This is a genomic window from Nonomuraea sp. H19 (genome assembly GCF_052068215.1).
GTDB lineage: Bacteria > Actinomycetota > Actinomycetes > Streptosporangiales > Streptosporangiaceae > Nonomuraea.
Genome location: NZ_JBQHCV010000014.1, coordinates 1 through 54,160, shown reverse-complemented (window position 1 = coordinate 54,160; position 54,160 = coordinate 1). Strand labels below are relative to the sequence as shown.

The following is a 54,160-nucleotide window of genomic DNA, read 5'->3' as shown; positions in this document are numbered from 1 at the left end:
CGGCGAGACATCATGTGAGCGCCGCGATGGACTCCCTTGAAAAGATCCTCGATCGCGGGCCGAGTAATTCTTGGATGGAGGTTCTGGACGGCATCGGTCCTGGTCGACCACCCGTTCAAAAAGGAACATTTCTGGACAGCGAGCTGAGTCGAGTATCGCTTCAGGCCCAAGCGGTAACACGGGCCGTGATCATATCCATGTCGTGTCCGAAGGCCTGGTGCAGTGTGAGCTCTGCTCTCTACGGTATCGGCCGTTCGAACGCCAGGTTGCCCCGAGTGTGCGCGCGGCATCACCCGCAAGCCCCAGGTCCAGGTGGGTGTCCATGTCGATCTGGATCGTGCCGTACAGGTATGCGTGTGACCTGAAGAGCGGACGAGGTTCTCCCGGTCGGTGAACACCCGACACCTCTGGCACGCCTGAGAAACCACCGACGTCCCATGGCGGCATCGGGCGGCAGCCCGCAAGACGCGCCAAGCGTTTGGCGCACGGGGCGCCAATGCGGCCGTCGCCGACCCTTTTCGAGGGTAGGAGATGAATGCATGGTTTTCCTACCAGAAGTATGGGATAATCGAGCATGGGTTTGGACAGGATCCGTTCGCCGAGCGAGCGTGCCGAGACGCCTTTGACCGCCGCGATCCTGGCCGGGCGATGGATCCGCGCCGCCGCCGTGGACGAGGCGCACGGGCGGCACTGGATCGCCAACCCCGACGTCCGGGGCAGGTCGGCGCTCGCCGCGGCCGAGCCTGGGTCCCTCTACGCCGGGGCGGCCGGGATCGTGCTGTTCTTCCTGGAGCTGGCGGCGGCGACCGGTCACGAGGCGTACTTGGAGGACGCCCGCGAGGGCGCCCGCTACCTCGCCGCCACGTGGCGGGAGCAGGCCGACCTGTCCCTCTACCACGGCTTGAGCGGCACGGTCGTGGCGCTGATCGAGGCAGGGTGGGCGCTGGGCGACGGCGGCTTGGAGCAGGAGGCCGTGGACATGGCCGAGCACATCGTCCGCGCGGCCCGCCCGCTGGACGGTGGCCCGGGCTGGACGGGTGATCCCGCTCAGCATGGTGATGGCGGGATCGTGCTCGGGCTGCTGCGCGCCGCCACCGCGCTGGGCGTGCCGGCGTACGAGGAGATCGCGGTGGCGGCGGGGGAGCGCATCGCCGCCTTGGCCGTCCCCGGCCACCGCTTCGGCGACTGCCCGGATCTGCCCGTGGACGCGGTCACGCCAGGATTTCTCGCCGGCACGGCCGGCACGGCCTTCCTTCTGGCCCGCCTGTACGGCGTCACCGGCGAGCGGCGCTTCCTGGAGGCGGCGGGCCGGGGCGCCGGCTTCGTCCGCGAGGTCAGCGTCGTGACCGACAGGTGCGCCGTCGTGCCTCACCATGTGCCGGAGGGGCGCCAGTTGCACTACTTGGGGTTCTGCTCCGGCTCGGCGGGGGTGGCGCGGATGTTCTACGAGCTGTACCGGGTGACGGGCGCTCTGAGTCATCTGGAGTGGGTGGAGCGCCTGGCCAACGGCATCGTCCAGAGCGGAGTCCCGAAGCGGCGCACGGCCGGGTTCTGGAACGTGGCCTGCCAGTGCTGCGGCACCGCCGGGCTGCTGGAGCTCTTCGTCGGGTTGTGGGCCGAGACCGGGAACGACGCCTATCTGACCCACGCCCGCGAGCTCGCCGAGCACCTCATCGGTGGCGCCACCGATCCCGATGGCCAGGGTTTCCGCTGGTACCAGGCATATCGGCGGCTTCGTCCCGGCGAAGTGAGCGCGGACACCGGCTACATGGTCGGCGCAGCCGGCATCGGCGCGGCCCTGCTGCATCTCGACGCCGCCATGCAGCCGCGCCAGGCGCGCCGAGTCGTCCTCCTGCCTGACAACCCGTTCCCCGCCATCCCGGTGCCGGCGGCCGGGTTGCGTGACTAGTATTACCCTATAAACCAGTAGGAAATGTTGACTTATTCGGGGTCGCAGCTTAGCGTCGTAGGTATGAGCCAGGGCTTCCTCCTGACCGGGCGCTCTTACGTGGACTTCGGCCACGTCGCCAGCGCGCAGTGTCGTTGATCACGGACCCGTAGCGGCGGGCGCCCCGCCGCCAGCCTTCACCCTCGTGCTTCCGGCGTGGCCGATGCCGCCCACGCCCCCGCCGACGACCGCTTCTTCCCCACCCCGGGCCCGCCGCCGGGGCGCTGCGTGAGCATGCCTTCTCCCCGTGAGGAACGGCTCCTATCGGCCGTGGCTGGCCAAGGCGTGGAAGGTGTCGGACGGCGGGCTGACCTACACCCTCGACCTGCGCGGCGACGTGACCTTTCACGACGGCACGAAGTTCGACGCCGCCGCCGTCAAGGCCAACCTCGACCAGTTCCAGGCGCCCGGCTACGACCCGGCGGTCGCCGCGATCCAGCTCAAGGCCTTCGGCCAGGCCGAGGTCGTGGCATCGCACCAGTTGAAGATCACGCTCAAGGAACCGGACGCGCTGACTTCCTCGCCTCGCCGTACGTCGGGCAGGTCTCGCCGAAGTCGCTGAAGGGCGCAAAGGACCTCAAGTCCGGCGGGCCCGACCTGGTCGCCTCCGTACCGCGCATGAACTCCCCACTATTTAGGTAGGTTATAGTGGCTTTAGTGCCGCAAACCTTCGTGAAGGGCAGTACCCCCATGTCTCCATCCAGACCGCTGATCGCCGCCGTCATGCTCACCGTCGTGGGGCTCCTCGGCGCCTGTGGCGGCGGGGGAGCTGTCGGAGCGGCGCAAGGCGACGGCAAGCCCGTTCACGGCGGCACGCTGACCTACCTGGAGCATCAGCCCCCGACCTGCCTCTACCTGCCCGCCGCCGGCTTCTATCCCAACGGCGGCATCCTCAACCAGATCACCGACAAGCTGACCTGGCAGAACCCCGAAACGCTCAAGATCGAGCCGTGGATCGCCACGAAGTGGGAGATCAACGAGGACGCCACCGAATACACCTTCCATCTGCGCGACGGCGTGACGTTCAGCGACGGCAGCCCGCTCGACGCCTCGGCCGTGGCTGCCAACTTCGACGTGTACGGCCTGGGCGATCCCAAGCTCAAGCTGCCCGTCGCGGAGTTCGTCAACAACTACGAGCGCAGTGAAGTCGTCGACGCGAAGACGGTGAAGTTCCACTTCGACAAGCCCTCACCCGGCTTCCTGCAGGGAACGTCGGTCATCGGCGCCGGACTGGTGTCCAAGAAGACGATCTCCCTGCCGTACGAGCAGCAGTGCCAGCTGAAGAACATCATCGGCTCCGGCCCCTTCACGCTGAAGAACCAGATCGTCGACAAGGAGGTCGACCTGGTCGCACGTAAGGACTACAACTGGGCGCCGTCGTCTTCCCCGCATCAAGGCCGGGCCTACCTCGACGAAATCAAGATCATCGTGACGCCGGAGGACAACGTGCGCGTCGGCGCGCTGACCTCCGGCCAGGCCGACATGGTGCGCTACGTCCAGGCGTACGACGAGAAGACCGTCAAGGACGCGGGCTTCCAGATCTACGCCGAGCCCACCCGGGGCGTGAACAACGGCCTCTACCTGCGGCCGTCGAACAGCATCCTGAAGGACCTCGACGTCCGCAGGGCGCTGCAGGCGGGCACGAACGCCAAGGAGATCGTCGACACCCTGTTCACCGCGAGCTACCCGGTCGCCACCTCCGTGCTCAGCCACCTCGCCCAGGGCTACGTGGACCTGTCCAAGGAGCTCGCCTACGACCCCGCCAAGGCCAACGCCCTGCTCGACCAGGCCGGCTGGGTGCGCGGCGCAGACGGGATCCGCGCCAAGGGCGGCACGCAGCTGCGGCTCGGCGTGTTCGTCTCCGGCCCGCAACCGCTGTCGAAGCAGACACTCGAGCTCGTCGCTCAGCAGTGGACGAAGATCGGCGTGAAGCTGGAGATCCGCCCCGCCGACGCCGGCACCCAGGCCGTGGACATCAAGAACGCAGAGAAGACCGCCATCCAGCACGGCATGGTCGGCCGCGCCGACCAGGACGTGATCAAGAGCCACTTCCACAGCCAGAACCGCGACGTCATCCTCTCCGACGACGAGAAGCTGGACCGGCTGCTGGAGGAGGAGTCCGCCGAGCCCGACGTGGCCGAGCGCAACGCCAAGGTCGCCGAGATCCAGCGGTACGTGATCGAGCGGGGCTACGCGATCCCGCTGTTCGAGGAGCCCCAGGTGTACGGCGCCGCGCCGCACGTCCAGAGCGTCGCCTTCGAGGCGGTCGGCCGCCCCTGGTTCTACTCGGTGTGGAAGTCGCAGCAGTGACGAGATACCTCCTGTGGCGGGCCGGGCAGGCGGCGCTCGTGCTGTGGGCCGCCTTCACGGCGAGCTACGTGCTGCTGCAGCTCCTGCCCGGCGACTCGATCCTGATCAAGTTCCAGAACCCCGAGCTCGGCCTGTCACCTCAGCAGATCGCCGAGATCCGCGCCTACTACGGCGGCGGCTCGCCGGTGGCCGACTACTTCCACACCCTGCTCGGCTTCCTGAGCGGCGGCTTCGGCTACTCGATCGACACCGGCACGCCGGTGATCGAGCGGCTGGGCGAGGCGCTGCCGGAGACGGCCCGGCTGGCCTCGGCCGCTTTCCTGCTGGCCGTGCTGATCGCCGTGGTGATCGCGTTCGCGGCGAGCTACAGCGCGACCTCGTGGCTGCGCGGTGCGCTGCTGTCGGTGCCGTCGCTGTTCATCTCCGTCCCCGCGTTCTGGCTGGGCATCCTGCTGATCCAGATCTTCTCGTTCCGGCTGAAGCTGGTCCCGGTGATCGGCGGCAGCGAGCTGCAGCAGCTCGTCCTGCCCGTGCTGACGCTGGCCGTGCCGATCTCGGCGCCCATCGCGCAGGTGCTCGCCCGCGGCATCGACCAGGTCTATGCGCAGCCGTTCGTACCGGTGGTCGCGGCCAAGGGCGCGACGCGGTGGTGGATCCTGTGGCGGCATGTGGCCCGCAACGCCGTGCTGCCCACGCTCACCGTGGCGGGGCTGACGTTCGGCGAGCTGATCGCGGGCTCCGTCGTGACCGAGACCGTCTTCGGCCGGGGCGGCATCGGCAGGCTGACCGAGCAGGCCGTGGGCGCGCAGGACACGCCGGTGATGCTCGCCGTCGTCGTGTTGGCCGCCACCGTGTTCGTGCTGGTCAACCTGGTCGTGGACGTGGTGTTCCCGATCCTCGACCCGCGGCTGAAGGCGGCGACGTGAAGGCCGGGCCGATACTCGCCTGGGCGGTGATCGCTCTCGTGCTGCTCTGGGCCGTCGTACCGGGCGTCTTCACCGGATACGACCCGATCGCCGGCGTACCCGCCGAGAAGCTCCAGGCGCCGAGCGCGCATCACCTGTTCGGCACCGACGCGGTCGGGCGCGACTTGTTCACCCGGGTGGTGCACGGCTCCGTGCATTCGCTGTCGGGCGCGTTCACCGCCGTGGCGGTGGGCCTGCTGCTCGGCACGCTGCTCGGGCTGCTGGCCGGGGCGGCCGGCGGGGTGGCGGACGCGGCGGTCATGCGGATCGTCGACGTGCTGCTGTCGGTGCCCGGCCTGCTCCTGGCCCTTACTGTGATCATCCTGCTCGGGCCCGGCACGGTCAACGTGGCGATCGCCGTGGGCGTCGGCTCGGTGGCGGCCTTCGCCCGGCTGTCGCGCGCCGAGGTGGTGCGGGTCCGGCGTACCGACTACGTGGAGGCCGCGTTCGGCAGCGGCGGCAGGTTCCCGGCCGTGCTGTGGCGGCACGTGCTGCCGAACTCGCTCGGCCCCGTCATCGCGCTGGCCGCCCTGCAGTTCGGCGCGGCCATCCTGGCCATCTCGACGCTCGGTTTCCTCGGGTACGGCGCCGAGCCGCCCACCCCGGAATGGGGATTGCTCATCTCCGAGGGACGCAACTATCTGGCCACGTCATGGTGGCTGACCACGCTGCCCGGGACCGTGGTGGTCGCGGTCGTGCTGGCCGCTGGCCGCATCAGCCGCTCGATCGGAAAGGAGCGGGCATGAGCCTGCTGGACGTCCGCGACCTCGCGGTCTCCTACGACGGCAGGCGCGCCGTGGAAGGGATCTCCTTCGCGATCGAGCCGGGGGAGGTCGTCGCCGTCGTCGGCGAGTCAGGATCCGGCAAGACCACCACGGCACACGCGATCATCGGGTTGCTGCCGGGCAACGCCTCCCTGGACGGCGGCCGGATCCTGTTCGGCGAGGCCGACCTGGCCACCTGGTCCGAGCGCCGCCTGCGGTCCGTACGCGGAACGCAGATCGGCCTGATCCCGCAGGACCCGGCGAACTCCTTGAACCCGGTGAAGACCATCGGCTCCCAGATCGGCGAGGTGCTGCGGATCCACGGGCGCGGCGACCGCCGCACGATCCGCCATCGCGTGCTCGACCTGCTCGCCCGCGTCGGCCTGCCCGACCCGGAGACGCGGGCCCGACAGTATCCGCACGAACTGTCCGGCGGCATGCGCCAGCGCGTGCTCATCGCCATCGCCATCGCGCTCGAACCCGCTCTCATCATCGCCGACGAGCCGACCAGCGCCCTCGACGTCACCGTGCAGCGGCGCATCCTGGACCTCATCGACGATCTGCGCGCCGAGTACGGCACCGCCCTGCTGCTGGTGACCCACGACCTCGGCGTGGCCGCGGGCCGGTCGGACCGCCTGCTGGTGATGAAGGACGGCCGCATCGTGGAACAAGGGCCGACCGCCGCGGTGCAGGCGGCCCCCGAAGCCAACTACACCAGGCGGCTCTTCCACGATGCCCCCGCCCTGACGGCGCGTCCCTTCCGCGACCTTCACGCGGCGGAGCCCGCGATCGTGGTCCGCGACCTGGTCAAGGAGTTCCGCGTCGGGCGGCGCCCGTTCCGCGCCGTCGACGGCGTCTCCTTCGAGGTGGCCCGCGGCACCACACACGCGCTGGTCGGCGAGTCAGGCTCCGGCAAGACCACCACCGCCAGGATGGTGGTGCGGTTCGTCACGCCCACGTCGGGAACGGTGACCATCGCCGGGGCGCCGGACGGCCGCCGCTTCCGCCGCCACGTGCAACTCGTCTACCAGAACCCGTACGGGTCGCTCGACCCGCGCCAGTCCATCGGGGAGATCGTGGCGGAGCCGCTGCGCAACTTCGGGGTCGGCGACCGGACCGCTCGCCGCGCCCGGGTCGCCGACCTGCTGGAGCGGGTGGCGCTGCCGCAGGATATGGCCGCGCGTCGGCCGCGCGAGCTGTCCGGCGGTCAGCGGCAGCGGGTGGCCATCGCCCGCGCGCTGGCCGCGGGACCCGAGGTGATCGTGCTCGACGAGGCGGTCTCGGCCCTCGACGTCACCGTGCAGGCGCAGATCCTCGACCTGCTCGAACAGCTCCAGCGTGACCTGGGGTTGACATATCTGTTCATCTCGCACGATCTGGCCGTGGTGCGCCAGATCTCGCACACCGTCTCCGTCATGAGCAAAGGACGCATCGTGGAAACCGGAACCACCCGGCAGGTCTTCACCGAGCCCCGGCACGACTACACCCGCGAGCTGCTGGCCGCGATCCCGGAGCGAGTGCGATGAGGCTCGGCTTCTTCACCCGGCTGCTCGACGACGTGCCTCCGGGCGAGCGCTACCGGCTGGCCGCCGAGCAGATCGAACACGCCGAGGCCCTCGGATTCGACACGGCGTGGGTGGCGCAACACCACTTCGACGGCGCCGAGGGCGGTCTGCCCGCGCCCCTGGTGTTCCTCGCCCATGTCGCCGCGCGCATCAGCCGCATCCGGCTCGGCACGGGAATCATCACGCTGCCGCTGGAGCATCCGGTGCGGGTGGCCGAAGACACCGCGGTGCTCGACCTGCTGACCGGAGGCCGGCTGGAGGTCGGCGTGGGCAGCGGTGGCACGCCGTCGTCGTTCCCGCCGTTCGGCCACGACAGCGCCGACCGCTCCGCCCTCTACGCCGAGCACCTGGCGGTGCTGGTCAACGCTTGGTCGGGGGAGGACCTCGGCGGCGGCAACCGGCTCTACCCGCCCGCGCCCCGGCTGCCGCGTGCCGTCTGGGAGGCCACGTTCTCGGTCTCCGGCGGTGCCCGCGCGGGCCGGGCGGGCAACGGGCTGCTGTTGTCGCGTACCCAGCCGCGGCCCGCCGACGACCCGCAGGCCACGCTGGCGGACCTCCAGCGGCCCATCGTGGACGCCTACCACGAGCACCTGCCGCCGGGCGCGACCCCGCGGATCATGGCGTCGAGAACCGCGTTCGTGGCCGACAGCCGAGCCGAGGCACTGCGGTACGCCGAGCTCGGGCTCGGCCGCGGCAGGCTGCCGTTCGAGCTGCCCAACAGCGACCTCGACCGCCGCATCGCCGCCTTCGATGTGCATCTGGGCACCCCTGACGACGTCATCGAGAGCCTCCGGGCCGACCCGACCCTCGAACGGGTCACCGATCTGGTCTTCCAGGTGCACTCGGTCGACCCGCCGCACCCGCTCATCCTCCGCTCGATCGAGCTGCTGGCGACCGAGGTCGCGCCCGCGCTCGGCTGGCTTCCCTCCACCGAATTGAGCACGAAATGATCGCCGATGTCATCGACCACCTGGCCGGGATAACACCCGGCTCCTCGCTCGACCGGCTGCGCGCCCGGCGGCCGGGCGCCCGCGAGCACGCCCAGCGCAGCTACGACGCGCTCTTCACGCCCGACGCGGAAGGCGAGGTAGCCCTCGTGGAGCGGGACGCCATCGCGGCCTTCGTGGCCGGGCTGCACCAGGATCCCGAGATCGCCTCCTTCTACGCCGACCGGCTGGCCGAGATCGCACCCGGCCTGCTCAAGGTCGTGGAGGCCGAGATCGAGGCGGGCGGGACCACCGGGCCCTACGGGGTATACCCGGCCGGCGGCCCGGCGGAGGAGAGCGACGAAGGGCTGCGCTACCGGCCGCGTAGCCCCGCCGATCTGGGCGTCCGGCTGGCCGGCGCGTTCGAGCACGCCCACCTGCTGGTGTTCCGGCCGCGCGAATCGAGCGCGAAGTCCCTGGACGCGCTGGCCCAAGCGGGTTGGAGCGCCACGGGCATCGTGACGTTGTCGCAGCTCGTCGCCTTCCTCACCTTTCAGATACGCGTGGTGGCCGGGCTGCGGCTGCTGCGGAAGGGATCGGCCTCATGAGCGGATTCACCCGGGAACAGCTCGGCTGGGAGCCATGGCTTGCGCCGCTGACGGCCGATGAGCTGACCGACGAGCACTACGAGGCGCTGGTCGACAAGGCGCGCGCCAAGTCACCGTACTTCCTGCTGCTGGCACGTGATCCGGACATTCTGCACGCGCGGACCAAGACCGACGTCGACATCTTCTACAACCCCGACGGTGGCCTGCCACGCGCCGAGCGCGAGCTGGCCGCCACCGCGACCTCGCGCCGCAACGGCTGCGTCTTCTGCGCGTCCGTGCACGCCCGCTTCGCCGCCCACTACGCCAAGCGCCCCGACGACGTGCAGCGCCTGCTGGACGAGGGCGTCGATGCGCCGCAGGACGGCACCTGGCGGGCGGTCATCGACGCCGCCGTGGCGCTCGCGGCGACCCCGGCCGACTTCGGTCCCGAGCACGTCGCCGCACTGCGCGCCGCCGGGCTCGACGACCTGGCCATCAGCGACACCATCCACGCCGCCGCGTTCTTCAACTGGGCCAACCGGCTCATGCTCTCGCTCGGCGAGCCCACCCGGGAGGCGGATCAGTGACCGAACCACAGCTCGACCACCTTGTTTACGCGGTGCCCGACCTTGCCGCAGGGGTCGCCGAATTCGCCGAGCGCACCGGGGTCCGCCCGGTGCCCGGAGGCAGGCACCCCGGGGGCACCGCCAACTACCTCGTCCGCTTCGGCCCTACCTCCTACCTGGAGATCATCGGCCCCGATCCGGAGGCGTCCGTGCGGCCGCGGGCGTTCGGCCTGGAAACCCTGACCGCGCCGCGGCTTGCGGCCTGGGCCGTGCGCCCCGGTGACATCGACACGGCGGTGCGGCAGGCGCGCGAGCAGGGCTACGACCCCGGCGACGTACAACCCCTGTCCAGGCGTACCCCGGCGGGCCTCCTGCTGGAGTGGCGGCTCACCCGGCGCGAGGATCCGGCGGTGGTCAGGGTGGTGCCGTTCCTCATCGACTGGAGCGACACACCTCACCCCGCCGAGTCGGACCTGCCCCTGGTGAGCCTGACCTCCTTCTCCGCCGTGCACCCCGACCCGGAGGCGCTGCGGCACGACGTGGCCGCTCTCGGCGTCCGGCTCGGCATCTCGCCAGGACCCGAACCCGCGCTGCGCGCCGTCATCGACACCCCGCTCGGCCCCGTGACTTTGCGCTGACCAGAAGAGAGATCCGGAGCACCCCGCGCGAGTACCTGTCACAAGCGCACGGCCTTGCCGGCCCGCCGGGAGGCCCCCGCCGCCGGGCCGATCCCGCTGCACGCCCACGTCACCGCCGAGGGCCGCAGCGGGATCCGGCGCGTCAGGATCAGGGCCTTCCAGATCATCAGCGATAGCGGCCTCGACTTCGCCGGTTACGAGCTGGGCCCTTTTCCGCCACCCTTTGCTCCAGGCCGATCATAGAGGGCGAGTCTGCGGCGGTAAGGTGAGCTCGTGTCCGTCTGGTGGGGAGGAGCTATGAGCGGGAGGAACGCGTTGACCGCGTTGCTGCCGAAACTCGTGCTCATAGCATCCGCGCTGCTGGGCGTCGGGCTCACCTACGCCACCGGGCACTTCTGCGCGGCCCCCCACACCACGGCCGACGCCTGTGCTTCCGCGACGGTCGGCGATCATCCAGGCATGAACGCGGGGCACGAGGCCGCCGCCGGTGCCGACACCGGCCCTGTCGTGCTGTGCTTGGCCGCTCTGGCCGCGGTCGTCGTCGTGGTCGTGCTGGCCCTTTCCGGCCTTGGCCGCGCGGGGGCCGCCACCGGCTCAGCAAGGCGGCGCTCCACAGCACTACCCGCGCTGCGCGGCTCGCCGCGGCCGTACGCGCTCGCTCTCCAACGCGTAGCGGTTCTGCGCACGTAGGAGTCCGTCGTCCGGGCCGAGCCCGGAGCGAGAGGATTCCCTGTCCGCTTCGAACCGTGAGCGATTCATGACCTCCATCGATCGGTGGTTCTTCCTGCGTGCCGGCTTGGCCGCGGCGGGAGGAGCCCTGCTGTCAGCGTGCTCTACGAGCGAGAGCACCACCTTTGTCCAACCCGGCGGCGCACAGGTACGCGCCGCCGAAGCCGCCCGCCGCCCGGGCCGGGTACGGGAGTTCCAGCTCCTCGCCCAGGAAGCGCAGGTCGACCTCGCCGGAAAGACCGTGAACACCTGGCTGTACGGCGATCGCCTGCCAGGCCAGGCCATCCGCGTCAGCAAGGGCGAGGTCGTCCGGGCAGGCTCGTCAATCGGTTGCCGGCGGAGACGACCGTGCACTGGCACGGCCTGGCGTTGCGCAATGACGCCGATGGCGTGCCGAACGTGACCCAGCCGACCGTCCCGTCCGGTGGCGAGCGCCTCTACGAGTTCACCGCCGCGCATCCGGGGACCTACTGGTTCCACCCGCACCATGGCACCCAGCTCGACCGCGGCCTGTACGCGCCGCTGATCGTCGAGGACCCGGCCGAGCCGCTCGGCTACGACGAGGAATGGGTCGTCGTCCTGGACGACTGGATGGACGGCGTGACCGGAACCCCCGACGACGTGCTGGCCGAGCTGACCGCGATGGCGGGCATGATGACCGGCGGCGGCGGTCACGACGGCCACGACGGCATGGCCATGCCAACGCCTTCACCCACGCCGAGCGCGTCGGCGAAGTGGCCGCACATGATGATGAACGCCGAGAGCGACCTGCTCGGCGGCGACGCCGGGGACGTCTACTACCCGCACTTCCTGGTCAACGGGAGGGTGCCGGCCGCTGCGGAGACGTTCACCGCCAAGCCGGGCGCCCGGCTGCGGATCAGGCTGATCAACGCCGGCGGCGACACCGCGTTCCGGGTGGCGCTGGGCGGCCACAAGTTCACCGTCACCCATGCCGACGGCTTCCCGGTGGAGCCGGTGGAGACCGACGCGTTGCTGCTCGGCATGGGCGAACGCTACGACGTGCTGGTCACCCTCAAGGACGGCGCCTTCCCCCTGGTCGCGCTGGCCGAAGGCAAACGCGGGCCGGCCCGCGCCCTGGTCCGTACCGCCAAGAGCGCCAGGGCTCCGCAGCCGGATGCGCGGCCCGCCGAGCTAGACGGTCGCCTCGTCGACTACGAGCAGCTCAAACCCGCGCAGGCCGTACAGCTGCCGCAACGGGCCGCGGACCGGACGATCACTCTCAACCTCACCGGAAGCATGGCCAAGTACGACTGGGCCATCAACGGCAGGAAGTACGACCCGAAGGTCATCGAGCCGATCAAGTCCGGTGAGCGGGTCCGGCTGTCGTTCATCAACCAGAGCCTGATGTGGCATCCCATGCACCTGCACGGTCATACTTTCGCCCTGGCGGGCACCGGTCTCCGGAAGGACACCGCGATTGTGCTGCCCGGCAGGACTCTCCACGTCGACTTCGACGCCGACAACCCGGGTGTGTGGATGATCCACTGCCACAACGTCTACCACGCCGAGGCCGGAATGATGAGCCTGCTCGGCTACCAGGGTTGAAAGGACAGACACGATGATCAAGAAATGGGGACTGGCGATCGTCCTCGCCCTCGGCCTGACAGCGTGCGGCGCGGCGGACGAGCCGGCGGCCAACCCTGCTGCCCAGCCCTCGGACCCGGGGGTCGGGCACGTTCACGGACTGGGAGTGGACCCCGCGACCGGCAAGACTTACATCGCGGGCCATTTCGGCCTGTTCACCCTGGAGAGCGGGAAACTGGTCAGAGTGGGGGACCGGGACGCCGACCATATGGGCTTCACGGTCGCTGGGCCGAAGACCTTCTACGCCAGCGGGCACCCCGCCGCCGGCGACATCACCGCCGGGCAGTCGCCGCACCTGGGCCTGATCCGCTCCACCGACTCCGGCCTCAACTGGGAGCAGGTGGCCCTGGCCGGCCAGGCGGACTTCCACGCCCTGCAGGTGGCGGGGACGACGGCCTACGGGTACGACAGCCAGACCGGCCAGATCTGGTACGGGCAGGGTTCGGATCTCAAGCCCGCCGCCCGGCTGGACCTGCTCGACCTGGCCATCGGCACCGACGCTCCCGATCGCCTCTACGCCACGACACCCGACGGCGTGAAGGTCAGCACCGACTCCGGCAAGAGCTTCAAGGCGCTGAAGGGAGCTCCGCTGTTGTCGTTCCTGGATGTGACCGGCAAGGACAGCCTGGTCGGCGTGGCTCCCGACGGCCAGGTGCAGTCCAGCGCCGATCGAGGCGCCACCTGGCAGCCGACGGGACGCCTGCCCATGCAGGCCGTGGCCTTCACCGCCGTGTCCGCCGATCGGCTCCTGGCCGCAGCCATGGACGGCACCGTCTATGAGTCGGTGAACGGCGGTAAGGACTTCACGACCGTCTACCAGCCATAAATCCGAGCCGAGGGCCTGCCGGCCGGGCCCTCGGCCGGCATGACACATGAATTCAACACGATCTAACCCGATCTTTACAGGAGTCCGGCTAGCCTCGATCCCAGCGAACGAGACCATGACGGAAGATCGCGAGGGGAGACGACTCGTTGCCCGGACCGCCCATCGGCCCTGCGTGGCAACGGCGCCTGCTCGGCGCGATCCTCCTCGTGCTCACGCTGTGGTCGCCGGCGGCCACAGAGCTTGGGCACGAACGAACGAGCTTCACGCATACGGAGACGTCGGCTGTCGAGACGGCGTCGCTCGCGCCGAACCCGTCGTCCGGGCCTGCGAACATCCGCGTCGCCGAGGGGTGCGCGGAGGCTCTTTCCCACCCAGGCCTTCTTCCGGACGGGAGGCGGGCCTGGGTCTCCAGCCGCTGGACCGGCGCCCCTCCCAGTATTCTGTCCGCCAGGATCGTCGCGACCACAGGAGCGGCTGAACCACGCCCCCTCCCACCCATCGACGACGGTGCCGCCGGCGCACGGGCCACGAGCACGTCACCATCCGCAATCCAGGTGTTCCGCTGCTGACACCGATGTCGTCCGCGGACGACATCGGCACACACAGCACGAAGAACCCCTACCTGGAAGCGAGAACACGTGGAGTTCCACGACCTCGTGGCGCACGCGCGCGCCCACAGCACGTCCCCTGACCCGGGCCGGGCCCGGCTCGCCGAGGGTCAGCAGCCGCTGGCGATGTTCATCACCTGTTCCGACTCCCGCGTGATCCCCACGCAGATCACCCGTACCCGCCCCGGGCAGCTCTTCGAGCTGCGCACCGCGGGCAACGTCATCCCTTCCCATTCCGGCACGCCGTCGAGCGAGCTCGCCACCGTCGAGTACGCCGTCAACGCGCTCGCCGTACGCGACATCATCTTGTGCGGGCACTCCCACTGCGGTGCCGTCGCCGCCATCACCGGTGGTCACGACCCGGTACGGCTGCCCAACGCCGGGCGCTGGCTGGCCTCGGCGCCGCGGCGGGTGCCGTACCGGATCGCCGACGGCAATGGTGATGATCCCCAGCGGACGGCGGAACGGCAGCACCTGGTGGCCCAGTTCGCCGCACTTGCCGCGCTGCCCCTGGTGCGCGAGCGCCTGGATCGAGCGGAGTTGCGTCTGCACTGCTGGTACTACGAGATCGACACCGGCCGGGTGCTGGCGGCTCAGCCGGGCGAAGGCGTCGACTTCTCGTTCCGAGAGCTGTGAGGAGGGGCACATGGCGAACAGCTCCCACCCCTCGTCCACGTCGTCGGCCATCGAACGGCACCGTCAGTGGATAGTCGCCGACGTGCGGGCCTCGGTCGTGGTGTTCCTGGTGGCGCTGCCGTTGTGCGTGGGCGTCGCGGTCGCCTCGGGGGTGCCCGCGGAGCTCGGCATCGTGACGGGGATCGTCGGCGGCCTGGTCGCCGGCGCCCTCCCCGGCAGCAGCCTGCAGGTCAGCGGACCGGCCGCCGGGCTCACCGTCCTGGTGGCCGAGGCGGTCGCCCGACACGGCCTGGCCGCACTCGGCCTGATCGCCGCGGGCGCCGGCCTGGTGCAGATCCTGCTCGGCGTGTTCCGGCTGGGCACCTGGTTCCAGGCGATCTCCCCGTCGGTGGTGCGCGGCATGCTGACCGGCATCGGCCTGGTCCTGGTGCTCGGCCAGCTCTACCCGCTGGCGGCGGGCACCGCCCCGGCCGACACGATCGCCAGGCTGCTCAGTCTCCCGGGCCTGCTGGCCGGGGTGGACGACGCCGCTTCACTGTGGACGCTGGGCGTCGGCCTGCTGTGCCTGGCCGTGCTGGTGACGTGGGGCCGGATGCCCATGCGGCTGAGGGCGGTGCCCGCTCCGCTGGTCGCGGTGGCCGCCGCGGCAGCCCTGGTGTGGGTGTTCGATCTGCCCGTGGCCCGGGTCGAGGTCGGTTCGCTGCTCAGTGCGCTGAACCCGCCAGGGGCCGGGGAGCTCGCCATGGTCACCGATCCGGCGGTGCTGGGGACGATGCTGACCATCGCGATCGTGGCCTCGGCGGAGAGCCTGTTCAGCGCCGCCGCCGTCGATCGCCTGCACGACGGGCCGCCGACCCGCTACAACGCCGAGCTGGTCGCGCAAGGGGCGGGCAACGTGGTGAGCGGCGCGCTCGGCGGACTGCCGATGACCGCGGTCATCGTACGGAGCGCCGCCAACGTCCAGGCGGGCGCGCGTACCAAGGCGTCACGGTTGCTCCACGGGATGTGGCTGCTGTTGTTCGTGGTCGCGTTGCCTGGGCTGCTGGCGGCCATCCCGCTCACCGCGCTGGCCGCGCTGCTCCTCCACTCCGGCTGGAAGCTGATCAACCCGGTCAAGCTGGTGCAGACACTGCGCCAGGATCGGGCGGACGGGGCGATCGCACTGATCACCGCCATCACGATCGCCGGCATTGACCTGCTGACCGGCGTGCTGATCGGCCTGGGCCTGGCCGTCCTGCTGGCGGCCTGGCGGCTGTCACACGTGACGGTCAGCTGGGAGCACGACGATCGGGGGCACGTGCACGTGCGGCTCCGCGGCAATGCCACGTTCCTGCGCCTTCCCCAGATGCACCGATCCCTCCAATCGGTGCCGGACGCCGCGGGCGTGCGGCTCGACCTGAGCGAGCTGCACCACCTGGACGAGGCGACCCGCGACACCTTGGACGCGTGGGCGGCTCAACGGGGCCGGATGGGCGAGCAGGTCCCGGCGGGCGCGCGGTAGGCCCCGGGGGTCCGGTACTGCCGACGGCAGTACCGGACTTTCACATCGTCGGCCTTCCGGGCTCCAGCTCGTCAGGTGCCGGATTGACGAGCGATCAAACTGCAACTAGCCTCGTTACAGTTCGGTCGGTGGCGCGGCGGAGTGCGAAGGGGTCGCATTGGGTCTCAGCAGCAGGAGCGCGGTCGCGATTCACGCGCTCACGATGTTGGCGCGCTGGGGTGAACGCTCGCTGACCTCCGCGGAGATCGCGGACAGCTTGGCGAGCAATCCGGTTCTCGTGCGGCGCATCCTCGGCAGCCTGCGGGACGCCGGCCTGGTGTGGTCCACCGAGGGGCGCGGTGGCGGCTGGTCCCTTGCCCGTGCTCCGCGCGAGATCACGCTCTACGACGCGTACAGCGCCGTCGAGGAGGGGCCGATCCTGTCGCGGCACGCTCATCCACCCAGCGACGCATGCGAGGTCGGGCGCAACATGCAGGCTGTGCTCGAAGCGGAGTTCCGGGACGCGGAAAGGGCCATGGAAGAACGGCTCGGCCGAACGACCATCGCCCACCTGCTCCGGCAGGTGCTGGACATCGAGCGTGAACTCGCGCTACCGAATCGGTAGCTGAGCAGTGGCGGAGGCAGGTCCTCCGCCGTTCTTTTGTCCTAACTGTAACTACGGTAGTGGCAGTAACTGCCGCGCGGAGGATGCGTCGAATGACACCGACGTCGACCACAACCAATCAAACAGGCTCAGGGCTGGCCCTGTTGGCAGTGCTCATGTCGGCGCTGCTTGCCACGGTCATCGCCAGCGACATGGTCAATCTCGTGCTCCCGTCGATCGGAGCGGAGTTCGGGGCTTCCGAGGCGGAACTCGCGTGGGTCGTCACCGGCTTCCTGCTGATGTTCTCGATCGGTATCCCCTTTTACGGCCGCATCTCCGACCGGGTGAGCCTGCGGCGCCTCTTCGGTTTCGCCCTGCTGACCTACGCTGCCGGGAGCCTGATCTGCGCGCTCGCCCCGGATCTCCTCGTGCTCGTGCTCGGGCGGATCGTGATGGGGGTGGGCGCGGCCGCGATACCCGTGCTTTCGATCATTGCCGTCACCAGGTTGATGCCGGCGGACAAGCGAGGGATGGGGATCGGTGTCGTCTCCGCGGCCGCGGGTATCGGCACCGCCGCCGGACCGGCCGTTGGCGGCGGGATCGGCCAGTTCTTCGGATGGCCCGCGCTGTTCTGGCTCATGCTTGTGGTCGCGTTGGTACTGCTTCCCGCGGCGTTGCGTGTGCTGCCGGCCGATGCCCCGGCGGGTGCGGGTCGATTCGATCTTCCTGGCGGCATCCTCCTGGGCCTCGGCGCCGGGCTGGTTCTGTTCGGCATGACTCAGGCGCAGGTCGCCGGCTTCGCCGCACCCTCGTCCTGGGTCAGCCTCGTGGTGGCGGTCGCGGCGATCGCGCTGTTCGGGTGGCGGACCGTCCGCGTCGCGCAGCCGTTCGTCCCGCCTGCGTTGTTCGCCAACCAGGTCTACCGGGCCGCGGTCGTCGTCGCGTTCCTAGCTATGATCATCAATCTGGGCGGCCTGGTATTCGTTCCGCTGCTGCTGGTTGACGTCAACGGCCTCAGCCCGGGGGCGGGGGCCCTGGTCATGATCCCGGCCGGGGTCGCCGTCGCCGTCGTCTCGCCGCTGATCGGTCGCCTCGCCGACCGCATCGGCACCCGGCCCCTGGTGCTGACGGGTCTCGCAGCCATCGGGCTGTTCGCCCTGTTCCTCTCGACCTTCACGGGAGGCACGTCGGTGATCCCCGCGGCGGTCGGGATTCTCGGGCTCAGCGTCGGCTTCCTCTTCGTGATGACCCCGATCATCAGCGCCGCGGCGAGCGCGTTGCCGGCCGACCAGGTCGGCGTCGGCCTCGGGATCCTCCAAGGAGCCCAGTTCCTCGGCGCCGGCACCGGCCCGGCCCTGTTCGGTGTGCTGGTGACCGCAAGGCAGCAAACCGGCAGCGACTCCATCAACCCGTTGTACCCCGGTCACGAAGGCGCTGCCTTCTCCGACGCCTTCCTGGCCATGGCCGCGGTCGTCGTCCCGGCGTTGATCGTCGCCTACCGGATGCGCCCCGCGGCCACGCCGTCCCGCGACGCGGACAAGGCCCCACTGGACCAGGCGAAGCCGAAGGGCTGAAGATCAGTCTGATGGACGCCAGGGGAGGAGCTCGTTCAGTGGAACATAGCCACTTGGCACGTGCGTGAGCCTGAGGCCGAGTGCCGTCATCTGGCCGATCGCGCCGAGCGGAGCGTTAAGAGATCCGGATCGGCGAATCCACAGCGCTTTGCCGAATCCCATGGCCTCAAGCTATCGAGGGAGCTGCGCGACGTTCATGGCGACGCCGAGGACCCGCATCGCCGCCTGGACCCACCGAAGCGGCGGCGCCCACTTCGAAGTGGGCTCGGGAGCGGGCCTCTTTCCTGTCGGCGGCGTACTCGAGGATCGAGACCTTTGGGGAAGCTTGTTGATGTCCTTGGCCGGCCCCCGCGGCGATGCGCTCGCCGCTGGGGCCTGATGTATCTGGAGGAGATGGTCCGGTGGTTCCGCTAGCAATGCGGTGACAGCCGTATCGTCGTCCCCGGATCTCGGGAGATCGCGGGAATCGACGCGAAACATTGGTAATGATCGATAATGTGCCGGGATGGGTGAAGCGTTTCCTCGGCACGTGCTGTGCGTGCTCGGCTCCGGGCCGGACCTTTCGGAGATGGAACGAATCGCGGCTGGCTTCGGCGGTTTCGTCCTCGACCACGACTACTCCGAGGCCGAACCTGACCCTCGGATGCGGGAGGCGTTCGAGGCCAGTATGGCGGGGGTGACCTCCTTCGACGAGGCGGACTGGGCCGCAGTGGAGTCCCATGGCACCGTCGGCTACTTGCTGTCCGCGCCGATGATGCGGGGCCTGGCGGCCGACACTTCGCGGCGGCTGCTGGCGGCGACGGCCGCTCTGTTGCAGTCCGGCGCCGCCACGGCGGTGAAGAGCGAGAGCAGTGGGATAGCACACGGCCGGGACCGCTGGCTCGCGCTGGCCGACCGAGCGGCCGACACCAACGACGAGGGCCTGGCCGGCGCGCTCGTCGCCGCCTGGGTGAAGCGGCCGATCTATGACGGTCAGGTGCTCTACAGCTGCGGCATGCACCTGCTCGGCGCGCCCGAGGTAGAGATCGAGGTCGATGAGGAGCATCCGACCGAGGCCGGACTGCGTGAGCTGGTCGCGCACCTAGACACGCTGGCGATCTACTTGCTGACCGATCCGCGCGCAGAGGAGATCGAGGACGGCGCCGGCTTCCGGATGGCCGAGGACGCACCCCGCTGGTTGCTGCGCACCGGCACATGCGACCGCTACGACGAGGACGATCTGTTCTTCAACCCGTACGGATATGTCCGGCTGACTCACTCCGAGTGACGGACACCCACCCCGAAAGCGAGGCCGCCGCCACCTGAATCGGCCATCTCGGCGGCGTCAGCTTCCACCGCGCTGACGCGCGTGCCGGTGCGGATCTCCATGTCGAGTGTCGGCGTAGCGGCGCAGGTAGGAGACGACCTCGTCCCGGTGGAGGTAGTGGTCCGGGTCGCCGGGGAAGTCGTGTCCGGGCATGGTGCTCCCGCAGGGCGTGGGCGGCGGCGAGGCCGGACCGACCGCCGCCGATGACGATGGTGTTCATGCTTCGTATTGTCAAATCCTGAAATGACAATACGACGATGTAGAGTCATCCTGTGGAGATGGCGACCAATGGGATCCAGCTGACGGACGCGGCCCGCGGCTTCCTCAAGGCGCTGGCCAGCGACACCCGCCAGCAGATCCTCTTCCTGTTCGAGGGCGGGGTGGAGCTGACGGTCAACGAGGTGGCCGAGCGGCTTTCGCTCGCCCAGTCGGCCGCCTCCACCCATCTGGCGACGCTTCGCGACGGCGGGGTGCTCACCGCGCGGCGCGAATGGAAGACCGTCCACTACCGCGCCAATCCCGACGGCGTGCGACGCGCTCTGACGGATCTGCAGGCTGCCCTGCAGGCGTGCTGCCCTCCCGAGGATGGCCCGTCCGTCGGCGGATGCGGATAGGCCCGAACCGGGTTTCCTGCAGCCGGACGCGCACCGATCCGGCGTCCCGGCAGTTTAGGTGAACATCTAATTTGACAGTTCTCTAATCAGTGAGGCATGCTGGCTACTACTTCGAAAACCGTCTAAACAGGAGGGGTGCGATGCGCGCTCTACTGCGCCGGTTGCGCCGTGACGGCACCGTCACGTTCGACGAGACCCGCGGCGAGGTCTGCGACGCGGCCTGCCGGGCCGGTGCAGTGATCGATCGTGCCCGCACCACGAGCCTGATGCTCCGTTAGCCATCTTGCCGACACGAAAGAGGATCATCATGAGTGACGGATGCTGCGGCACCACCGCGCCCCTGGAGGCAGAGCAGCCCATGAGCAGGATCGAGGCCGGCGAGCTGCCGGTGGTGGTCATCGGCGCGGGCCCGGTCGGTCTGGCCGCCGCCGCGCACCTGGCCGAGCGCGGTCAGGACTTCCTGGTCCTGGAGGCCGGCGAGCAGGCAGCCGCCTCCGTCGCCCAATGGGGCCACGTCCGGGTGTTCAGCCCATGGAAGTTCAACATCGACGCCGCCGCCAAGCGCCTGCTGGAGGCCGACGGCTGGAGCGAGCCGGACCCCGAGTGGCTGCCCACCGGCGCCGAGCTGATCACTGACTATCTCGCTCCGCTGGCCAAGCTGTTCGGCGACAAGGTACGGCTCAGCACCAAGGTGACAGCGATCAGCCGCCTCGGCTATGACCGGGTCCGGACCAACGGCCGCGAAGACGTCCCGTTCCTGATCCGTCTCGACGGCGGCGAGGAGTTGCCGGCCCGCGCGATCATCGACGCCTCCGGCACCTACTTCACGCCGAACGTCCTGGGTGCCAGCGGCCTGCCCGCCTACGGTGAGGCGGAGGCCGGCGAGCTGGTCGACCACGCCCTGCCGGACGTGCTCGGCGCCGACCGTGAAACCTACGAGGGCAGGCACACGCTGGTCGTGGGCGCCGGCCACTCGGCCGCCACCACCCTGCTCGCCCTCGCACAGCTCGACGACACTCAGATCACCTGGGCGATCCGCGCGGGCAGCGCCGGCCGAACCTATGGCGGCGGCGCGGCCGACGCGCTGCCCGCCCGCGGCGCGCTCGGCACTCGCCTGCGCGCCCACGTCGAGTCGGGCCGCATTCAGCTGCTGACAGGCTTCTTCGCCCGCTCCGTCACCCGGAGCGGCGACCAGGTGACCGTGGTCAGCCGTGACCCGTCCGGTGCCGAGCAGTCCGTCACGGTGGACCGCATCGTGGCCGCGACGGGCTACCGACCGGACCACTCCATCGCCTCCGAGTTGCGTCTGGACCTGGACCCGATCCTCGGCTCCACCCGGCGACTGGCCCCGCTGATCGACCCCAACCAGCACTCCTGCGGCACCGTGCCCGCGCACGGCGTCGATGAGCTGTCCCACCCCGAACCGGGCTACTACTCCGTCGGCGTCAAGAGCTACGGCCGTGCCCCGACGTTCCTGATGGCCACCGGCTACGAGCAGGTCCGCTCGGTCGTCGCGGCCATCGCGGGCGACTGGGAGGCGGCCCGCGACGTTCAGCTCGACCTGCCGGAGACCGGCGTGTGCTCCTCCAACCTCGCCGAGGCCCAGGAGCAGCGCGTTGGCCTGGCCACCGGCATCAGCGGCGGCCTGCTGGCCACCCCGCTGCCCCTGGCCACCGTCGGCGCCTCCAACGACGGCGGCGGCTGCTGCGGCTGAAAGCAGGGATCGACATGTCAGACGGATACCCGACAGCCGCCCAGAAGGAGGCCTTGCGCCTCATCTGCGACCACGGCCTGTTGCACACGCAAGAGCTGGGCCACCAGTTGGTCAGCGCCCGGCGATCCAGCACCGACCCGGGCTACGCGCCGGCCATCGCCCGCATGGCCGGCACCCTGGCCTGGCGTCTGGAGGCTCAGGGCTTCATCGCCGCAACGGGAGACGAGTGGACGACGACAGCGGACGGCCGCCGCCTGATCTCGTGCTCCAGCGGGCCGGAGTGAGCTCCACCGCCGAGACCGCCGCCCCACACATCAGGGGCGGCGGTCAGCCTCGGTCCGGCCATGGCCGGCGGATCGTCGCCGCGCTGGCCGTCACCCAGACCATCGGGTACGGCGTGCTCTACTACGCCTTCTCCGTCTTCCTCGCGCCGATGGCGCGCGACCTGCACGCCACCCATGCCCAGATCGCCGCCGCGCTCACCCTGTCGATCCTGATCGCCGCGCTGTGCGCGCCGCCGGTCGGCCGCCGGCTGGATGCCCGCGGCGGCCGTGGCCTCATGACCGCCGGATCGATTCTCGGCGCGACAGCCGTGCTGGCCTGGTCGCGGGTGGAGAGTCTGTGGCAGCTGTACGCGGTGTTCGCCGCGATGGGCATCGCCTGCGCCATGGTGCTCTACGAGTCGGCCTTCGCCGTCATCGTCAGCTGGTTCGACGGCCCTGCCCGGGAAGGTGGCCGGGCAGGCGCCCTGCTCGCGCTCACTGTCGTGGCCGGCTTCGCCTCCTCGATCTTCCTGCCGCTCACCGGGCTGCTGGTGGAGTGGTACGGCTGGCGCCAGGCCCTGGTCGTCCTGGCGCTGATCTACGGCCTGGCCGCGATCCCCCTGCACGCGCTCGTCCTGCGCCGCCGTACCCACGCCAAGCACGAGCACGCCACAGCGGAAGAGCGTGCCGGCATCGTCAAGGCCGCCACCCGCCGGCGGCCGTTCTGGCTGCTGGTGCTCGCTTTCACCGCCAACGGCGGCGCGGCGGCGGTGATGGCCGTCCTGCTCATCACCTATCTCATCCACCTCGGCCACTCACCCGTCCTGGCCGCCACGCTGGCCGGACTTCTGGGGGTGCTGTCGGTGGCCGGACGCCTGCTCACCACCGGTCTGCAACGCCGCCTGCCCGCCGCCCTCATCGCTGCTGCGATCTTCGCCCTGCAGGGGGTCTCCGTCCTGTTGCTGCCGCTGGTCGGGCGCGCGGTGCCGGGCGCCATCGGCTGCGTGCTGGGATTCGGGCTGGGCTTCGGCATCGCCTCCATCACCCTGCCGCACCTGCTGGTCAGCCGGTACGGCACCGCCGCCTATGCCACACTGTCGGGCCGTATCGCCGCCTTCTCCGTCGCCGACAAGGCCCTCGCTCCGCTGGGAGCGGTCGCGCTCGCCCAAGCAGTCGGCTATGTCTGGGTGATGGGCGCGGTCGCCGCCGCCTGTGTGATCGCCGCGTTGGCCTTGGTCGCGTACCATCGCGTATAATTTCGATAGATTTCGAAATAAGGGGGCCGGATGACCGCCGTCACGATCCAGTGCTGCGCGCCGATCGTGCGCGAGCCGCTGTCGGAGACCGACGCCGCCGAGCTGGCGGTCATGCTGAAGGCCGTCGCCGACCCGGTACGGCTGCGCCTGCTGTCGATGATCGGCTCCCACGCCGGAGGCGAAGCCTGCGTGTGCGACCTCACCGACGCCTTCGACCTGACGGCGCCCACGATCTCGCACCACCTCAAGGTGTTGCGTACAGCGGGCTTGATCGACGGCGAGCGGCGCGGCACCTGGGTCTACTATCGGATCATCCCCGAGGCGGTGAACAAGCTGGGCGCCCTGTTCGCGCCGCTGACCGAGTCCGCGCCCAGCAGCCCAGGTGAGCTGGAGCTCACCCCCGTATGACCGATGAACCCGCGCGGTCGATGTCCTGGTCACCGGCGGTGGCCGGGCGGGTTTAGCCGCCGGCTACTACCTGCGCCGGGCCAAGGCCGATTTCGTCGGGGGAGAGCCACCCGGCGGCCGGCTGGGAGCGGCCGGCGTTGTACGCGCAGACGAACAGGACACTAGGCACCAGCGGGCTCCTTGCTGAACAGGCGCCGCCCCCACAGACTGACGTAGACCAGGGCGACCAGGACGGGCACCTCGATGAGCGGGCCGACCACCCCGGCCGGCGCCTGCCCCGAGGTGACGCCGAACACGCCGACGGCCACCGCGATGGCCGGCTCGAAGTTGTTGCCGGCCGCGGTGAAGGCGAGCGTGGAGACGAACTCACCCGCTGACACATTGGGTCTGCCCGGCGGCGATCAGCGCGTTTACGCTGTCGAAAGCCCTCGTTCATCGTGTGTACAGACAAGAAACGCATAGATGTTTGTCTATGGGTGAACGATCGGAGCGCCCTGACCTTGTTCCGAGGGGAAGCACCTATGACCGCGCTTGATCGACGATCCTTCCTCGGCCGCAGCCTCGCCACCGCCGGCGGTGCGCTGGCCAGCGGCGTCGCCATCCATACCCTGGGCGCCCACGCGTCCTGGGCCGACGCCGGCCGTCCCGCCTTCGACTCCGGCGAGGTCGGCTACGGCGCGCTGCGGCGTACCCCGGCGAAGAACACCGGAGAGGAGTTGCTGGCCTTGCCGGCCGGTTTCTCCTACGTCGTTCTGGGCAAGACCGGCACGCCCATGACCGACGGGGTGGCGACGCCCATCGCCCACGATGGCATGGCGGCGTTCCCCGGCACCCGGCGTGGCACCGTACGCCTGATTCGCAATCACGAGGTGCGCACGACTCCCGGCTCGCCGACGGGCCGTGTCCTCGTGCCCGGATCTGAGCGCTACGACGAGCTCGGCGTCGCCGGCACCACCACGCTGGAGGTGGACCTGCGCAGCGGTGAGGTGCTCAAGCACTTCGTCAGCCTCAACGGCACGATCGTCAACTGCGCCGGTGGCATGATGTTTCAGCGTCGTGGCTGGCTGACGTGTGAGGAGACCACCGCCGGTACCAAGCAGGGCTGGCAGCGCAAGCACGGTTACATCTTCGAAGTGCCGCTGGAGGGCCCGGAGCCCGGCAAGCCCGCCGCCTCGATGCCGCTCACGGCGATGGGTCGTTTCTCTCACGAGGCCATCGCGGTCGATCCTCGTACCGGCTACGTCTATGAGACCGAGGACGACTCAGGCAAGCCGGACGGGTTCTACCGCTTCCGGCCCAAGGACCCGCGCAACCTGGCCGCGGGCGGGGTGCTGGAGATGCTCAAGATCAAGGGCGTCGACAACTACGACTGCCGCGAGGGCCAGAAGATGGGCGCCCGCCTGCCGGCCGAGTGGGTCACCATCGACGACCCGGACCCCGACCTGGAGAACGGCGCACAGACCTGCACCCAGCAGGGCCTGGCCAAAGGCGGAGCGAAGTTCAACCGTCTCGAGGGCTGCTGGTACGGCGACGGCAGCATCTTCTTCAATTCCACCAGCGGCGGTGACGCCAAGAACGGCGACGCTCCCAACGCGGACGGCTTCCGGGAGGGGTACGGGCAGGTCTGGCAGTACATCCCCGGCCGCAGCGACGGCGGCACGCTGGTGCTGGTGTACGAGTCGCCCGGCCGCAAGGAACTCGACTCGCCGGACAACCTGCTCTTCACTCCGCGCGGCGGGATCGTCCTGTGCGAGGACGACGCCTCCTCGGTCGACGCGGACCCGCATCCCCTGGCTCCGGGACTGACCAACGTCAACCGCCTGATCGGGCTGGCACCGGGCGGCCAGCCGTTCGAATTCGCCGTCAACATCTCCGACGACAGCGAGTTCGCGGGCGCCTGCTTCAGCCCCGACGGATCCGTCATGTTCGTCAACACCCTCGGCGCCACCACCGAACTCGATCCGCCGGGACGCACCTACGCCATCCGCGGCCCGTGGCAGCTGGGACCGCTGTAAGCCCTATCTACAGCTCGGCGGCGTGCCGTACGCCGCCGAGCCGCTGCATCCCGATGGCCGCCCAGAGCACAGCGCCTGCCGGGATTCGAGCTGGGCGATGGCGGCGCACGCTCGGGCCATCTCCTCTAAGCCCTCACCGGATCAGGGCCGAGCTGCGGGAACCCTGGACAGGCGGGTGAAGAGGCGATGGCCGTCATCGGTGGCCCGGTAGAAGACCCAGGTGCCGCGCTTGTCCGCCGCCAGCAACCCGGCTTCCCGCAGCGCCCTGAGGTGATGGCTCACTGTCGGTCCGGCCAGGTCGAAGGCGTCGGTGATGTCACAGACGCACACCTCGCCATCGGCATGAGCCAGCACGATACTCAAAATGCGCAGACGCACCGGATCCGCCATGGCCTTCAGCTGCCGCGCCAGGTCGGCGGCCGTCTGCGGCGGCATCGGGGGGCCGGGGGCTGCGCCGACGCAGCTGTCATCGGATGACCGGAGAAGCATCAGCTATCCATTCATAGACACGCATCTATTTTCCATGGCTTTCGATGCGATTGTCCAGGCGCCGATCGGGTGGATGACCAGCCAGAACCTACGGAAGCAAGCCTCGGAGCGCGTCGAGGCGGTCCGGCACGATCGCGTACCAGGACCACTTTCCGCGCCGCTCGCGGGTCAGCAGGCCCGCATCGACGAGGATCTTGAGATGGTGGCTGACGGTGGGCTGAGTGAGCCCGAGCGGGGCGGTGAGGTCGCAGACACACGCCTCTCCGGCTTCGCTCCCGCTGATCATGCTCAGGAGCTGGAGCCTCGTGGGGTCGGCGACCGCCTTGAGTGCGCCGGCGAGATGCTCGGCCTGTGATCGTGTGAGCGGCTGGGCGACGACGGGAGTGTGGCAGTCCTCGTCCCGGCTGAGCGCGTTCGGGGCGATCGACAGCGTCTCGTCACGGTCCACCGCATCAGTGTACGGAGCACCGGCCCCGAACGAGATCTCGCTGCCGGCAACGATCCACCGCCTTCTCCCATCGCGCCCGGCCGCTACCGGCGTTCGGTCTCGGTCCGCTGGTGACGAGCCGATCGAGGATGCCCGCCGACATCGCCGAGACCCGGCTGGCGCGAGGGGGTGTGGGGGCGATATCGCCGCGTCGAGTCAAGCTTCCTCGGCGAGGGGGTGCTCTTCGCCCCATACGAGCATGGCGTACAGGATGCCGCTGAGGCTCTGGCCCTGTTCGGTGAGTTCGTAGACGACGCGGGGCGGCACCTCGGCGTGCACCGTACGGGTGAGGATCTTCTGGTTCTCCAGGGCGCGCAGCCGGTCGGTGAGCGTCTTGGCGCTGGGCTCACCCAGGGCGGAGCGCAGCTCCCCGAACCTCTTGGGCCCGGTCAGCAGCTCCCGGATGATCAGTGTCGTCCATTTGCCGTCGAGGACCTTGAGCGTCCGCTCGACACCGCACCCTCGTGGGGACGCCGTCCTCAGGCGAGCGGCGATGTCCGCCCCAACAGTTTCCATATGGAAACTATATTTCGTTCTAGGTACTACTTCACTTTGGAAACTAATGTGCCGACCCATGAACACCTCCACCGTTGTCGTCCATGGAGCGACCGGCACCCAAGGAAACCCCGTTGTCCGGCGCCTCCTCGCCGCGGGCCACCGCGTGCGCGCCGCGGTCCGCGGCTCCTCCGCGCCCAAGCTGCCTGCAGGCGCCGAACCGGTCTTCGCCGACCTCTCCGTGCCCACGTCCCTGGCGGACGCCTACGCCGGGGCCGATGCGGTCGTCGTTCAGCTGCCGCTGGTCTTCGCCGCCGAGGCGGCGGTCGCACAGGCCGAGGCGGTGCTCAGCGCTCTGAAGGAGGCGGGGGTGCCGCGGGCGGTGTTCAACACCGGTGGCCCGCCGGTCACCGAGCCGACGGGGGTGCCGTTCGTGGACACCAGGGCGCTGCTGGCCACTGAGCTGCCGGGCGTCGTCGGCGTCGCCACGGTGGTGGGGCCGGCGTTCACCTACATGGAGAACCTGGCCGCCCCCTGGTCGCTCCCGCGCGTGGCCGCCGGGGAGGTCGCCTACCCGCTGCCCGGGGAGATGCCGGTGCCCTGGCTGGCGCTCGACGACCTGGCCGCCACCATCGCCGAGCTCGTCGCCGACCCCGCCCCGCCGCCGCTGCGGATCATGGCCGGGCCTCAGTCCCTGACCGGCGATCAGGTCGCCGCGGAGCTCGCCGCCGTGTTGGGGAGCGAGCTGCGGTGGCGAACCGTCGAGCCGGGCGAGTACGAGCGGATGCTGGCCCCGCACCTCGGGCCCGAGGCCGCCGCAGGCGTTACCGCCGCCTACACCCCGCCCCCGCCCGGAACGCCACCGCCGCCGGCCCCGGACCCGGCGCTGATCAGGTCCGGGACCACGACGCTGCGCGAGTGGGCCATGCGCCGGGACTGGCGCTCCTGAAGGCGACGACGTGCCAGGCGGCGCCGGGCCCGTGCCGCCTGGGGCCGCACAACCAGGCGATGGAGATCCCACGCGATGCGGCTCCCTGGGATGGGTCGTGGATACCGTAGAGCCGTAGCTGGGTGAGCACCTCATCGCGCGTCCTGAAGTCGTTCGGCCATGGAGCATGGATCACCCCGCCCCTGGACGAGCCGTCCAGGGGCCGTCGAGCCATGGCGCAGAGCGCTCTCGCGTCCTCGCGCGTCTGCCCTGGAGCATGAACGAATGTCTATCCAGACACGCGTCGCCGGGCCGTCTCCGACCGGAAGCTGTGACCCAGCTCAGGGCCGAGGCCCTGGTAATGCCGGAAATTGAAGATCAACGGACTCCACGCGGCCGGGTCCACGTGGTCGGTGCCGGGAACGACGATGGAGGGGTCGGCGTGCACCCGCACCACGTGCGTCTCGACGATCAGAAACCGGCCCGTCGCGTCGGGCCGGGCGCGTTCGGCGCGCGCTTCCAACTGCAGCGGGCAACCCGCGACACGGGGCGGCCGGACGAGGTCGGACGGCTCGGCGCGCAGACCGGCCGCCTCGAACTTGGCGCTCTCGTACCGGTAAAGCTCCCGCTTCTCGGCCGGCACCGGATCGCGGCCGGTGAGGCGGGCCAAGCGCTCCACGGCCTGCCATTGATGCGGCGCCGGCAGATTGATCACCACATCGGGACGCGCGGTCAGATTGTGCGCTGTCTGTCCCGACCTCAACAGCCCGAGCACCACCGCCTGGCCCAAGGCCCAGGCGGACGACATAGGCGAGAGATTGACGGTGGCGTCGTCGTTCTCGGTGGTCAGCAGAGCGACCGGCGTCCCGAAGTAGAGAATGTTCGGGGCGATCACCACGTGATCGCCCGCGGTGCTGCCGGAGAGGTCATGCGTTTCGGTGGTCATGGCCGGAAACCATAGGTACCGGACGCTTCGGTCAATACCGAAATGTCGCTTTGCGAGGATGGGGCGATGAGCAGCCGTGACATGCCCGACGGTCACCCCGACGTCGCCGCGCTGGCCGGGTTGCTGGCCGACCGCAGCCGCGCGGCGTTCTGCCTCGCCCTGCTGGACGGCCACGCCTGGACGGTCACCGAACTGGCCCGCTACGCGGGAGTGGCCGTCTCGACGGCCACCGAACACCTCAACCTGCTGGTCGCCGGCGGGCTGCTGACCGAGGAGCGCCGGGGCCGCCATCGTTACCTGCGGCTCGCCGGCGCCGACACCGCCGAGCTGATCGAGAACCTCGCCGCACGCGCTCCCCGACGCCCCACACCGGTGCGCTCGCTGACCGACGCCAACCGCCGCCGCGCGCTGGCCCACGCGCGGGTCTGCTACGACCACCTGGCCGGTTCGCTGGCCGTCGCGATCGCCGACGGGATGACCGCGAGCGGGTTGCTGACCTGGGAGCACGGTCCCAGGCTCACCGAGCGGGGCATCGCCTGGCTCGTCGAGGCCGACATCGCGACGGACACGCCGCCTCCCGGCCGGCAACCGCACATCCGCACCTGCCTCGACTGGACCGAACAGCGCCTTCACCTGGCCGGCGCCCTCGGCGCGGCACTGTACGGCCACATGGTCGCCGCCGGTTGGCTGGCCGAGGCCGGTCCCAGCCGGATCATCACGCTCACCCCGGCCGGCCGCACCGGACTCCGCGACCACCTCGGTCTGCCCGACGCGGCCCTCGTCCCCGTCGGTTGATCCGGCGCGAGTGAACGCAAGCTAGCCATCCCGTTACTGATCGCTGAGTCGTGTTTGTTTGTAGATCACAACGGATATTTGATGAGATCACCGGCTACTTGCTGACTTCCTCTCTCAAAGGCATCAAATGACAACAAACCTCCCCTCCTTTCCCGCCGTGGACGAAAACCCGCTCGACACCTGCATCCGGCTTCGGGAGATCGCTCCCGTGGTCGAGGTGGAGTTCCCAGGGGGCGTGCCCGCCTATCTGGCACTGACCCACAGAGCCGTGCGGGAGATCCTCGACGGGGACAACAAGACCTTCCTCAGGGATCCCCAGCACTGGCCCGCTCTGCACGACGGATCGATCCCGGAAGACTGGCCGCTGCGAGCCATCATTCAGGGCGGTCACCTGGCCACCGTGGACGGTGGCGACCACAAGCGGCTGCGCGGTCTGGTCGGCAGGGCGTTCACGCCTGCCCGGGTGCGAGCACTGGAGCCGCGGGTCCAGCAGATCATAGATGGCTTGCTGGATGACGTGGTGGCCGCCGGTGACGGCGTCGACCTGGTGCCCGCCTTCACTGAGGCGCTGCCGATGTGGGTGATCTGTGAGTTGTTCGGCGTGCCCGCCGAGGACCGGCTCCGGTTACGAAACTGGACCGCGACGCTGCTGGCGCACACCACTCCGCCGGATGTGGCGTTCGCGACGCAGAACAACCTTCAGGCCTTCCTGCACGACCTGGTGGAGCGCAAGCAGCGGGAACCGGGCGACGACCTCACCTCCGGCCTGGTCCAGGCCCGCGACGAGGGTGACAAGCTCACCACCGACGAACTGGTCGGCGTGCTGTGGCTCATGCTCGTCGCCGGCCACGAGACCACCGTCCACCTGCTCGGGTACGCCATCGTGGCGCTGGCTCAGAACCCCGGCCAGCTCGAGCTGGCCAAGGCCGAGGACCGGTGGGCCGACGTGGTCGAGGAGACCGTGCGCTACCGCCACTCGGTGATGATGACCAGCTTCCGTTTCACGGCGGAGGACGTGACCATCGCCGGGGTGCACATCCCCAAGGGCCAGGCGGTGGGTGTGGTCTATCAGGCGAGTGGCATCGATCCGGTCGAGTACGGCGAGAGCGCGAACCGGTTCGACATCACTCGCGAGCAGACCGGACACCTCGGCTTCGGCCACGGCCCGCGGTATTGCATCGGGGCGCCGCTGGCCCGCATGGAGAGCCGGCTGGCGCTCGCCTCGCTGTACCGGCGGCTGCCTGGCCTCAGCCTCGCAATCGACCCCGACGACATCCCCTACTCCCCGTCGTTCTTCACGATCGGGCCGCTGTCCTTGCCGGTCAACCTCGGTATCGCCAAGCCCTGACCAGCCATCGTCCGGCCCCGGCAGCTCACGGTTGCCGGGCCGGACTGGTTTCCGCGCGGCCCGCTCACCAGATCAGCTCAAGCAGCCGCTCGAGCTGCGTGGGTGGGGTTGCCGGCAGGCGCGGGGTGCACCGATTCGAGGCACGTCTCTTGGTGCGGCTGTGTCAGGGAGGTTGGCAGCGAGGGCACCAGACGGTCGTACGGCCGGCGATACGGCGGCTGGACAAGGGTGTGCCGCAGCGCGGGCAGGGGCTGTCGGGCTCGTCGCGGGTCCCGGTGAGCCAAGTGTCACGCGGAGGCACGCATTCGGCCTTGATCGCTTCTCGCAGGACCCGGCGCATCGCCTCGTACAACGCGGCGCATTCGGTTTCGTCCAGATCTCCCACGGCACGCTGGGGATTGACACGGGCATGCCAGCAAATCTCGTCCGCGAGCAGGTTGCCCAGGCCTGCGATGAAAGTCTGGTCGGTCAGCGCCGACTTGAGCCGTCCCCGGCGGCCCGACAGCAGTTCGTCGAAGCGCTCGCGTGATACGTCGCGCGCGTCCGGGCCGAGATCGCCGAGCACCCGCTCGGCTTGAGTCTTATCGCCCGCAAGGCGGATGCCCTGGAGTTTCCGCATGTCGCGGAAGCGCAGCTCACCGTCGTCGAACTGCCAGACGACCCGGTCATGCCGGTGCCATGGCTCCCCAGGGGAATGCCAGGACAGCGAGCCGGTCATGCCGAAGTGCAGCATCAGTACCGGCCCGCCGGCCGGGGCGATCAGCCACTTGCCGTGCCGCCGCGGCCGCTCGAACCGGTGTCCTCGCAGCGCGCCGGCCAGTTGCCGCGCGCCGATGCCGCGAAGAACCCCGGGGTCGCGCACGCGCACGGCCCTGATCGGCTCGCCGGTGTGCTCAGACAGCACCCTGCGGAAGCCCTCCACGTCAGGGAGTTCCGGCATGAGAAATGCCCTGCCCACCCAGCCCCGCCTCATCCCTGAGCCGCGACGTGCTGTCCCGCCTTGGGCGGCGAACACCTCATACTCGGTGGACCTTCCCCGAGCGGCTACCAGGCGGCCAGCGATCCGTCGGCGTTGCGCCACAAGGGGTTGCGCCAGCGGTGTCCTCGTTCCGCGGCGGCACGGAGCGCGTCCTCGTCGATGGTGATGCCGAGTCCCGGGCCGGTGGGGCGCTCGATGTAGCCGTCGCGGACCGTGAAGGGCTCTGGGTCGAGGAGATAGCCCAGCAGGCCGCTGCTGTCGCCGTAGCCGATGCCGAGGGCCTGTTCCTGGATGAGGAAGTTGGGGACGGCGAAGTCGAGCTGGAGGCTGGCGGCGAGGGCGACCGGGCCGAGCGGGCAGTGCGGGGCGACCAGGACGTCGTACGTCTCCGCCATCGCGGCGATGCGCCGGGTCTCGGAGATGCCTCCGGCGTGACTGATATCCGGCTGGGCGACGGCGATGCCGTCCGACATCACGGAGCGGAAGTCCCATCGGGAGAAGAGCCGTTCACCGGTGGCGATGGGAATCGAGGTGGAGCGCACCACGGCGCCCAGGTCGCGGGAGTATTCCGGCAGCACCGGTTCCTCCACGAACATCGGCAGCAACGGCTCCAGCAGCGGCAGAACGCGCCGGGACATCGCACCGCTGAACTTGCCGTGGAAGTCCAGGGCGACGTCGAGGTCCGGGCCGAGGGCCTCGCGCACGGCGGTCACCCGGGCCACGATGGCCTGGATCGCGGCCGCTGTGGCAAGGGGCTCCAGTTGCCCGCACGGACCCATCTTGACGGCGGTCAATCCCTTGGCGACCTGCTCGGCCGCCGATTCGGCCAGCTCCTCAGGGGTGTCCCCGCCGATCCAGCCGTAGATGCGCACCCGGTCACGGACATGCCCGCCGAGAAGCTGGTGCACCGGGACACCGTGGGTCTTGCCGGCGATGTCCCACAGAGCCTGGTCGATCCCGGCCAGGGCGCTGCTGAGCACGGGGCCGCCCCGGTAGAAGCCGCCCTTGGCGAGCACCTGCCAGTGCTCCTCGATACGGGCGGGGTCCTGCCCGATCAGGTAGTCGAACATCTCCTCGACGGCGGTGGCGGTGGTGTGCGCCTTGCCCTCGACGATGGGCTCGCCCCAGCCGGATATCCCCTCGTCGGTGTCGACGCGCAGGAACAGCCAGCGTGGCTCGACGAGGAAGAGTTCATATCCGGTGATCTTCATGGTGGTGGCCTCCGGTCCTGGCGTGCCCGGTCCGCGGGCCGGACACCGCCTGTGGGGGGTGTGGTGCGCGGAATGTGATGTGCGCGCGGGGATCTTCGCGGGAGAAAGGAACGAGGGGACTACTCGTGGGCGCTGATGCTGCGGCCGCCGTCCACGACCAGGTTCTGCCCGGTGACGAACGAGGCGTCGTCGGAGCCGAGGTAGGCCACCGCGGCGGCGATGTCCCCGGCGACCCCCAGCCTGCCGACCGGGATCCGTGACATGGCGCGGACGCGCTCCTCCGGTGACACCTGCGCCCACGCCGCTGTGTCCACGGCGCCGGGGAGGACGGCGTTGAATCTGATTTCGCCGGCGTACTCGGCGGCCAGCTGGCGGATCAGGGCGCTGATCCCGCCCTTGGCCGCGGCGTAGGCGGGATAGCCCGTGAAGCCGATGACCGCGTGCACCGACGAGGTGACCACCACCGCGCCCCTGGCCGTCCTGAGCAGGGGCACCGCGGCTCGGACGCCGTAGAAGACCGAGTCGAGGGAGAGCCGCAGCTGGTCGCGCCAGGAGACGTCGTCAAGTACGTGCGCCGCGCCCGGAACGTTTCTGCCGGCGTTCAGATGCAGGACGTCCAGGCGACCCGTCCACGTGCGGACCTCGTCGACCGCAGCCGCCCACTCCTCGGGCGAGGTGGCGTCGAGCCGCCGATGGCGGGCGTCGCCTCCCTTGGCCCGGATGTCCTCGGCCACCCGGCGGGCGCCCTCGGCGTTCACGTCGGTGACCAGGACCGCGGCCGCCTCCCCGGCCAGGCGGTGGGCGGTGGCCTCGCCGATTCCGGAGGCGGCCGCGGTGAGCAGTGCGGTACGGCCCTCGAAACGGGCCAGGGCGACGGCGGTCATGTCGATCCTCGGGGTGGTGCGGTGGAGCCACGGCGCATCAGGCGAGCCTCGGTGGGCACGACGACGTCCCCGACCGGCGATCCCTCGATCGCGGCGACCAGGGCGTCCACGGCGGCGGCCCCGAGTTCGTACAGAGGCATCGCCACCGTCGTCAGCGGTGGAGAGAGATGGCCGGCGATGGGCAGGTCGTCGTTGCCCACCACGGAGATGTCCTCGGGAATCCGTAATCCCAGGTCGCGGATCGCCGCCATGGCGCCGATCGCCTGGGCGAGCGAGCTCGTGTACACCGCCGTGACCGGCGGACGACGGCCGCCGGCGGTGGAGCCCAGCAGGGCGCGCACCGCGGCCGCGCCACCCTCCTCCGTGAAGTCGCCGGATGCGACCGGCGCCGCGGACAGGCCCAGTTCCCGGGCGTGCCGCAGGAACGCCTCCTTGCGGTCCTCGCTGGGGCTGATGCCGGGCGGGCCCGCGATGTGACCGACCGCCTGGTGGCCAAGGTCGTGCAGGTGGTCGAGGGCGGTGATGCTGGATCGGGCCACGTCTATGGTGACGTTCCGCCCGGACCCCCTGACCGCCCGGTTGAGGAACACGTGTGGGACGGGGCTGCGGAGCAGGACGTCCAGCAGGGGGTGACCGGGGCGGGCAGAGGCGATGAGCAGTCCGTCCACCCGCCCGTCCCTCACCAGATCGTTGAAGGCCTCGTCGGCCTCCTGCCCGTCGAAGTCCTCGGCCAGCAGCGAGAGGTAGCCCAGGTCACGCGCCCGCTGGTAGGCACCGCGGGTGATGGTGACGTACGTGGGGTTGGCAAGGGCCGGGACCAGCAGGGCGAGCGCGTGCGTGCCGGCGCCCGCCAATGCCCGCGCCCCCGAGTGGGGACGGTACCCCAGCGCCTCGGCCACCTCGTGGACGCGCCGCCGGGTCTCCGGACGCACGGACAGGTCCTGCCGCCCGTTGAGCACCTTGGACGCGGTGGCCTTGGAGACACCGGCCTCCCTGGCGACGTCCACCAGCCTGGCCCGCACGGGCTGCTCCGGCACTCGCCCTCCTCCGTCTCTGGTCGTGAGCCACCTGCCTTGCGGTTTGGCCGCCGGTGTCTGGTTTGGGCCCTTGACAGTTAATGTTGCCGCAATCTAACGTTTCGCCGCAGACGAAGTCAACCGGTTTCCTGGACCGGCCATAAGCGGCATATGTCGCATGTCGATACAAATAGGCTGAATCGCCGCAACAAGATCAAGATAAGTAGGTCAAATGGGGTGAGGTATGCAATGAAGCGCTTTTGCCTCCCGGCAGAAGCCATGGCACGCCGCTAGGCAGCCACCCACCTCTGGCCGCCGCTCGCGGCCGGACGACCCTTCCGCACGAAGCAGGGAAGCCGGCGCATCGGGTACTCGACCGGGAACCGGCCGGCATCGCTCGAGTGCGGCAAGGCTTCACCCACACCTGTGACCGGCAGACCCTGCCTGGACGCGGGGCGCGAAGGGACCCGACCGGTCCAGCTCCCCGTTGCCTGGTGTGCCGCGTCAGGTCCTTGTCCATCCGCACGCCACCGCCAGGGCGAGACGATCAGCCCGCAGGGCGCGGCGGCGCACTCCGCCGACCGGCGGGCCGGCGATGGACGAACGCGATACCGCCTGCCCCCGCACGACGACCGTGCTCCTTGCCTCCGCACGCCCACACGCGACGACCGTGCTCCGCTTGCCTCCGCACGCCCATAGGACCGCGGACGATGCGTGCTTCCCGCACCTCCGCACCCGAGACCGCCGAGCGCCCGGCACTCATGCCCGGTCCATGCCCGTCGATCACCCCGCGCCCCCCACCGCAATCCGAGAACGAAAGGCCGGCAACCGTGTCCGTTCCCCCCTCAAACGCCTTCGGACGGCGCCGCTTCCTCACCGCCTCCGCCGGTGCCGCATTCGCCGCAACGACCCTGTCCAGCTGCGCCGCCTCCGTCAACAGCGGGGGAGGCGGTTCCGGAAGCGGCAAGACGACGACGCTCACCGTCATGACGGTGGCCGACGAGTGGGACAAGCCGACCGTCCAGGCCATCGAGAAGCTGCTGAACGTCAAGCTCAGCATCGTCCTCTACGACACCGCCAAGCTCAACGCCATGCTGGCGAGCAAGAACCCGCCGGACCTGGTGCGCAGCATCGGTGCGGTGGACACGCCGTACTTCGCCGCACGCGGCGTGATGACCGACCTGGACCCGTACTTCGCCCAGAGCAAGGTGCTCAAGGACTCCGACATCGACCCGGTCAACGACGTCTGGCGCTTCGACGGCAAGAAGCAGGGGGCGGGGCCCCGCTACGGGCTGGCGAAGGACTACTCGCAGGACTCGATGCTCTGGTACCGCACCGACATGTTCGACGCCGCGAACCTCGACCACCCCAGCGACACCGAGCCGCTCTCCTATGACGAGGTGCTGGACCTCGGCAATCGGCTGGTCAAGCGCAGGCTCGGCAAGGTCAAGGTCTATGGCCTGAACGTCACGGGCATGGGCTTCTTCGCCCAGTTCATGCAGATGACCGCGTCGGCCGGCGGGAGGCTGTTCGCGGAGGACCTGGCCTCGGTGGACTTCTCCTCTCCGGAGGCGCTCAAGGCACTGCAGTGGTACATCGAGTACGCCAAGGCCAACATCGGCCCGAGCGTCACCAACCCCAACCCGGATGGCTGGGACGGGCCGACGTACCAGGCTGACCGGGTCGCGATGTGCGCCGACGGCTACTGGTTCGGCGGGCTGATCGGAGAGGAGCCCAAACTGGCCGAGGTCTCCCGGTTCGCGCCCGCTCCGCAACTCGGCAGCCACCGCGTCAGCCCCTGTTTCGGCGCCACCGGCTTCTGGATGCCCAAGGACGCCAAGAACAAGGAAGTGGCCTGGAAGTTCTTCGAGTGGTACTTCGGCGGCCAGGCCGCCCAGGACCGGGCCAGCGGCGGCTGGGGCATCCCCGGCCTGAAGTCGCTGCACTCGAAGATGCCGCAGGACACGCCGTTCCATAAGCAGGCGTTCGAGGTTCAGCAGCGGGAGCTGCCGTACTTCTCCGTGCTTCCCTTCACCCCGTACGTCCAGCTCGCTGCCCTGGACGGGGCGATCAACAAGGTGCTGCCGAACGCGATCAAGTCCGGCGCGGCCGCGGGCAAGATCGCCGACGAGCTGAACTCGCGCATGAACGAGCAGATCTCCAAGGGCAAGGAGCTCGTGGGGTGAGTGCCGGTCAGCTCACCGAACAGTCCGCCGGGCCAGGTGCGCCGTCCCCGTCCCAGGGGACGGGCGCCCGGCCGGGGCGCAGACCGCTCTCGCTCAAGGCGCGCAAGGCCGGGGCCTTCTACGTGTTCGCCGGTCCGTGGGTGCTGGGCTTCCTGGCGCTGACGGCTTACCCGCTCGGGTACGCGCTGTGGCTAAGTCTGACCAACTCCGACGGGCTCTCCCCGAACTCCCGCTTCGTCGGTCTGGAGAACTACCGGGAGCTCTTCTCCGACCCGGACGTCATGAGCTCCCTGGCTCGTACCGGGGTCTTCACGGCCGTCGTCGTGCCGCTGACGATCGTGGCGGGGCTGATCCTCGCGGTGCTGGTCAACCAGCCGATACGGGCTCGTGGCCTGTTCCGCACCCTGCTGTATCTGCCCGCCGTGATGCCGCCGGTCGGCGCCGCGCTCACCTTCAAGACGATCTTCGATCGAGACTCTGGAGCGGCCAACGGCCTGCTGGATCTCTTGAACGTCAACGCGGTGCCGTGGCTGGTGGACCCCTACGCCCGCTGGGTGCTGATCGCGCTGACGCTGTGGGGCGTGGGCAACTGCATGATCATTTCGCTGGGAGGGCTTCAGGACATGCCCAAGGAGGTGCTCGAAGCCGCGCGGGTGGACGGGGCGACCAACTGGCAGTCCTTCACCCGCATCACCCTGCCGCTGCTGTCGCCGGTGTTGTTCTTCCAGGTCGTCACCGGCGTCTTCGCCGCCCTGCAGACCTTCATGCCGCTGCTGCTCTCGCTCGACCCGAGCCCCAAGGGCGTCACCGCCGTCCCCGACAGCAACTACTTCTACATGATCCACGTCTTCGCCCAGTACTTCGCCAACGGGCGCTACGGCTCCGCCTCCGCCATGCTGTGGGTGCTCTTCGCGATCACCGTCGCCGTCACCTTCCTCATCTTCAAGCTCAGCAAGGGCGCGGTCTTCTACGCCGTGGACCCGGAGTCGGCGAAGAACAATTCTCGCACCGTCGGAGGCAAGTGATGGTGTTCGCCAGACGTAACGCCGTCTACATGGTCCTCGTGGCGAGCCTCGTGCTCTTCCTCGGCCCTTTCGGCTGGCTCGCGATCACCGCGTTCAAGGACCCGTCCGAGCTGCGCGCGATGCCCGTCCACTGGTGGCCGCAGCAGCCCACCATGAACAACTTCCAGGAGGCCCTGACCTTCTTCGACTATCTCGGCTACGCCCGGAACTCGTTCATGATCGCGTTGATCTACGCGACGCTGGTGACCCTCGCCTCGGCCTGGGCCGGGTACGGCTTCGCCCGGCTCGACGCACCGGGCAAGCGGGTGATCTTCGGCATACTGCTGTCGACGATGATGCTGCCGCAGGTCATCACGCTCATCCCGACCTATCTGCTGTTCGCCAGGTTCAACCTGGTGAACACCTATGTGCCGTGGGTGCTGTGGGGGCTGTCCGGAGCTCCCTACCTGATCTTCTTGTTCCGGCAGTTCTTCACGAACATGCCGCGAGAGCTGGAGGAGGCGGCGATCGTCGACGGCTACGGGCACATCCGCATCTTCTGGCGGATCTTCCTGCCCCAGTCCTGGCCGGTCATCGCCACCAGCCTGATCCTCTCCTTCAGCTGGACCTGGGGCGACTGGATCGCGCCCGCGCTGCTGCTGGACGACGACCACACCACCCTCGCGGTCAAGCTCGCCACCGGCTACGTCAACCAGCACGGTGGATGGCTGTTCAACCTCGTCGCCGCGGGCGCCGTGATGTACGTCGTGCCCGTGCTGGTGCTGTTCCTGATCCTCCAGCGCGGCTTCGTCACCGGCGTCGCCACCTCCGGACTCAAGTAACCGCCCTCCTCACCCCCAGAAGGAAACCCTTCCAGTGACCGACCCTCACGGCATCGGGCCGGCCCGGCGCACCCTCGTCCGGGTCGCGGGCGCGACCGCCGCGGCGTACTCGCCGCTCAGCACGGTGGCCGGCGCCGCGATCGCGGACGACCCGCCCGAGGCCACCGACCGGCTGGTGGTGCACCCCATCCCAGCCGGGGTCCCGGCCGGCACGAGCTTCTCCGGACGAGAGGCACACTCGTGACGGCTCGTCCTGCCATCACCCCGCAGCTGAGCCGGACCCGGGTCATGGCCATCCTGCGCTCGCCCGACGCTGCCGGGCTGCCCGCGGTGGCCCGGGCGCTCGCGGCCGGCGGCATCACCTGCCTCGAGATCACCCTCACGACCTCGGGCGCCCTCGACGCGCTGGCTGTCGTCCGGGACGAGCTCGGCCCGGAGGTGGCGGTGGGCGCCGGCACCGTGGTCACCACCGTGCAGGCACGGGACGCGCTTGCCGCCGGCGCCGAGTTCCTGGTGGCCCCGGTGGTGGACACCGACGTCGTCCGCACCGCCGCGGAAGGCGGCATTCCGTGCTATCCGGGCGCCTGGACGCCGACCGAGGTGTCCGCGGGCCGGCGAGCGGGCGCCGCCGCCGTGAAGCTCTTCCCGGCTGTGACCGGCGGCCCGGCCTACCTGCGGCAACTGCTGGCCCCCTTGCCGGACGTCCCGCTCATCGCCGTCGGCGGAGTCGGCATCGACCAGGCGCGCGACTACACCGACGCGGGTGCCCACGCCGTGGGCATCGGCTCCCCGCTGCTGCGCGGAGTGGACCGGAACCCCACACCTGAGAACCTGGACTTGCTCACCGAAAGGGCGCGCGCATTGCTGGAAGCGGTCACGGCCACCGGTCACGCCGAGGAGGCAGGCCGGTGAACACCCCCGCGAAGAACGGCTACCTGGTGACGGTCGGCGAAGTCCTCGCGGTCCTGTCCGCATCGGAACCCGGTCCGCCGGCCTTGGGCGCGCGGATGCGCCTCGGGCTCGCCGGAGCGGAGTCGAACGTCGCCGTCGGGGTCAGCCGGCTCGGCGGCTCCGCCATCTGGATCGGCCGGGTCAGCGAGGACGAACTCGGCGAACTCACCCTGCGCGAGCTGCGGGCGGAGGGTGTCACCGTGCTCGCGGCGCGGGACTCCGGCCCCACCTCGCTGCTGCTGAAGGAACGACGCACCACCACGCACACCCGTACGCGCTACTACCGCACCCACACCGCCGGTACCCGGCTGTGCGATCGGGACATCCCCGAGCACGTCGTCGCCGGGGCGGCGGTCCTGCACATCACCGGCATCACACCGGCCCTGGGCGACGGCCCCGCACGGGCCGTCCGCCACGCGGTGGAGATCGCTGTCGCCGCCGGAGTGCCGGTCTCCCTGGACATCAACTTCCGTTCGCTGCTGTGGACAGAGGCGGAGGCCGCGCGCGGCCTGCTACCCCTGCTGCGCATGGCCGACCTAGTGTTCGCCGGAGCGCACGAGGCCCGGCTGGTCGTCCCCGACGCCCACGGCCCGGAGGAGCTCGCCAAGGGCATCTGCGGCCTCGGGCCGGGCGGGGCCGTGATCAAGCTGGGAGGCGAGGGGGCATTCGCCCTCCTCGACGGGGTGCCGTACCGGCAGCCCGCCGTGCCCGTCCGCACCCACGACTCTGTGGGGGCGGGAGACGCGTTCGCCGCCGGTTACCTGGCCGAACTGCTCGCGGGCGAGCCGCCGGAGCGGCGGCTGAGGACGGCCGCGGTGCTCGGCGCCTTCGCGGTCAGCACCACCGGCGACTGGGAGGGGCTCCCTCGGCGTGCCGAGTTGCAGCTGCTCGACCATTACGACGACGTCATCCGCTGACAGCGCCACCACCCGTACGACGACGTCATCCGCCGACCGCGCCACCACGATGCCCGTCACTCACCATCACACGCCAGGAAAGGTAGTCATGTCTGCTCCGAGGACCGCCCCCTCCCGTCTCGTCCTCGACACCGCCTTCGGAGTCGGCACGGTCCAGCCCCGCCTGTACGGATCGTTCGTCGAGCACCTGGGCCGCTGCGTCTACACCGGCATATACGAACCCGGCCATTCGGCCGCGGGCGCCGACGGCCTGCGCCAGGACGTCCTCGCGCTGATCCGGGAGCTGGGCGTGACCACCGTGCGCTACCCGGGCGGCAACTTCGTCTCCGGATACCGGTGGGAGGACACCGTCGGACCGCGCGAACAGCGGCCGGTCCGGCTGGACCTCGCCTGGCGCAGCACCGAAACCAACGAGTTCGGCCTCGGCGAGTTCATGGATTTCTGCGCCGAGACCGGCACGGAGCCCATGATGGCCGTCAACCTCGGCACCCGCGGCGTCGAGGACGCCGTCCGGCTCCTGGAGTACTGCAACCACGCGGCAGGCACCGAGCTGTCCGATCGCCGCATCGCCCACGGCGGCAAGGAACCGTACGGCATCCGCATGTGGTGCCTCGGCAACGAGATGGACGGCGCCTGGCAGATCGGCCACAAGACAGCGGAGGAATACGGGCGGCTCGCCGCCGAGACCGCCCGCGCCATGAGGATGATCCAGCCCGACCTGGAGCTCGTCGCCTGCGGTAGCTCCGGCTCGGGCATGGACACCTTCGCGGCCTGGGAGTCCACCGTCCTGGAGCACACCTACGACCTCGTCGACTACGTCTCCCTGCACGCCTACTACGAGGAGATCGACGGCGATCGCGACTCCTTCCTCGCCTCCGCCGTCGACATGGAGCACTTCATCGAGTCGGTCGTGGCCACCTGCGACCACGTCCGCGCCCGGCTGAAGCGGGAGAAGCGGATCAACCTCTCCTTCGACGAGTGGAACGTCTGGTACCAGAAGCGGCCCAACCCGCACCACGTGGAGGACTGGCAGCAGGCGCCACGCCTGCTGGAGGACGTCTACACCGTCACCGACGCCGTCGTCTTCGGCTCGCTGCTCATCACCCTGCTGCGCCACGCCGACCGGGTCACCTCCGCCTCGCTCGCCCAGCTCGTCAACGTCATCGCGCCGATCATGACCGAGCCGGGCGGCGCCGCGTGGCGGCAGACCACCTTCTTCCCCTTCGCCCAGGCATCCCGGTACGGACGTGGCCGGGTGCTGCGCGTCGAGGCCGACAGTCCCACGTACGCGACCGCTCGGTTCGGCGAGGTGCCGCTGCTGCACTCCACGGCCGTCACCGATGACGGGACCGGCGCCGTGACCGTCTTCGCCGTGAACCGCGACCGGGCCGCCGCCCTGCCGCTGGAGATCGACCTGCGGGGGACCGACGCCCACACCCTGGTGGAGCACCTGGTTCTGGCCGACACCGATCCCGACGCCGGTAACAGCCTCGAGCACCCCGAACGCGTCGCGCCCCGTCCGGCCACCGGTACCACCGTCAGCGGAGGAGTGCTCCGTACCGAACTCGAGCCGATGTCCTGGAACATGATCCGTCTGACGCCTCGCAGAACTGACGCACCGTGAGCGGTGGGCAGCGGATGACGTCCACCAGCGGGCGCCGGCACCGAGGATCTACCCGGACGCGCCGCCCGGCTGACTGAGACCGGACCGGGCACGCCACCCGGAGCGGCCCGTCGCCGGGAGGGTGGCCGGCGGCAGGCCGAGCCGGGCGACCACGGCCGCCACCAGCTCGTCCGGCGGCAGCGCCACCTCCAGCACCATCCCGGACTCCTCCAGGTCGAGGTGCTCCAGGATCGCCCGTTGCGAGTCGAGCAGGCCGGCCGGCATGTAGTGGCCGGTGCGGCGGGCCATCCGGTCCCGGATCAGCTTCGCAGACCCGTTGAGGTGGACGAACTCCACGTCAGGCGGGCCCTGTCGTAGCACGTCCCGGTAGGAGCGCTTGAGCGCCGAGCAGGCCAGCACTGTGGAGACGCCTTCGACGTGCCGGGCGGCCATCCAGGAGGCCAGGTCACGCAGCCACGGCCAGCGGTCCGCGTCGTCCAGCGGGATGCCGGCGCGCATCCGCGCCACGTTCGCCGCTGGGTGGAACTCGTCCGCCTCGGCGAACCGCAGCCCGGTCAGCTCGCTGATCCCGCGGGCCACGGTCGTCTTGCCCGCGCCCGACACGCCCATGACGACGATGTGCCGGGTGGGCCGTGGCTCACCAGTCATGGACGGTCCCGTCCTTGAGCCGGTTGAACGGCAGGTACGCCGGTAGGTACGGAAAGCGCGCCGCGGCCTTCTCGTCGAGCTCCACGCCGAGCCCCGGCAGCTCACCGGGGTGCAGGTAGCCGTCGGCGAAGCTGAACGACTGCTGGAACACTTCGTTGGTCGCCGGGCCGTGCTGCATGTACTCCTGGATACCGAAGTTGTGGATCGCCAGGTCCAGGTGCAGGGCGGCGGCCATGCCGACCGGCGAGATGTCGGTCGGGCCGTGGATGCCGGACTTGATCTGGTACTGAGCGGCGTAGTCGAGTATCTTCCGCATGGCCGTGATCCCCCCGGTGTGGGTGACGGCGGAGCGGACGTAGTCGATGAGCTGTTCGCGGATCAGAGTCTGGTAGTCCCACACGGTGTTGAAGACCTCGCCGATGGCCAGCGGGGTGGTGGTGTGCCGGCGAACGAGGCGCAGCGCCTCCTGGTTTTCCGCCGGCGTGCAATCCTCCAGCCAGAACAGGTCGTACGGCTCGAGGGCCTTGCCGAGCTTGGCGGCCTGGATGGGGGTCATTCGATGGTGCCCGTCGTGCAACAGCGGCAGCTCGGGGCCGAACTCGTTGCGCACCGCCTCGAAGACGCCGGGCAGGTGGCGCAGGTAGGCGCGGGTGTCCCAGTCCTCTTCGGCGGGCAGCGCGGTGCGCTGGGCCGGCTCGTAGTCGTACCGCTTGCCGTCGACGCTGGGCTGGGCGGCCACGCCGTACACGGCGTTGATGCCCGGTACGGAGGTCTGCACCCGGATCGACCGGTAACCCATCTCCAGGTGCCGGCGGATCGAGTCGAACAGCTCGGGCAGGTCCCGGCCCGAGGCGTGCCCGTACGCCATGATCCCGTTCCGGGAGGCTCCGCCGAGCAGCTGGTAGAGCGGCATTCCGGCGGCCTTGGCCTTGATGTCCCACAGCGCCACGTCCACGGCCGCGATGGCGGCCATGGTGACGGGCCCTCGCCGCCAGTACGCCGAGCGGTAGAGGAACTGCCAGGTGTCCTCGATGCGATGCGGGTCCCGCCCGATCAGCAAGGGGACAACGTGGTCGGCCAGGTACGACGCGACCGACAGCTCCCGCCCGTTGAGGGTGCCGTCGCCCAGCCCGGTGATCCCCTCGTCCGTCGTGATCTTCAGGGTGACGAAGTTGCGGTCGGGGCTGGCGACGATGACGTCCGCTGCGATGATCTTCACGTGGGTGCCTTTCTCACGGGTGGTGCGAGCGTCATCGGGCTGACCGGGGTTCATGACGCCGCGGCCAGGTAGGTGCGGGCCCGCTCCCGCCGGGCGTCCAGGTCGCCGTCGGTGGCGATGGCGGCAGCGGTGCCGGTGTCGCGGATGATCCCTGGGAACCGGGTGGTGGCGATGAGGCCGAGGGTCATGGTCACCATTCCGCGTAGGAACCGTCCCGGTGCCGCCAGATGGGGCTGCGCCAGGCGTGTTCCCTTTTGCCGGCGGAGCGGACCGCCTGTTCGTCGACCTCGATCCCCAGGCCGGGCGCGGTAAGCCGCTCGACGTGTCCGTCCACGAAAGTCAACGGGGTCTTGTCGAGGCAGTAGTCGAGCACGTCGGCACCATGGTTGTAGTGGATGCCGATGCTCTGTTCCTGGATCAGGTAGTTCGGCGTGACGAAGCCGACCTGCAGGCAGGCCGCGAGGGCGATCGGGCCGAGCGGGCAGTGCGGGGCGAGTTGCACGTCGTACACCTCGGCGAGCGCGGCGATCTTGCGTACTTCGGTGATGCCGCCGGCGTGCGAGAGGTCCGGCTGGGCGACCGCGATGCCGGCTTGGAAGACGGGCAGGAACTCCTGCCGGCTGTAGAGCCGCTCGCCCGTCGACACCGGGATGGTGGTCGAGCGGACGAACTCGCCGATGAGGTGCGAGTTCTCCGGGACGACCGGCTCCTCCAGGAACAGGGGCCGATACGGCTCCAGCAGCGGCGCCACCCGGCGAGCGTTGGCGAGGGTGAACCGCCCGTGCAAGTCGACGGCGACGTCGCGGTCGTCGCCGAGCACCTCGCGGGCGGCGGCCACCCGGGCGACCACGCCGTTCAGCTCGGCGACTGAGGCGACCGGGCTCATCCTGCCGGAGGCGTTCATCTTCACCGCGGTGAGCCCGGCCTCGACCTGGGCGGCGATGTGGTCGCGGACCTCGCTGGGCTCGTCGCCGCCGACCCAGCCGTACACCCGGATCCGGTCCCGGACCGGACCGCCGAGCAGTTGGTGTACCGGGGCGCCGAAATGCTTGCCGGCGATGTCCCAGAGGGCCTGGTCGAGGCCCGCCACGGCACTCGCCAGGATCGGACCGCCCCGGTAGAACGAGCCCTTGGTCAGCACCTGCCAGTGGTCCTCGATGCGCAGCGCGTCCCGGCCGATCAGCAGTTCCGCGAGTTGGTGCACGGCGGCGCGGACGGTCTCGGAGCGCCCTTCGCAGGTGGCCTCACCCCAGCCGACGATCCCGGAGCCGGTCTCCACCCGGACGAAGAGCCAACGGGGGGCGACGAGAAAGGTCTCTATGCGCGCGATGGTCGTCATGCCGGTCAGCCCTTTGTCGCGCCGGCGGTGAGGCCGGAGACCACGTACTTCTGCACGAACAGGGCGATCAGCATGATCGGCAGGGTGACCACGGTGGTCGCGGCCATCAGGCCGCCCCAGTCGATGCTGGCGTAGCCGACGAAGTCGAAGATCGCCACGGGCAGGGTCTTGGTGTCCGCGTCAGAGAGCACGAGCGCGAACATGAAGTTGTTCCAGGAGAAGATGAAGGACAGGATGCCGGCGGTGGCGATGCCCGGTACGGACAGTGGCAGGGTGATGCGTCGGAACGCGCCGATGTGGGTCAGCCCGTCGACCAGTGCCGCCTCCTCCAACTCCTCGGGCAGGCTGTCGAAGTAGCCCATCATGATGTAGACCACCAGCGGCAGCGAGACGAACATGTGGCTGATGATCAGCACCCCGAAGCCCCCGACCATCTTCAGGTTGGAGAAGACGTAGTACCAGGGCACCAGGAGCGAGACGCCGGGGATGACCCGGGCCATCAGCACCACCAGCGCGGACTTCTTCATGTTGAACCGGCTCATCGAGTACGCGGCCGGCAGGCCGAGGATCAGCGACGCCACGGTGGCGGCGAACGCCACCCAGAGGCTGTTGACGATGAACTCGACGTAGTTCGCCTGCTGGAGCACCTTGGCGTAGTTGTCCATGGTGAGCGAGAAGACCAGCGCCTTGCCCGGGTCGTAGATGTCGACGTTGGTCTTGAACGACGCGGCGATCATCCAGAGCAGCGGCGCCAGCAGTGCGAGCACCACGAAGGTGAGGGCCACCACCCGGAACACCTGGTATGCGGGCCGGGGCTTCATCGCTGCGTCTCCTTGCGCCGGGCGGTCAGGGCCCACATCGCCCCGATGATGATCAGGAAGAAGAGGATGAGAACGGTGGAGGAGACGCCGTACTCGTTGTAATCGAAGCTGAGGCCGTAGGCGTACACGTTGAGGGTCTCCACCTCGTGGAACGAACCGCCACCGCGGCCCTTGGTGGCGTAGAGGATGTCGAAGGTCTTCAGCGCGTCGATGCCGCGCAGCAGGATCGCCACGGTCAGCGTGGGCATCAGCAGCGGCAGGGTGACGTGCCGGAAACGCTGCCAGGTGCTGGCGCCGTCGATGCGCGCCGCCTCCTGCGGCTCCTCCGACAGCGAGGTGAGCCCGGCGAGCAGGATCAGCACCACCATCGGCGTCCACTGCCACACGTCGATGAAGATCGTGGTGGGCAGGGCCGAGTGCTGGCCGGCGAGCCACGGCTGCGGCCCGATGCCGACCCAGCCGAGGACCTGGTTGGCCAGGCCGATGTTCGGGTCGAAGATGAGCCGCCACATCATGCCGACCGCGACCGGGGTGGCGACGAGCGGCATCAGGATGGCGACCCGGACCCATCTCTGCCCTTTGAACGGCCGCCAGAGCAGCAGCGCGATCGCCATCCCGAGGACCACCTCGAACAGCAGCGCCACGACGGTGAACGTGGCGGTCCGCCCGACGGCGGGCCAGAACCGGTCGGTGTCCGAGAGGACGTCGAGGTAGTTCTGGAAGCCCACGAACTCGCTCTCCGCGCGGACGGATCCCTCGGCGTCGGTCAGGCTGAGGTAGCCGGTCCAGGCCAGTGGGAACACGAGCAGCGCGGCAACGAAGGTCATCGCGGGCGCGGCGAAGAGCCATTTGCGGTGGTCATTGACCCAGCGCACCCAGCCGGGCGTATCGGGGGCGGCGGGGGCGCTGCGCGGCGTCTTGGTGGTAGTGATCGTTGCCATGAGGTCTCCAGGGGTGGGCGGGCCTGCGGGGTACGTGGGTGACGGGCGCGCAATCCCGCCACCCGCGTGTGCCGCCTACTTCGCCTCGTCGTCCAGGAACTTCTGGAACGCTGCGCCGGCCGTGTCAGCGGCCGCCGCGGCGTCCTTGCCGGTGATCGCGTCAACGATCGGCTGGCCGACGATCTCGCGGGCCTCGGCGACCTTCACGACCAGCGGCCGGTCATGCCCCACCCCGGCCTTGGTGCTGGCCGCGATCGCCTCCGCCAGGTCCTTCGGGAAGGTCGAGGTGCCCTCCGGGTTGGCCCAGACGGAGCTACGGGCGCCCGGCACGCCGGACTTCTGCTGGGCGAGCGTCTGCTCCTTGCTGGTGGCCCACTCGATGAACTTCCAGGCGTTGCCCGTGTTCTCAGAGCTGGAGTTGATGCCCAGTGCCCACGACGGGATGTTGTACGGCTTCGACCCGCTCGGACCGGCCGGGAACGGCGCGAAGCCGACCTTGTCCGAGATCTTGGATTTGGCCGGGTCGGTGGCGTTCTTGTAGAGCGAGTTCGCCTCGGTGTAAAAAGCGGCCTTGCCCTGGGTGAAGATGGCCATCGCCTCGGGCCAGCCCATGTCGGTGCTGACGTTCGCCGGGCCGGAGTCCTTGATCAGCCCACCGTAGTAGGCGTACGCCTGCTTGGCCGCGTCGCTGTTGACCGCGGCCTTGCCGCTGCTGTCGACGAAGTCGCCGCCGAAGCTGTAAAGGAAGCTGGAGAACTGGGTGACCGCCGCCGACTTGCCGGTACGGGCGACGAAGCCGGCGACGCCCGGGTCGGCCGCCTTGACCTTGGCGGCGGCGGCCTTCAGCTCGTCGAGGGTCTTCGGCGGTGCGCTCAGGCCGGCCTTGGCGAGCAGGTCCTTGCGGTAGTAGAGGACCTCCTGCTCGGTGATGATCGGGACGCCGACCGGCTTGTCCTCGTACGTGGTGGCCTCCACCGGGCCGGCCTGGAAGTCGCTGAAGTCCCAGGTCGTGGATTTCACCTGGGCCGACAGGTCGGCCAGGTACTTGTTCTTGGCGAAGAGCCTCCCCTCCTGCAGGGGGCGGTACATCATCACGTCGATGTCGGATGAGCCGGCGTTCAGCTTGACGTTGTACTGGTCGGAGAGCTGGTCCTCGCCGAGCTGAGTGATCTCGACCTTGAGCCCGGTCTGCTTCTCGAACTCGGGCAGTGCCTGCTTGATGTTCTCGGTCCACACGTGGTTGGCCAGGGTGACCCGGACCGTCTTGGACGCGCCGCCGTCGCCGCCACCGCCACAGGCGGCCAGGCCCATGGCGACAACCACGGCCAGAGATGTACCGGATATCGATCGACGTCGCACGTCATCTCGCCTTTCTGGCATGGCCGCCGCCCCCCGGAAGAGCGCCACACTCTCGTAACATCTGCTTAATGCTGGGATGCTAGGAGAAAAAAGCTGACTTATTCAAGGGTAAGCCTCCAACTGATATGCTTTGTGCTGTGAATCAGTCCTCCCCAGGGGGCCCACTCAGCCGGCACGCCCCTGCCGAGGCTGGGCTGCACGCACGCGTCCTCGACCACCTCGGCACCGCCATCTCCAGCGGCGACGTGGCCGCCGGTTCCGTCCTGAGCATCGAAGACCTGGTCGACCGCTATCAGGTCTCCCGCTCGGTGATCCGCGAGGTGCTGCGGGTGCTCGCATCCATGGGACTCATCGAGACCCGGCGCCGGGTCGGAATCATGATCCAGCCCGCCGAGGCGTGGAGCGTCTTCGATCCGCAGGTGATCCGCTGGCGGCTCGCCTCGGACGGGCGGATGGCGCAGATGCGCTCGATCACCGAGCTACGGACCGCGATCGAGCCGCATGCCGCCTGGTTGGCCGCCGAGCGGATCGACGACGACGAGGCGAGCGAGTTGGTCGGGCTCGCGGCCAGGATGTGGGCCGCTGGGAAGGCCGGTGACGAGGCGCGTTTCCTCACCCTGGACATCGACTTTCACCGGCGGGTGCTGGACGCCTCCGGCAACGAGATGTTCGCGAAACTGCAACTGATCGTCGCCGAGGTGCTTGCCGGTCGTCACCACTACCACCTGATGCCTCACTACCCGGACGAGCAGGCGTTGCAGCTGCACACCGACGTGGCCCAGGCGATCCAGCGGCGCGACGGCGAGCGGGCCCGGGAGGCCATGGTGGGGATCATGGAGCAGGGGTTCGCCGAGATGAAGTCGATGTGGGAGCGGGCCGCCGAGCCGGGCGGTGCGTGACCCGCCCGGTTATTCGCGCATGCAGCTACGAGGGCGCAGGGCGCGTCGTGCTCGCCAGCCGTGACCGGGTCCGGGCCGGCGCCGCCGGGGGCAGCGCGGCGAGGATGTCGGCCAGCGAGACCCCGTCGAGGCTGCGCCGCCACGCGTCGTGCGCCTCGCGCATCTTCGCGGCGAGGATGCAGACGCGCCGGCACTCCTCCGGCGGCAACGCGCCCCGCCCCTGCTGGCGGATCTCGCGGCACTCGTACGGCGAGGACGCGCCGTCGACCGCCTCCACGATGTGCAGCAGCGTGATCTCGGAAGCCGGCCGGCCGAGCCGGAACCCGCCCCGCGGGCCCGTCGTCGCCGACAACACCCCGGCCTTGACGAGCGCCTGCAACTGCTTGGCGAGATAGGGCGAGGGGAGGTCGTAGTAATCGGCGAGCTGCGCGGCCGCCGCGGTGGCTCCAGGCTCGAGTTGCGCCAGCGTCGTGGCGCAGTGCAACAGCCATTCGGTGCTCGCAGGCAGCTTCACGGGGTCCAGCATATCGCAGATATTGAGGATCTATTTAGTCCGAGATATGGTCGGGGCGTATCGGAGTGAAGGAGAGATCATCATGCGGATCGCAGTCGCCGGCGCGACCGGGAACATCGGGTCCCTGACCGTCGCCGCCCTCGACCGGGACGGGCACGACGTCGTACGCATCAGCCGCTCGCTCGGCGTGGACCTCGTGACCGGTGACGGGCTCGACGACGCCCTCACCGGGGTGGAGGCGGTCATCGACGTCACCAACGGCCCGGCGACCGGTCGGGACGAGGCGGTGGCGTATTTCGCCGCCGCCACGCGCAACCTGCTCGCTGCCGAGGAGCGGGCCGGCGTCAGGCACCACGTGCTGCTCTCGATCGTCGGGATCGGCAAGGTCGATGGCAACCCGCACTATGCGGGCAAGCGGGAGCAGGAACGCCTGATAGCCGCCGGACCGGTGCCGTGGACGATCGTCCCGGCCACGCAGTTCCACGATTTCGCCGCGATGGTGGTGGACTGGACCGAGCAGGACGGTGTCGCCACCATCGCACCGCTGCTCGTACAGCCGATCGCGCCGACGGACGTGGCGGGCATATTGGCCGAGATCGCGGTGGGTGAGCCGAGGGGGCGCTACGTGGACGTCGCGGGGCCCGAGCCGCAGGACCTCGTCGACATGGCCCGGCGCACCCACCGGGCGCGCGGGCGAGAGGTGAAGCTCGTGCCGACGTGGTCGGCGTTGTTCGGGCCGTCGATGGCCGGCAACGTGCTGCTGCCCGGCGACGGCGCCCGCATCGCGCCGACGACCTTCGACGAGTGGCTCGCGGGACAGCGCTAGAGCCGCTTTCCGCACGTCACCGCGGGCCGGCCTGTACTACTCCCATATCCCGCCGCACTTCGGTGGAGCTCCTTTGAGGAAAGGGCCGAGGGCGCGGCGGGACCCCGCCGGTCAAGACGTCCGCGTGATCCGCGCTGCCCGGCCGTCACCCCGTGAATGCGAGACCTCGAGAGTCGTAGTGCACCGCACACATGGGCCGTCATGCGGCTGGAGGCCGGGCGACGAGCCGTTCCACGATGCCGAGCTTGAACCGGTCGTGCTGCTCGACGGTGAGACCGCGCTCGCGGACGTGGCTGATCGGGCGGCGCAGGAAGTGCTCCTCGGCCATCGGGACGGTCACGAGCTCCAGCAAACGCTGTACGGCGCGGGCCGCCCAGGGCGAGGCGGCGACGTGGTCGGCCAGAAGCAGAGCGCCACCTGGACGGAGCACCCGGATCATCTCGTCGATCGCCTTGCGATAGTCCGCGATCGAGCAGAGTGAGAACGTGCAGACGACCGAGTCGAAGCTGCCGTCGTCGAATTCCAGCGCTTGGGCGTCGCCTTCCCGCAGGTCCACATCGAGCCCGAGACCGGCCGCGCGTAGCCGGGCACGGGCCAGCATGGCGGGACTCCACTCGATGCCGGTCAGGCGGGTGCCTTCGGGATAGAACGGCAGGTTGAGGCCGGTCCCGATGGCGACCTCGAGCACGTCGCCGGTGGCCTTGGAGCAGATCCACGGGCGCGTGTCGCCGAACAAGCGCCGGTCGAAGAAGCCCATCTGCTCGTCGTAGGAGGCCGCGTGACGATCCCAGTATCGGCGCAGCCGTTCCCTTCTGGGCGCGGAAGCCATGGCCTTCTCCTACCCTTCTAGACCGTCCTCGATGAGGCGCGATCGGCCGTTTGCCGTTCAGCCGGCGTCGAGCCAGCCGAGCCGTGCCGCCCGCACGCCCGCCTGGAAGCGGCTGTTCGCCCCCAGCATCGCCGTCAGCTCGCTCACCAGACGGGTGACGGTACGCGTGGAGACGCCCATGCTGCGGGCGATAGCGGAGTCCTTCGCACCGGCGGCCAGCATGCGCAGCACTGCGCGCTGCTGCTCGGTGAGTGCGCCACCGTCGGCCGCCCGGGGCACGTCCTCGGGCTCGGAGGCGGTCGTCCAGCAATAGTCGTAGATCGCCGCGAGGGATTTCACCACGCTGCCGCCGCGGATCAGGATGCTGCCTGCGTGCAGGTCCTCGGGGTCGGCCTGGACGACGGCGGTCCTGCGGTCGTAGATGAGCATGCGTGTGGGGATCATCGGGGTCACCCGTACCTCGATGCTGTGCTGTCGCCATCGGCCCAGATATTCGCGTATCAGGGGATTCGACAGGGCGATTTGCGCGTGCAGGGCACGCACTCGTACGCCGTTGCGCAGGTTCGTTGCGCTGCGGGCCAGGCCGGCCTCCAGGGATTCACGCGTCCACGGGGCGGCGGGGTGCATGCCGAGCACCTCGTGCTCGGCCAGTTCGGCCAGCTCGTCGATGCGCTCGAACAGGTGCTCGCGGCGGTCGGGCCAGGCGAAGAACTCGACGTGTGCGTGACCGGCGGCCTGTTCGGACACGTCGAGGTAGTGCCTGGCCAGCACGGCCGTCCTGACGTGCTGCTCGACGAGGCTGTCGAGCAGTCGATGGCTGTTTTGCAGGCTTCGGTTGAGCGCGGCGGTCACGTCGGCGGCGCTCTGCGTTTCCGGATTCAGCAGGTTGAGCTGGGCGAGCTGGTCGCGGGCCCGGTCGATGTCCGCCGCCGCCAGGCACAGCTCTTGCGCGGCCTCGGGCAGCGACTCGCCTCGCTCGTGCATGCGGGCGTACAGAGAACGCGCGACACTGTCATTCGCGGAAAGCGGCCCGCCGTCCACCGGACTCCCTCCAAACTGGGTCAGTCAACGGTGAAGATTGACACATCTGGCCCGTTGTCGGCAAAAGGTTCCGGTTTCCGCCATGTCCTACTTCGGAAGCCTTTCTGTCCTCCATCGTCGCCTGCCGTGCAGCACGATGCCTTCCAGTGAGGCGAAACACCATCGCCGTGAACGAGAAGGAGGGATCCGGTTGATCACCGTTGCGTACAGTCTTGTCGCCTACCGCGTCACCGGCCTGTCACCGGCGACGTGCGAGCATTGTCTGGCCGCCGTCAAGCTGGAGCTCATCCAGGTGCCGGGAGTCGTCGGTGTGGACGTCGATCCGGCGGAAGCGCGCGTGAGCATCCTTACCGACGGCCCCGTCGACGAGGGGCGGGTCCGGGCGGCCATGGAGGCGGCGGGCTGCGGCGTCGTGGACGCTTGACCTGCCGGTAGCCGGATCCGCCGCCGTCGGGTGGCGGACCCGGCGATGCCTCCGGGTAGAGGGGGTCTGTCATGGGCGAATTGCGCCGAGCAGGCGGTTGCGCCAGTAGTCGTCGAGGTCGACGACTTTGACGACGTCTCCGGTCTGGGGTGCGTGGACCATTTTTCCGTTGCCGGCGTACATGCCCATGTGTCCCAGGCCTTTGCTGAAGAGCAGGTCTCCGGGTTGCAGTGCGTCCAGGGGGACGCGGCGGGCGGCGCCCCAGCTCCATTGGGTCCAGGTGGTGCGGGG

The 54,160-nt window shown here is 69.6% G+C and carries 60 protein-coding genes and 1 pseudogene (1 of these 61 cut by a window edge); 39 read left to right on the top strand and 22 right to left on the bottom strand.

Annotation, left to right across the window (positions count from 1 at the left end; genetic code table 11):
• The 11 genes from ACTMTI_RS29475 to ACTMTI_RS29425 form a co-directional block, all read left to right on the top strand.
• On the top strand, positions 1-18 hold the end of the coding sequence (locus ACTMTI_RS29475) for a hypothetical protein (protein WP_441123813.1). The gene continues 222 nt to the left of window position 1, outside the view; the window shows 18 of its 240 coding nt (coding positions 223-240); its start codon lies off the left edge, out of view; the stop codon is at positions 16-18.
• Between the two features lie 556 nt (positions 19-574).
• A complete protein-coding gene (locus tag ACTMTI_RS29470) occupies positions 575-1,909 on the top strand; it encodes a lanthionine synthetase LanC family protein (RefSeq protein ID WP_441123812.1) in 1,335 nt (444 codons plus the stop codon).
• A 286-nt stretch (positions 1,910-2,195) separates the two neighbouring features.
• Complete coding sequence (locus ACTMTI_RS29465; protein WP_441123811.1) at positions 2,196-2,510, top strand: ABC transporter substrate-binding protein; 315 nt, start codon at positions 2,196-2,198, stop codon at positions 2,508-2,510.
• Positions 2,511-2,638: 128 nt separating this feature from the next.
• Positions 2,639-4,258 (top strand): TIGR04028 family ABC transporter substrate-binding protein, encoded by a 1,620-nt coding sequence (locus tag ACTMTI_RS29460; RefSeq protein WP_441123810.1) that lies wholly within the window; start codon positions 2,639-2,641, stop codon positions 4,256-4,258.
• Positions 4,255-5,184, top strand: coding sequence for an ABC transporter permease (locus ACTMTI_RS29455; RefSeq protein WP_441123809.1), 930 nt, complete (start codon positions 4,255-4,257; stop codon positions 5,182-5,184). The genes ACTMTI_RS29460 and ACTMTI_RS29455 overlap by 4 nt, the downstream gene beginning before the upstream one ends.
• Positions 5,181-5,969, top strand: a complete 789-nt coding sequence (locus tag ACTMTI_RS29450) for an ABC transporter permease (protein WP_441123808.1) — start codon at positions 5,181-5,183, stop codon at positions 5,967-5,969. The genes ACTMTI_RS29455 and ACTMTI_RS29450 overlap by 4 nt, the downstream gene beginning before the upstream one ends.
• A complete protein-coding gene (locus ACTMTI_RS29445; RefSeq protein WP_441123807.1) occupies positions 5,966-7,513 on the top strand; it encodes a dipeptide ABC transporter ATP-binding protein in 1,548 nt (515 codons plus the stop codon). Before ACTMTI_RS29450 ends, ACTMTI_RS29445 begins: the two co-directional genes overlap by 4 nt.
• Positions 7,510-8,502 (top strand): putative FMN-dependent luciferase-like monooxygenase, encoded by a 993-nt coding sequence (locus ACTMTI_RS29440; RefSeq protein ID WP_441123806.1) that lies wholly within the window; start codon positions 7,510-7,512, stop codon positions 8,500-8,502. The genes ACTMTI_RS29445 and ACTMTI_RS29440 overlap by 4 nt, the downstream gene beginning before the upstream one ends.
• The gene (locus ACTMTI_RS29435) at positions 8,499-9,086 is read left to right on the top strand and encodes a CMD domain protein (protein ID WP_441123805.1); all 588 of its coding nucleotides are present in this window, start codon (positions 8,499-8,501) and stop codon (positions 9,084-9,086) included. Before ACTMTI_RS29440 ends, ACTMTI_RS29435 begins: the two co-directional genes overlap by 4 nt.
• Positions 9,083-9,652, top strand: coding sequence for an alkylhydroperoxidase domain protein (locus tag ACTMTI_RS29430; RefSeq protein WP_441123804.1), 570 nt, complete (start codon positions 9,083-9,085; stop codon positions 9,650-9,652). The genes ACTMTI_RS29435 and ACTMTI_RS29430 overlap by 4 nt, the downstream gene beginning before the upstream one ends.
• A complete protein-coding gene (locus ACTMTI_RS29425) occupies positions 9,649-10,269 on the top strand; it encodes a VOC family protein (RefSeq protein ID WP_441123803.1) in 621 nt (206 codons plus the stop codon). Before ACTMTI_RS29430 ends, ACTMTI_RS29425 begins: the two co-directional genes overlap by 4 nt.
• A 38-nt stretch (positions 10,270-10,307) precedes the next feature.
• On the opposite strand, the gene ACTMTI_RS29420 is transcribed toward ACTMTI_RS29425, so the two are convergent.
• Entirely contained in the window at positions 10,308-10,436 is a 129-nt protein-coding gene (locus ACTMTI_RS29420) for a hypothetical protein (RefSeq protein WP_441123802.1), read from the bottom strand.
• A gap of 130 nt (positions 10,437-10,566) precedes the next feature.
• Between ACTMTI_RS29420 and ACTMTI_RS29415 the strand changes: the two genes are divergently transcribed.
• The 8 genes from ACTMTI_RS29415 to ACTMTI_RS29380 all read left to right on the top strand — a co-directional run bounded on the left by ACTMTI_RS29415 (position 10,567) and on the right by ACTMTI_RS29380 (position 19,598).
• On the top strand, positions 10,567-10,959 hold the full coding sequence (locus tag ACTMTI_RS29415; RefSeq protein WP_441123801.1) for a hypothetical protein: 393 nt from the start codon (positions 10,567-10,569) through the stop codon (positions 10,957-10,959).
• Between the two features lie 387 nt (positions 10,960-11,346).
• A complete protein-coding gene (locus tag ACTMTI_RS29410; protein ID WP_441123800.1) occupies positions 11,347-12,564 on the top strand; it encodes a multicopper oxidase family protein in 1,218 nt (405 codons plus the stop codon).
• Between the two features lie 13 nt (positions 12,565-12,577).
• Complete coding sequence (locus tag ACTMTI_RS29405) at positions 12,578-13,429, top strand: F510_1955 family glycosylhydrolase (RefSeq protein ID WP_441123799.1); 852 nt, start codon at positions 12,578-12,580, stop codon at positions 13,427-13,429.
• A gap of 638 nt (positions 13,430-14,067) precedes the next feature.
• Entirely contained in the window at positions 14,068-14,673 is a 606-nt protein-coding gene (locus tag ACTMTI_RS29400) for a carbonic anhydrase (RefSeq protein ID WP_441123798.1), read from the top strand.
• A 10-nt stretch (positions 14,674-14,683) separates the two neighbouring features.
• Positions 14,684-16,174, top strand: coding sequence for a SulP family inorganic anion transporter (locus ACTMTI_RS29395; protein ID WP_441123797.1), 1,491 nt, complete (start codon positions 14,684-14,686; stop codon positions 16,172-16,174).
• Between the two features lie 157 nt (positions 16,175-16,331).
• Complete coding sequence (locus ACTMTI_RS29390; protein ID WP_441123796.1) at positions 16,332-16,778, top strand: Rrf2 family transcriptional regulator; 447 nt, start codon at positions 16,332-16,334, stop codon at positions 16,776-16,778.
• 92 nt (positions 16,779-16,870) lie between these two features.
• The gene (locus ACTMTI_RS29385) at positions 16,871-18,331 is read left to right on the top strand and encodes an MFS transporter (protein ID WP_441123795.1); all 1,461 of its coding nucleotides are present in this window, start codon (positions 16,871-16,873) and stop codon (positions 18,329-18,331) included.
• Between the two features lie 505 nt (positions 18,332-18,836).
• Positions 18,837-19,598 carry a hypothetical protein gene (locus ACTMTI_RS29380; RefSeq protein ID WP_441123794.1) on the top strand — a complete coding sequence of 254 codons (762 nt, stop codon included), beginning with the start codon at positions 18,837-18,839 and terminating at the stop codon, positions 19,596-19,598.
• A 57-nt stretch (positions 19,599-19,655) separates the two neighbouring features.
• On the opposite strand, the gene ACTMTI_RS29375 is transcribed toward ACTMTI_RS29380, so the two are convergent.
• On the bottom strand, positions 19,656-19,790 hold the full coding sequence (locus tag ACTMTI_RS29375; RefSeq protein ID WP_441123793.1) for a hypothetical protein: 135 nt from the start codon (positions 19,788-19,790) through the stop codon (positions 19,656-19,658).
• 125 nt (positions 19,791-19,915) lie between these two features.
• Between ACTMTI_RS29375 and ACTMTI_RS29370 the strand changes: the two genes are divergently transcribed.
• From ACTMTI_RS29370 to ACTMTI_RS29345, 6 genes are all read left to right on the top strand, one after another.
• Entirely contained in the window at positions 19,916-20,251 is a 336-nt protein-coding gene (locus tag ACTMTI_RS29370; RefSeq protein WP_441123792.1) for an ArsR/SmtB family transcription factor, read from the top strand.
• A gap of 140 nt (positions 20,252-20,391) precedes the next feature.
• On the top strand, positions 20,392-20,529 hold the full coding sequence (locus ACTMTI_RS29365) for a hypothetical protein (RefSeq protein WP_441123791.1): 138 nt from the start codon (positions 20,392-20,394) through the stop codon (positions 20,527-20,529).
• A gap of 29 nt (positions 20,530-20,558) precedes the next feature.
• Positions 20,559-21,965 (top strand): FAD-dependent oxidoreductase, encoded by a 1,407-nt coding sequence (locus ACTMTI_RS29360; RefSeq protein WP_441123790.1) that lies wholly within the window; start codon positions 20,559-20,561, stop codon positions 21,963-21,965.
• Positions 21,966-21,979: 14 nt separating this feature from the next.
• Positions 21,980-22,249, top strand: a complete 270-nt coding sequence (locus ACTMTI_RS29355; RefSeq protein ID WP_441123789.1) for a hypothetical protein — start codon at positions 21,980-21,982, stop codon at positions 22,247-22,249.
• The gene (locus ACTMTI_RS29350; RefSeq protein WP_441123788.1) at positions 22,192-23,484 is read left to right on the top strand and encodes an MFS transporter; all 1,293 of its coding nucleotides are present in this window, start codon (positions 22,192-22,194) and stop codon (positions 23,482-23,484) included. Before ACTMTI_RS29355 ends, ACTMTI_RS29350 begins: the two co-directional genes overlap by 58 nt.
• A gap of 30 nt (positions 23,485-23,514) precedes the next feature.
• Positions 23,515-23,892 (top strand): metalloregulator ArsR/SmtB family transcription factor, encoded by a 378-nt coding sequence (locus ACTMTI_RS29345; RefSeq protein ID WP_441123787.1) that lies wholly within the window; start codon positions 23,515-23,517, stop codon positions 23,890-23,892.
• Positions 23,893-24,053: 161 nt separating this feature from the next.
• Here ACTMTI_RS29345 and ACTMTI_RS29340 read toward each other — a convergent pair.
• Positions 24,054-24,251, bottom strand: a pseudogene (locus ACTMTI_RS29340) (arsenic resistance protein); the annotation flags it as partial.
• Between the two features lie 162 nt (positions 24,252-24,413).
• Between ACTMTI_RS29340 and ACTMTI_RS29335 the strand changes: the two are divergent.
• Entirely contained in the window at positions 24,414-25,907 is a 1,494-nt protein-coding gene (locus tag ACTMTI_RS29335) for an alkaline phosphatase PhoX (RefSeq protein ID WP_441123786.1), read from the top strand.
• Between the two features lie 141 nt (positions 25,908-26,048).
• On the opposite strand, the gene ACTMTI_RS29330 is transcribed toward ACTMTI_RS29335, so the two are convergent.
• The 3 genes from ACTMTI_RS29330 to ACTMTI_RS29320 all read right to left on the bottom strand — a co-directional run bounded on the left by ACTMTI_RS29330 (position 26,049) and on the right by ACTMTI_RS29320 (position 27,399).
• Positions 26,049-26,342 carry an ArsR/SmtB family transcription factor gene (locus ACTMTI_RS29330; protein WP_441123785.1) on the bottom strand — a complete coding sequence of 98 codons (294 nt, stop codon included), beginning with the start codon at positions 26,340-26,342 and terminating at the stop codon, positions 26,049-26,051.
• 142 nt (positions 26,343-26,484) lie between these two features.
• Positions 26,485-26,844, bottom strand: a complete 360-nt coding sequence (locus ACTMTI_RS29325) for an ArsR/SmtB family transcription factor (RefSeq protein WP_441123784.1) — start codon at positions 26,842-26,844, stop codon at positions 26,485-26,487.
• 195 nt (positions 26,845-27,039) lie between these two features.
• Positions 27,040-27,399 (bottom strand): winged helix-turn-helix transcriptional regulator, encoded by a 360-nt coding sequence (locus ACTMTI_RS29320; RefSeq protein WP_441123783.1) that lies wholly within the window; start codon positions 27,397-27,399, stop codon positions 27,040-27,042.
• A gap of 58 nt (positions 27,400-27,457) precedes the next feature.
• Here ACTMTI_RS29320 and ACTMTI_RS29315 point away from each other — a divergent pair, with 58 nt between their 5' ends.
• A complete protein-coding gene (locus ACTMTI_RS29315; protein ID WP_441123782.1) occupies positions 27,458-28,327 on the top strand; it encodes an SDR family oxidoreductase in 870 nt (289 codons plus the stop codon).
• A 268-nt stretch (positions 28,328-28,595) separates the two neighbouring features.
• Here the strand turns inward: ACTMTI_RS29315 and ACTMTI_RS29310 are convergent, their stop codons facing one another.
• Positions 28,596-29,252 (bottom strand): flavin reductase family protein, encoded by a 657-nt coding sequence (locus ACTMTI_RS29310; protein WP_441123781.1) that lies wholly within the window; start codon positions 29,250-29,252, stop codon positions 28,596-28,598.
• 66 nt (positions 29,253-29,318) lie between these two features.
• On the opposite strand from ACTMTI_RS29310, the gene ACTMTI_RS29305 reads away from it, so the two are divergent.
• Both ACTMTI_RS29305 and ACTMTI_RS29300 read left to right on the top strand, forming a co-directional pair.
• A complete protein-coding gene (locus ACTMTI_RS29305) occupies positions 29,319-30,047 on the top strand; it encodes an ArsR/SmtB family transcription factor (protein ID WP_441123780.1) in 729 nt (242 codons plus the stop codon).
• 127 nt (positions 30,048-30,174) lie between these two features.
• On the top strand, positions 30,175-31,395 hold the full coding sequence (locus ACTMTI_RS29300; RefSeq protein WP_441123779.1) for a cytochrome P450 family protein: 1,221 nt from the start codon (positions 30,175-30,177) through the stop codon (positions 31,393-31,395).
• 163 nt (positions 31,396-31,558) lie between these two features.
• Here ACTMTI_RS29300 and ACTMTI_RS29295 read toward each other — a convergent pair whose 3' ends face one another.
• The 4 genes from ACTMTI_RS29295 to ACTMTI_RS29280 all read right to left on the bottom strand — a co-directional run bounded on the left by ACTMTI_RS29295 (position 31,559) and on the right by ACTMTI_RS29280 (position 35,506).
• Positions 31,559-32,335 carry an Fpg/Nei family DNA glycosylase gene (locus ACTMTI_RS29295; protein WP_441123778.1) on the bottom strand — a complete coding sequence of 259 codons (777 nt, stop codon included), beginning with the start codon at positions 32,333-32,335 and terminating at the stop codon, positions 31,559-31,561.
• 104 nt (positions 32,336-32,439) lie between these two features.
• The gene (gene dgoD, locus ACTMTI_RS29290) at positions 32,440-33,585 is read right to left on the bottom strand and encodes a galactonate dehydratase (protein ID WP_441123777.1); all 1,146 of its coding nucleotides are present in this window, start codon (positions 33,583-33,585) and stop codon (positions 32,440-32,442) included.
• Positions 33,586-33,704: 119 nt separating this feature from the next.
• Positions 33,705-34,469, bottom strand: a complete 765-nt coding sequence (locus ACTMTI_RS29285) for an SDR family NAD(P)-dependent oxidoreductase (RefSeq protein ID WP_441123776.1) — start codon at positions 34,467-34,469, stop codon at positions 33,705-33,707.
• The gene (locus ACTMTI_RS29280) at positions 34,466-35,506 is read right to left on the bottom strand and encodes a LacI family DNA-binding transcriptional regulator (protein WP_441123775.1); all 1,041 of its coding nucleotides are present in this window, start codon (positions 35,504-35,506) and stop codon (positions 34,466-34,468) included. Before ACTMTI_RS29280 ends, ACTMTI_RS29285 begins: the two co-directional genes overlap by 4 nt.
• An 809-nt stretch (positions 35,507-36,315) precedes the next feature.
• Here ACTMTI_RS29280 and ACTMTI_RS29275 point away from each other — a divergent pair.
• The 7 genes from ACTMTI_RS29275 (at position 36,316) to arfA (ending at position 43,009) form a co-directional block, all read left to right on the top strand.
• Positions 36,316-37,671, top strand: a complete 1,356-nt coding sequence (locus ACTMTI_RS29275; RefSeq protein ID WP_441123774.1) for an extracellular solute-binding protein — start codon at positions 36,316-36,318, stop codon at positions 37,669-37,671.
• Entirely contained in the window at positions 37,668-38,696 is a 1,029-nt protein-coding gene (locus tag ACTMTI_RS29270) for a carbohydrate ABC transporter permease (RefSeq protein WP_441123773.1), read from the top strand. The genes ACTMTI_RS29275 and ACTMTI_RS29270 overlap by 4 nt, the downstream gene beginning before the upstream one ends.
• A complete protein-coding gene (locus ACTMTI_RS29265; RefSeq protein ID WP_441123772.1) occupies positions 38,696-39,517 on the top strand; it encodes a carbohydrate ABC transporter permease in 822 nt (273 codons plus the stop codon). Before ACTMTI_RS29270 ends, ACTMTI_RS29265 begins: the two co-directional genes overlap by 1 nt.
• Positions 39,518-39,551: 34 nt before the next feature.
• The gene (locus tag ACTMTI_RS29260; protein ID WP_441123771.1) at positions 39,552-39,761 is read left to right on the top strand and encodes a hypothetical protein; all 210 of its coding nucleotides are present in this window, start codon (positions 39,552-39,554) and stop codon (positions 39,759-39,761) included.
• On the top strand, positions 39,758-40,429 hold the full coding sequence (locus ACTMTI_RS29255) for a bifunctional 4-hydroxy-2-oxoglutarate aldolase/2-dehydro-3-deoxy-phosphogluconate aldolase (protein ID WP_441123770.1): 672 nt from the start codon (positions 39,758-39,760) through the stop codon (positions 40,427-40,429). The genes ACTMTI_RS29260 and ACTMTI_RS29255 overlap by 4 nt, the downstream gene beginning before the upstream one ends.
• Positions 40,426-41,385 (top strand): sugar kinase, encoded by a 960-nt coding sequence (locus ACTMTI_RS29250; RefSeq protein WP_441123769.1) that lies wholly within the window; start codon positions 40,426-40,428, stop codon positions 41,383-41,385. Before ACTMTI_RS29255 ends, ACTMTI_RS29250 begins: the two co-directional genes overlap by 4 nt.
• Before the next feature lie 88 nt (positions 41,386-41,473).
• Entirely contained in the window at positions 41,474-43,009 is a 1,536-nt protein-coding gene (gene arfA, locus ACTMTI_RS29245) for an arabinosylfuranosidase ArfA (protein WP_441123768.1), read from the top strand.
• Between the two features lie 48 nt (positions 43,010-43,057).
• Here the strand turns inward: arfA and ACTMTI_RS29240 are convergent, their stop codons facing one another.
• The 7 genes from ACTMTI_RS29240 to ACTMTI_RS29210 form a co-directional block, all read right to left on the bottom strand.
• Positions 43,058-43,657 carry a gluconokinase gene (locus ACTMTI_RS29240; RefSeq protein WP_441123767.1) on the bottom strand — a complete coding sequence of 200 codons (600 nt, stop codon included), beginning with the start codon at positions 43,655-43,657 and terminating at the stop codon, positions 43,058-43,060.
• Complete coding sequence (gene manD / locus ACTMTI_RS29235) at positions 43,647-44,876, bottom strand: D-mannonate dehydratase ManD (RefSeq protein ID WP_441123766.1); 1,230 nt, start codon at positions 44,874-44,876, stop codon at positions 43,647-43,649. The genes ACTMTI_RS29240 and manD overlap by 11 nt, the downstream gene beginning before the upstream one ends.
• A gap of 50 nt (positions 44,877-44,926) precedes the next feature.
• Positions 44,927-45,073, bottom strand: a complete 147-nt coding sequence (locus ACTMTI_RS29230; RefSeq protein WP_441123765.1) for a hypothetical protein — start codon at positions 45,071-45,073, stop codon at positions 44,927-44,929.
• On the bottom strand, positions 45,067-46,215 hold the full coding sequence (gene dgoD / locus ACTMTI_RS29225) for a galactonate dehydratase (protein ID WP_441123764.1): 1,149 nt from the start codon (positions 46,213-46,215) through the stop codon (positions 45,067-45,069). The genes ACTMTI_RS29230 and dgoD (ACTMTI_RS29225) overlap by 7 nt, the downstream gene beginning before the upstream one ends.
• A 5-nt stretch (positions 46,216-46,220) precedes the next feature.
• On the bottom strand, positions 46,221-47,036 hold the full coding sequence (locus ACTMTI_RS29220) for a carbohydrate ABC transporter permease (RefSeq protein ID WP_441123763.1): 816 nt from the start codon (positions 47,034-47,036) through the stop codon (positions 46,221-46,223).
• Entirely contained in the window at positions 47,033-47,977 is a 945-nt protein-coding gene (locus ACTMTI_RS29215; RefSeq protein ID WP_441123762.1) for a carbohydrate ABC transporter permease, read from the bottom strand. The genes ACTMTI_RS29220 and ACTMTI_RS29215 overlap by 4 nt, the downstream gene beginning before the upstream one ends.
• Positions 47,978-48,052: 75 nt before the next feature.
• Positions 48,053-49,300 carry an ABC transporter substrate-binding protein gene (locus ACTMTI_RS29210; protein ID WP_441123761.1) on the bottom strand — a complete coding sequence of 416 codons (1,248 nt, stop codon included), beginning with the start codon at positions 49,298-49,300 and terminating at the stop codon, positions 48,053-48,055.
• A 173-nt stretch (positions 49,301-49,473) separates the two neighbouring features.
• Between ACTMTI_RS29210 and ACTMTI_RS29205 the strand changes: the two genes are divergently transcribed.
• Entirely contained in the window at positions 49,474-50,235 is a 762-nt protein-coding gene (locus ACTMTI_RS29205; RefSeq protein WP_441123760.1) for a FadR/GntR family transcriptional regulator, read from the top strand.
• 25 nt (positions 50,236-50,260) lie between these two features.
• Here the strand turns inward: ACTMTI_RS29205 and ACTMTI_RS29200 are convergent, their stop codons facing one another.
• Positions 50,261-50,749: an RrF2 family transcriptional regulator gene (locus ACTMTI_RS29200; RefSeq protein ID WP_441123759.1), complete on the bottom strand. Its 489-nt coding sequence runs from the start codon at positions 50,747-50,749 to the stop codon at positions 50,261-50,263.
• Between the two features lie 82 nt (positions 50,750-50,831).
• Here ACTMTI_RS29200 and ACTMTI_RS29195 point away from each other — a divergent pair, with 82 nt between their 5' ends.
• The gene (locus ACTMTI_RS29195) at positions 50,832-51,575 is read left to right on the top strand and encodes an SDR family oxidoreductase (protein ID WP_441123758.1); all 744 of its coding nucleotides are present in this window, start codon (positions 50,832-50,834) and stop codon (positions 51,573-51,575) included.
• Between the two features lie 199 nt (positions 51,576-51,774).
• Here ACTMTI_RS29195 and ACTMTI_RS29190 read toward each other — a convergent pair whose 3' ends face one another.
• The gene (locus tag ACTMTI_RS29190) at positions 51,775-52,404 is read right to left on the bottom strand and encodes a class I SAM-dependent methyltransferase (RefSeq protein WP_441123757.1); all 630 of its coding nucleotides are present in this window, start codon (positions 52,402-52,404) and stop codon (positions 51,775-51,777) included.
• 57 nt (positions 52,405-52,461) lie between these two features.
• The gene (locus tag ACTMTI_RS29185; protein WP_441123756.1) at positions 52,462-53,388 is read right to left on the bottom strand and encodes a LuxR C-terminal-related transcriptional regulator; all 927 of its coding nucleotides are present in this window, start codon (positions 53,386-53,388) and stop codon (positions 52,462-52,464) included.
• A gap of 247 nt (positions 53,389-53,635) precedes the next feature.
• Between ACTMTI_RS29185 and ACTMTI_RS29180 the strand changes: the two genes are divergently transcribed.
• A complete protein-coding gene (locus tag ACTMTI_RS29180; RefSeq protein ID WP_441123755.1) occupies positions 53,636-53,869 on the top strand; it encodes a cation transporter in 234 nt (77 codons plus the stop codon).
• 69 nt (positions 53,870-53,938) lie between these two features.
• Here the strand turns inward: ACTMTI_RS29180 and ACTMTI_RS29175 are convergent.
• A partial coding sequence (locus ACTMTI_RS29175; protein WP_441123754.1) for a C40 family peptidase occupies positions 53,939-54,160 on the bottom strand: 222 nt, incomplete at its 5' end.

What these genes read in the sequence shown, in the direction of transcription:
- ACTMTI_RS29240 (WP_441123767.1), bottom strand. Translation starts at nt 43,657, where the DNA reads ATGACTGGTGAGCCACGGCCCACCCGGCACATCGTCGTCATGGGCGTG.
- ACTMTI_RS29365 (WP_441123791.1), top strand. Translation starts at nt 20,392, where the DNA reads ATGCGCGCTCTACTGCGCCGGTTGCGCCGTGACGGCACCGTCACGTTC.
- arfA (WP_441123768.1), top strand. Translation starts at nt 41,474, where the DNA reads ATGTCTGCTCCGAGGACCGCCCCCTCCCGTCTCGTCCTCGACACCGCC.
- dgoD (WP_441123777.1), bottom strand. Translation starts at nt 33,585, where the DNA reads ATGAAGATCACCGGATATGAACTCTTCCTCGTCGAGCCACGCTGGCTG.
- ACTMTI_RS29415 (WP_441123801.1), top strand. Translation starts at nt 10,567, where the DNA reads ATGAGCGGGAGGAACGCGTTGACCGCGTTGCTGCCGAAACTCGTGCTC.
- ACTMTI_RS29385 (WP_441123795.1), top strand. Translation starts at nt 16,871, where the DNA reads ATGACACCGACGTCGACCACAACCAATCAAACAGGCTCAGGGCTGGCC.
- ACTMTI_RS29380 (WP_441123794.1), top strand. Translation starts at nt 18,837, where the DNA reads ATGGGTGAAGCGTTTCCTCGGCACGTGCTGTGCGTGCTCGGCTCCGGG.
- ACTMTI_RS29220 (WP_441123763.1), bottom strand. Translation starts at nt 47,036, where the DNA reads ATGAAGCCCCGGCCCGCATACCAGGTGTTCCGGGTGGTGGCCCTCACC.
- ACTMTI_RS29445 (WP_441123807.1), top strand. Translation starts at nt 5,966, where the DNA reads ATGAGCCTGCTGGACGTCCGCGACCTCGCGGTCTCCTACGACGGCAGG.
- ACTMTI_RS29345 (WP_441123787.1), top strand. Translation starts at nt 23,515, where the DNA reads ATGACCGCCGTCACGATCCAGTGCTGCGCGCCGATCGTGCGCGAGCCG.
- ACTMTI_RS29190 (WP_441123757.1), bottom strand. Translation starts at nt 52,404, where the DNA reads ATGGCTTCCGCGCCCAGAAGGGAACGGCTGCGCCGATACTGGGATCGT.
- ACTMTI_RS29395 (WP_441123797.1), top strand. Translation starts at nt 14,684, where the DNA reads ATGGCGAACAGCTCCCACCCCTCGTCCACGTCGTCGGCCATCGAACGG.
- ACTMTI_RS29185 (WP_441123756.1), bottom strand. Translation starts at nt 53,388, where the DNA reads ATGCACGAGCGAGGCGAGTCGCTGCCCGAGGCCGCGCAAGAGCTGTGC.
- ACTMTI_RS29405 (WP_441123799.1), top strand. Translation starts at nt 12,578, where the DNA reads ATGATCAAGAAATGGGGACTGGCGATCGTCCTCGCCCTCGGCCTGACA.
- ACTMTI_RS29375 (WP_441123793.1), bottom strand. Translation starts at nt 19,790, where the DNA reads ATGCCCGGACACGACTTCCCCGGCGACCCGGACCACTACCTCCACCGG.
- ACTMTI_RS29215 (WP_441123762.1), bottom strand. Translation starts at nt 47,977, where the DNA reads ATGGCAACGATCACTACCACCAAGACGCCGCGCAGCGCCCCCGCCGCC.
- ACTMTI_RS29370 (WP_441123792.1), top strand. Translation starts at nt 19,916, where the DNA reads ATGGCGACCAATGGGATCCAGCTGACGGACGCGGCCCGCGGCTTCCTC.
- ACTMTI_RS29440 (WP_441123806.1), top strand. Translation starts at nt 7,510, where the DNA reads ATGAGGCTCGGCTTCTTCACCCGGCTGCTCGACGACGTGCCTCCGGGC.
- ACTMTI_RS29195 (WP_441123758.1), top strand. Translation starts at nt 50,832, where the DNA reads ATGCGGATCGCAGTCGCCGGCGCGACCGGGAACATCGGGTCCCTGACC.
- ACTMTI_RS29430 (WP_441123804.1), top strand. Translation starts at nt 9,083, where the DNA reads ATGAGCGGATTCACCCGGGAACAGCTCGGCTGGGAGCCATGGCTTGCG.
- ACTMTI_RS29355 (WP_441123789.1), top strand. Translation starts at nt 21,980, where the DNA reads ATGTCAGACGGATACCCGACAGCCGCCCAGAAGGAGGCCTTGCGCCTC.
- ACTMTI_RS29330 (WP_441123785.1), bottom strand. Translation starts at nt 26,342, where the DNA reads ATGCCGCCGCAGACGGCCGCCGACCTGGCGCGGCAGCTGAAGGCCATG.
- ACTMTI_RS29310 (WP_441123781.1), bottom strand. Translation starts at nt 29,252, where the DNA reads ATGACCACCGAAACGCATGACCTCTCCGGCAGCACCGCGGGCGATCAC.
- ACTMTI_RS29285 (WP_441123776.1), bottom strand. Translation starts at nt 34,469, where the DNA reads ATGACCGCCGTCGCCCTGGCCCGTTTCGAGGGCCGTACCGCACTGCTC.
- ACTMTI_RS29305 (WP_441123780.1), top strand. Translation starts at nt 29,319, where the DNA reads ATGAGCAGCCGTGACATGCCCGACGGTCACCCCGACGTCGCCGCGCTG.
- ACTMTI_RS29320 (WP_441123783.1), bottom strand. Translation starts at nt 27,399, where the DNA reads ATGGAAACTGTTGGGGCGGACATCGCCGCTCGCCTGAGGACGGCGTCC.
- ACTMTI_RS29435 (WP_441123805.1), top strand. Translation starts at nt 8,499, where the DNA reads ATGATCGCCGATGTCATCGACCACCTGGCCGGGATAACACCCGGCTCC.
- dgoD (WP_441123764.1), bottom strand. Translation starts at nt 46,215, where the DNA reads ATGACGACCATCGCGCGCATAGAGACCTTTCTCGTCGCCCCCCGTTGG.
- ACTMTI_RS29470 (WP_441123812.1), top strand. Translation starts at nt 575, where the DNA reads ATGGGTTTGGACAGGATCCGTTCGCCGAGCGAGCGTGCCGAGACGCCT.
- ACTMTI_RS29360 (WP_441123790.1), top strand. Translation starts at nt 20,559, where the DNA reads ATGAGTGACGGATGCTGCGGCACCACCGCGCCCCTGGAGGCAGAGCAG.
- ACTMTI_RS29315 (WP_441123782.1), top strand. Translation starts at nt 27,458, where the DNA reads ATGAACACCTCCACCGTTGTCGTCCATGGAGCGACCGGCACCCAAGGA.
- ACTMTI_RS29460 (WP_441123810.1), top strand. Translation starts at nt 2,639, where the DNA reads ATGTCTCCATCCAGACCGCTGATCGCCGCCGTCATGCTCACCGTCGTG.
- ACTMTI_RS29335 (WP_441123786.1), top strand. Translation starts at nt 24,414, where the DNA reads ATGACCGCGCTTGATCGACGATCCTTCCTCGGCCGCAGCCTCGCCACC.
- ACTMTI_RS29230 (WP_441123765.1), bottom strand. Translation starts at nt 45,073, where the DNA reads ATGGTGACCATGACCCTCGGCCTCATCGCCACCACCCGGTTCCCAGGG.
- ACTMTI_RS29265 (WP_441123772.1), top strand. Translation starts at nt 38,696, where the DNA reads ATGGTGTTCGCCAGACGTAACGCCGTCTACATGGTCCTCGTGGCGAGC.
- ACTMTI_RS29300 (WP_441123779.1), top strand. Translation starts at nt 30,175, where the DNA reads ATGACAACAAACCTCCCCTCCTTTCCCGCCGTGGACGAAAACCCGCTC.
- ACTMTI_RS29420 (WP_441123802.1), bottom strand. Translation starts at nt 10,436, where the DNA reads ATGATCTGGAAGGCCCTGATCCTGACGCGCCGGATCCCGCTGCGGCCC.
- ACTMTI_RS29295 (WP_441123778.1), bottom strand. Translation starts at nt 32,335, where the DNA reads ATGCCGGAACTCCCTGACGTGGAGGGCTTCCGCAGGGTGCTGTCTGAG.